We start from the raw sequence: 57,068 nt of genomic DNA, 5'->3' as shown, positions 1-57,068 counted from the left end.
CGTGGAACTGGGCAAGGGCGCGATGAAGCCGAGTGCGGTGATCCAGCTGGGCGGCGCCGAGCGCGGCACCGTGCCCGTCTCCGGCCCGGCCAACTCCGAGGCGATCCCCGCCAACACTCCGATCAGGATCAGTGACCTGTCGGGCACCTATACGCCGAAGAAGAGCGGCAAGGTCACGTTCACCGCCGGGGTCCTCACGATCAAGGCGCTCGGTACGACGACCACGTGCACGCCGTCCAACGACCCGAAGCCGTCGCTCGAACTGGACGTCAAGGGCTCGGGCGGCTCGGGGTCCGCCACCGGGTCCGGGTCCGGCACCGGGTCCGACAACGGCACGGGCGCTGGTTCCGGCTCTGGCTCCGGCTCTGGTGGCGGGGAGCTCCCGCAGACCGGCCCCGCGGACTCCACGATCGCGCTCGGCACGCTCGGCGGCACCGTGCTGCTCACGGGCGCGGCCGGCACCCTCTGGCTGACCCGCAGGAACCAGGCCGCGCGCTCCCGGTAACCCCACCGGGCGGTCCTGTACGTACGCCGCCGTGGACGCACAAGTGCGGGACGGCGCACGGGAGTTGGCGGTGAGCGGGAGGGGAGGGCCGCGGTGAACGGCAGGCGGGTCGAGCGGGTGCCCGGTGTGCGGGGCGGGTGGCGGCCCGGCGGCCGGGCGGCGCGCGCCGTGATGGCCCTCGGCACGGTCCTGGCCGCGCTCGCCCTCGCGCTGCTGCCGGGGGCGCCGGCGTCGGCGTCCGACAAGCCGAGCGTGCGGCTGTCCGTGCCCGGGGCGGGCCCCGGCGATCACGTCACCGTCAAGGGCGCGGGGTGGCGGCCCGGCGCCCTGCTCATGCTGCTCATCTGCGGTCGGTCCGAGCCCGGCCGGGGCGCCACCGACGCGTGCGCCAACTCCGAGGGGCGCGCCGTCACCACGGACGAGGACGGCGCCTTCCGCAGGAAGCTGCCCGTGGCCGAGCCGCCCGAGCCGTGCCCCTGTGTCGTGCGTGTCGCCACGGTGACGGGTGAGAAGGCGCGGACGGACACCGCGTTCAGGGTCACGGGCCACCCCGTGAAGCCGTTGTCCCCGCCGGGCGGCGACGGCAGGCTCACCGTCCTCACCGGCGCCCGCCTAGACGGCTCGGACGGGCTGCTGACCTGGTTCGGGGCACCGCCGCGGCGCACGCTGGCCTTCACGGTCGGCAACGTCGGCGCGGAGCCCGTCAAGGACCCCGTCTTCCAGCTCGGCTCCTCGCACGGTGTGTTCGCGCCGGGGTGGGAGGAGCAGCAGTGGCGCGGCACCGTCGCGCCCGGTGGGAGGGCGCGGATCGAGCTGCCGGTGGAGCTGGCGGCGGGCGCGCACGGCGACTACCTCGTCTCGGTGAAGCTCGACGGGCGGCTCCTCGCCGAGGAGCCGTGGGACGTGGGGCGCCCGTGGGGGGTGACCGTCTTCTGGCTGATGCTCGTGGTCGTGGTGCCCGCCGCCGTCTTCCGCGCCGCCCTGACCGCGCTGACCCACCTCCGCCCCCGCAACCCCCCGGGCCGCCACCGCACCCCCCGACACCCCTGACCACCCCGTCGGACCGACCCCGTCAGGGACAACCCCCTCAGGGGCGCGAGGAACTGCGCGCCCAGCCCCGACCGACCCGCAGCGACCCGACGACAGTCACCCGCCCGGCACCCCTGACCGCCCCGCCAGGACCGCCCCCGTCAGGGACAACCCCCTCAGGGGCGCGGGGAACTGCGCGACCAACCCCAGCCGGCCCGCAGCGACCCAACAACCGCACCCTCGGTGCCTCGACCGCCCCCGTCAGGATCGACCCCCCAGGGGCGCGGAAAACTGCGCGACCAGCCCCGACCGGCCCGCGGTGGCCCGACGACCGCAACCCCGCAGACGCGTCTGCCGACGGCAGTCTCCCCGCGGGTGCGGGTCGACCTCGGTTGCTCGCGCAGTTCCCCGCGCCCCTGGCGGGGTCGGGCGTGGACCGGGGTCAATAGCGGGGCGGGGGGCGTCAGGCGTGGGCGCGGAGCCAGCGGAGTACGGAACGGGCCGTGCCCGGGGTTTTGAGGAGGGCGCCCCCGTGCGCGGAACCCCGCAGCGTGCGGACGGTCACGTCGGCAAGCCCCGCCCGCCGCTGCGCGGAGGCAAGCTCGACCGAGTGCGCCGGAGCCACGAAGTCACCGGCTGAGTGGAGCAGGAACAACGGCGCGTCCTCCGCGCCCGACGCATGCGTCCGGGCCGCCAGATCGTCCCACCGCGCCCAGCAGCGGATCCCACCGAGATCCGGCGAGCACCCGGCGAGCCGCACGGCGGCCCGGCGCAGCGCCCTGCGGTCCGCGTCGGCCCCCCGCGCCCCGCCGTCCGCCCACGCGCGGTACGGCGAGGCGACGGGGGACAGGGCCACGACCGCCCGCGCCCGCGAGGCCCCCGCCCCGTAGGAGGCGGCCTGCACGGCCAGGTGCCCGCCCGCGGACGAGCCGAGCACGAGCGGCCGCTCCCCGTGCTCCCGGTGCCGCACCCAGCGCAACGCGGCCAGCACGTCGTCGCGCTGCGCGGGCCACGCGGCGTCCGACGTCAGCCGGTAGTCGGTGTCGTAGACGGTGAAGCCCCGGGCGGCGAACCACCGCGCCCGCCCGCTCCAGTCGGTGTCCCTGGCCCAGGAGCCGCCGTGCACGATCACCAGAGCGGGCCGCCGCGCGGACGGGGCCCCGTACACGGTGATGTTCTGGCGGGCGTGGCCCCCGTACGAGAAGACCTGCCCGACCGGCGGCCGGGGCGCGGCCTCGGCGGCGGCACCGGGCGACAGCAGGGCTCCGCACAGGGCCAGGGGCAGCAGCAAGGTTCGGCGCATGGGGCAGATGTTCCATCGGCGCGGGCCGCCAGACGCGCAGAAACGCGAGGGGCCACCGCACCGGGTGGTGCGGCGGCCCTTCGTTCGGTTCGGGCGGGGCCCGGACCGGGGTGCGTCAGTTGACGGAGCCCATCAGCTGCTTGACCTTCTTGCGGGAGGTCCAGATGCCGAAGCCCGCGATGACCGCGATGATCGCCTCGATGGCGACGGCGCCCGAGTTGTTCAGGTCGATGCCGAGCTGCGGCGACGTCAGCAGGCCCGTCACGGAGTCACCGGCGGTGACCGCGAGGAACCAGACGCCCATCATCTGGGCGCTGTACTTCTCCGGGGCCATCTTCGTGGTGAGGGAGAGGCCGACCGGGGACAGGCACAGCTCGCCGACGGTCTGGATGAAGTAGATCGCGACCAGCCACATCGGGCTGACCCGGCCGCCGTTGGCGGCGGTGTCGATCAGCGGGATGAGGAAGACGGCGAAGGAGATGCCGATCAGCGTCAGGCTGGAGGCGAACTTGACGGCCGTGCTCGGCTCCTTGCCCCGCTTGTTCAGCCACAGCCAGGCGGAGGCGACCACGGGGGCCAGCGCCATGATGAAGATCGGGTTCAGCGACTGGTACCAGGAGGTCGGGAAGTCGAACCCGAGGAGGTGGTTCGTCGTCGACGTCTCGCCGAAGATCGACAGGGTCGAGCCGTTCTGGTCGTAGATCATCCAGAAGACGGCGGCGACCACGAAGAACCAGATGTAGCCGGACAGCTTGGAGTGCTCCAGCTGCGACAGGTCCTTGTCGCGCTTCATGCGGGCGAGGACGGCGACGGGGATGACCAGACCGGCGATGATCAGCGGCATCAGCGCCCAGTCGGCGAAGTTCCCGGTGACGCCCATCAGCGTGTAGAGCGCGGCGGCGACGATCAGCCAGATCAGGCCGGTGCGCAGGGCGGAGGCGCGCTGCTCCGGCGTGGCGGGCTGCGAGATCACGCTGCTCTGGGCGCTCAGGTGGCGCGAGCCGAGCATGAACTGGGCGAGGCCGAGGCCCATGCCGGCCGCGGCGAGCGCGAAGCCGAGGTGCCAGTTGACGTTCTCGCCGACCGTGCCGATGGTCAGCGGGGCGAGGAAGGCGCCGAGGTTGATGCCGATGTAGAAGAGCGTGAAGCCACCGTCGCGGCGCGGGTCCTTCGGGCCGTCGTAGAGGTGGCCGACCATCACGGAGATGTTCGCCTTCAGCAGGCCGGAGCCGAGCGCGACGAGCGCGAGGCCGGCGAAGAAGGACCCCGAGTTGGGCAGCGCGAGGGTGATGTGGCCGAGGATGACGACGCAGGCGCCGATGACGACCGTCTTGCGCGGACCCCAGAAGCGGTCCGCCATCCAGCCGCCGGGCAGGGCGAGCAGGTAGACCATCGACATGTAGACGGAGTAGATCGCCGTCGCCGTCGTGGCGCTCATGTCCATGCCGCCGGGGGCGATCAGGTACAGCGGGAGCAGTGCCTTCATGCCGTAGAAGCTGTACCGCTCCCACATCTCGGTCATGAAGAGTGTGGCCAGTCCGCGGGGGTGGCCGAAGAAGGTCTTCTGGGAGCCAGGGGTACTGGCGGAGTCCTTCGTCAGGCTGGACGCCATGGGTCGATCCTCGTGGGTTCGGGACGCGCGACGACGCGTGAGCGCGCCCGGTGGGGGGCGGTCGGCACCGGTTCCGCGCCGCCCCCGCCCCACGCCCGGGGGAGGTTCACCCCCGGTCACGGGGGTGAGGGAACGCGGACTCCGGGATCCACACCCTGGGCGCATCCTCGCGCGCAGGGCCCGACCACAGGTCATTCCTTTCAAGGCTGGCCGAAGCCGGCCCGCACATAAAAGAGACCTAAGGCGCGCACAGTGGGCCAAAGGTCCTTCAATAGTGCATCAGGCGTTGGGTCACCATACGACACGGCAGGGATGCATATGGAAGGACTTGAGAGATGGATCACAGGTTTCACTGCAACCAACAGCACACAATCAAAGGTGTTCCTCAGGATCGCATCCCATAGCCGCAGGCGTTCCCCCGCACTGTGCGATCACCGCACAGCCCCCGTCCGGTCCGGACTACCATCACCCCATGACCCGTGTACTGCTCGCCGAGGATGACGCGTCCATCTCGGAGCCGCTGGCCCGCGCCCTGCGCAGGGAGGGTTACGAGGTGGAGGTGCGTGAGGACGGCCCGACCGCTCTCGACGCCGGACTCCAGGGCGGCGTGGACCTGGTCGTACTCGATCTGGGGCTGCCCGGCATGGACGGCCTGGAGGTCGCGCGCCGGCTGCGCGCCGACGGGCTCACGGTGCCGATCCTCATCCTGACCGCGCGCGCCGACGAGGTGGACACCGTCGTCGGCCTGGACGCGGGTGCCGACGACTACGTGACCAAGCCCTTCCGCCTCGCCGAGCTGCTGGCCCGGGTCCGGGCCCTGCTGCGGCGCGGCGCCACGGAGCACAAGGAGGCGCCGTCCACGCACGGCGTGCGGATCGACGTCGAGTCGCACCGCGCCTGGATGGGCGACGACGAACTCCAGCTCACCGCCAAGGAGTTCGACCTGCTCCGGGTCCTGGTGCGGGACGCGGGCCGGGTCGTCACGCGCGATCAGCTGATGCGCGAGGTCTGGGACACGACGTGGTGGTCGTCCACCAAGACGCTGGACATGCACATCTCCTGGCTGCGCAAGAAGCTGGGTGACGACGCGGCGAATCCCCGGTACATCGCCACCGTGCGGGGCGTCGGTTTCCGCTTCGAGAAGAGCTGAGTCTCGCCGGGGGCGGTTTTTCGGGCGGCCCCTGGAGTGCCCCTCAAGGGGCGCGGGGAACTGCGCGCGCAACCGGGGCGCCGGGCCGCACCCGCCGAGACACCGCCGTGGGGCAGCCGCCTCTGCGGGCTTTCCGTCGAGGGGACGCCGCGGGCCGGCTGTGGCTGGTCGCGCAGTTCCCCGCGCCCCTGGGGGGTCGCACCTAGGGCGTTGTGCGCGGGTGCCGCCCCTGGGGGGTGCCCCTAGGCGTCAGGCGCGGGGAGTTTTTGGGCGTCGGGCGTCGCCCATGACATGGGGGGGATCCGCGACACTGAGTAGATGCGTCGCCGACTGATCAACTCCACCCTCGCCGTCGTCCTCGTCGTGATCGCCGTCTTCGGCGTGAGCCTCGTCATCGTGGAGACGAGGACCATCAGCAGCAGCGCCCAGGAACGCGTGGACTCCGAGGCCATGCGCCTCGCCAGCATCGTCGACAGCCGGCTCATCAGCCAGGAGCGGATCACCTCGGCCATCCTGCGCGACCAGGTCGCCACCGCGCGCTACGCCCGCATCGAGATCCCCGGCCGCTCCTCCATCGAGATCGGCAAGCGGCCCGACGGTGACGTGATCAGCGCGACCCGCCCCGGCGAGCAGGGCGAGAGGGTCACCGTCCAGGAGCCGCGCGCCGCCGTCACCCGGGAGGTCGGCCGCACCCTGCTGATCATCGCCGCCGTGGCGCTGCTCGCCATCGTCGCCGCCGTACTGCTCGCCGTGCGCCAGGCCAACCGCCTCGCCTCGCCGCTCACCGACCTCGCGGAGACCGCGGAGCGCCTCGGCTCCGGTGACTCCCGGCCCCGCCACAAGCGGTACGGCGTGCCGGAGCTGGACCGGGTCGCCGACGTCCTGGACGCCTCCGCCGACCGCATCGGCCGCATGCTCACCGCCGAGCGGCGCCTGGCCGCCGACGCCTCGCACCAGCTGCGCACCCCGCTGACCGCGCTGTCCATGCGGCTGGAGGAGATCACCGTCACCGACGACCTGACCACGGTGAAGGAGGAGGCGACGATCGCGCTGGCCCAGGTGGAGCGGCTCACCGACGTCGTGGAGCGGCTGCTCACCAACTCCCGCGACCCGCGCACCGGCTCCGCCGTCGCCTTCGACCTGGACGAGGTCATCAAGCAGCAGCTGGAGGAGTGGCGGCCCGCCTACCGCAGCGCGGGCCGCGCCGTCGTCAGCTCCGGCAAGCGGCACCTGGAGGCGGTGGGCACGCCGGGCGCGGTGGCGCAGGTCCTCGCGGCGCTGATCGAGAACTCCCTGATGCACGGCGGCGGCACCGTCGCCCTGCGCACCCGCGTCACCGGCAACCAGGCGGTCGTGGAGGTCACCGACGAGGGTCCCGGCGTACCGCCCGACCTCGGCGCGCGGATCTTCGAGCGGACCATCAGTGGCCGCAACTCCACGGGCATCGGCCTCGCCGTGGCCCGCGACCTGGCCGAGGCGGACGGGGGCCGCCTGGAGATGCTCCAGACGAAGCCGCCGGTCTTCGGGCTCTTCCTGTCGCGTACGCCGATCTCCGCGGCGGAGACCATGGCCGAGACCGTCAGGTGAGCGCCCGCTCAGCGCGCGCGGCGCGCCACGGACCGCTCGTCCGGGTCCTGCCCTAGGGACGGCTCCTGCCTCAGGGACGGCTCCTGCCTCAGGGACGACTCCTGGCTCAGGGACGACTCCTTGGCCAGGAACGATTCCGCGTGGGCGACCGCCTCGCGCGCGGGCAGCGCCTTGAACACCCACGTGCGGTACGACCAGAACCGGAAGAGCGTGGCGATGCCCATGCCGAGGAACTTGAAGAAGTTGGCCTGGAGCCTGCCGTCCCAGCCGAACCAGTACGTCGCCGCGTAGAGCACGCCGTTCTCGATCACCAGGCCGACCGCGCTGAACAGCAGGAACAACGTGAGTTCCTTGGTGCGCCCGCTCTTGTCACGGTCCTTGTACGTGAAGTAGCGGAACCCCACGTAGTTGAAGACGATGGCGACCAGCGTGGCGATCACGCTCGCGCGCACCACGTGCAGATCGGTCACATGCCGTACGAGGTTGAAGACACCGAAGTTGACCAAGGTGCCGACCGCTCCCACGGCCCCGAACTTGGCGACCTCCCGGGCCAGCTGGTCCAGTCGCACGCGCAGTGCGCCCCGTTCCGTCATGGTGGTCGCCCCAGCCCCCGTCGATTCGTACCGGACGCCGCGGCCCGGTCGTGTACGCGCCGACGGATAGGTGATTCGGTCATGTCGACCCAGCCATGCTAACCAGCGTGCTCCACGGCCGCGCGCGGGCCCGCGACGACGGCGGCGCCGCTGTGCCGGGAGGGGGCCCGCGCGGCCCGGGGGGAACGCCGTTCCCGGGTGGCCGGGAAGGGCCGATACCCTGGGGGTGTGACGTTCCCGGTAGTCGGCATGGTCGGCGGCGGTCAGCTCGCCCGCATGACCCACGAGGCGGGCATCCCCCTCGGCCTGAAATTCAAGCTCCTCAGTGACACCCCGCAGGATTCCGCGGCGCAGGTCGTCGGCGATGTCGTGATCGGCGACTATCGCGACCTGGACACGCTGCGTGACTTCGCGCGGGGCTGCGATGTGATCACCTTCGATCACGAACACGTACCCACCGAGCACCTCAGGGCCCTGGAGGCGGACGGCATCCCCGTGCGTCCGGGGCCCGACGCGTTGGTGCACGCCCAGGACAAGGGCGTGATGCGCGTGAAGCTCACGGAGATCGGCGTGCCGTGCCCGCGCCACCGGATCGTGAGGGACCCGGCCGACGTGGCCGCCTTCGCGGCCGAGGGCGACGGCTTCCCGGTCATCCTGAAGACGGTGCGGGGCGGCTACGACGGGAAGGGGGTGTGGTTCGTGCGTTCCGTCGAGGACGCCGAGGACCCCTTCCGGGCCGGCGTCCCGGTGCTCGCCGAGGAGAAGGTCGACTTCGTGCGCGAACTGGCGGCGAACGTCGTCCGCTCGCCGCACGGCCAGGCCGTCGCCTACCCCGTAGTGGAGTCCCGGCAGGTCGACGGTGTGTGCGACACCGTCATCGCCCCGGCGCCCGGCCTGAGCGAGTCCCTGGCCGGCGAGGCGCAGGAGCTGGCGCTGCGCGTCGCCGACGAGCTGGGCGTGGTCGGCCACCTCGCCGTGGAGCTGTTCGAGACGCGCGACGGCCGCATTCTCGTCAACGAACTGGCGATGCGCCCCCACAACTCCGGCCACTGGACCCAGGACGGCGCGATCACCTCGCAGTTCGCCAACCACGTACGGGCCGTCCTCGACCTGCCCCTCGGCGACCCGCGCCCGCGCGCCAAGTGGACCGTGATGGCCAACGTGCTGGGCGGCGACTACCCCGACATGTACGCGGCGTACCTGCACTGCATGGCCCGGGACCCGCAACTCAAGATCCACATGTACGGCAAGGACGTGAAGCCCGGCCGCAAGGTCGGCCACGTCAACACCTACGGCGACGACCTCGACGACGTGCTGGAGCGCGCCCGTCACGCAGCCGGCTACCTCAGAGGAACGATCACCGAATGACCTCCCCCGTTGTTGGCATCGTCATGGGCTCCGACTCCGACTGGACCGTCATGGAGGGTGCCGCCAAGGTCCTGGACGAGTTCGAGATCCCCTTCGAGGTCGACGTCGTGTCCGCGCACCGCATGCCGCGCGAGATGATCGCGTACGGCGAGCAGGCGGCGGACCGCGGCCTCAAGACGATCATCGCGGGCGCGGGCGGCGCCGCCCACCTGCCCGGCATGCTGGCCTCGGTGACGCCGCTGCCGGTGATCGGCGTCCCCGTCCCGCTGAAGTACCTGGACGGCATGGACAGCCTGCTCTCCATCGTGCAGATGCCCGCGGGCGTCCCGGTGGCGACGGTCTCGGTGGGCGGCGCGCGCAACGCGGGCCTGCTCGCGGCCCGCATCCTCGCCGCGCACGACGGCGAACTCCTCACCCGTATGCGGGAGTTCCAGCAGGAACTGAACGACCAGGCGACGGAGAAGGGCAAGCGGCTGCGCGCCAAGGTCGAGGGAGCGGGTGCCGGATTCGGCTTCGGTCCGGGAAAGTGAGCACATGACTTCCGCCGGTGACCCCGCGATCTCCCTCGGCGCCCCGCTCGACGCGGCGCGCGCTCTCCTCGCCGACTTCCCCGTCGTCGACGGGCACAACGACCTGCCCTGGGCCCTGCGCGAGAAGGCGGGCTACGACCTCGACCGCCTCGACATCGCCTCGGACCAGACGGGCAGCCTGCACACCGACCTGGCCCGGCTGCGCGCCGGCGGCGTCGGCGCGCAGTTCTGGTCGGTGTACGTCCGCACCGATCTGACGGGCGACGCGGCGGTCAGCGCCACGCTCGAACAGATCGACTGCGTCGAGCAGTTGCTGGCCCGCCACCCGGCGGACCTGGCCCGCGCGCTGACGGCGGCGGACATGGAGCAGGCCCGGAGCGAGGGCCGCATCGCCTCCCTGATGGGAGCCGAGGGCGGCCACTCCATCAACAACTCCCTCGCCACGCTGCGGGCGTTGCACACGCTCGGCGTGCGCTACATGACGCTCACGCACAACGACAACATCGCGTGGGCGGACTCCGCCACGGACGAGCCCGGGGTCGGAGGCCTGTCCGCCTTCGGCCACGAGGTCGTGCGCGAGATGAACCGCGTCGGCATGCTGGTCGACCTCTCGCACGTGGCGGCGACGACGATGCGGGCGGCGCTGGACACCTCGGTGGCGCCGGTGATCTTCTCGCACTCGTCCTCGCGGGCGGTGTGCGACCACCCGCGCAACATCCCCGACGACGTCCTGGAGCGGCTGCCCGCCAACGGCGGCGTGGCGATGGCGACCTTCGTGCCGAAGTTCGTGCTCCAGGCGGCGGTCGACTGGACGGCGGCGGCCGACGAGAACATGCGCGCGCACGGCTTCCACCACCTCGACACCACGCCCGAGGCGATGAGGGTCCACGCGGCCTTCGAGGAGTCGACGCCGCGCCCGATCGCGACGGCGGCCACGGTCGCCGACCACCTGGACCACATGCGCGAGGTGGCGGGCATCGACCACATCGGCATCGGCGGCGACTACGACGGCACGGCGTTCACGCCCGCCGGCCTGGACGACGTCGCGGGCTACCCGAACCTGATCGCGGAACTGCTCACCCGAGGCTGGTCGAGGCCGGACCTCGCCAAGCTGACGTGGCAGAACGCGGTACGGGTCCTGGGCGCGGCGGAAGACGTGGCCAGGGACGAACAGTCCCGCAGGGGCCCGTCCGTGGCCACCTTGCAGCAACTGGACGGCTGACCCACCCGCACGCAGATGGGGGTGCCACCCGAGCGGGCGGCACCCCCATCGACGTATGCCCCGCGCCCTCGTGGATCTGGGTGCCTTACAGCTAGTGGGCGAGCGCCCTGACTCGTACCCAACAAGTTATGCGGGTACGTGACTAAAGGGCGGGCCAGCCTTGTGTCGTGGGAATGACCATCCGTAGCTTGCTGACCACACCAGACCGGAGGGGGTCTCAGTGGACGTATTACGGATGATCGCGGGCGGTCCGTGCAGGAGCGATGACGACGACAAGTGCGGCAACGGCGACTGCCCGACCGTGTACGAGACACCGGAGCCCGGGATGTTGGCGATCCGGGGCTACGACGTGACCCACCCGACGCCCGATGGCGAATCGGTCGTGCTGATCCCGGAAGAGATCCTGAAGGAGGCGGCCCGTGCCCGTGGATGGCTCTAGCCCCGTGCTGCTCGACGGCGACGCGTGGCGGGCGTACTTCCGCGACTTCAGGCGTTCCGCCTTCCGGCTCGAAGTGCACCAGACGTACACCATGCCGGCCGAGGCTGAAACGGTCCGCGACTTCCTCGCAGGAGCGGCGCAACCGGAGGGGTTCAACGCAGCGTGGCATCAGACGATCCGGGACCATGCGGCGGCCGGTCGGACAATGACCCGCGCCAAGATCGTGCACCGTCCGCTCACCCCGTACAGCCGGTACCTGTTCGAGTGGTGCATCCCCGGCAACGTCGTGGCCGGGGAGGACTACCAAATAGTTGATCTGACCGACCGCCCGAACCCTGGACTGCCGGAACAGGACTTCTGGTTGTTCGATGAATCGACGGTCGTCCACCTCAACTACCGCCCCGATGGCACGCAGATCAATCGGGAACTGATCCAAGAACCGGACATCGGTAAGTACCTCGCCTGGCGTGATCTCGCCCTAGAAAGTGCCGTGCCGTTCAGTGCCTATCGAACCTGAAACGCAAGCACGGGAACGGAAGGATTTGGCGGAGGCCCTTCGGGGTCTCCGCCGTGCTTCCGGCCTGAGTGGCGAGCGCTTGGCGCTGCGCTGCAACATGAGTCAGAGCAAAATCAGCCGGATCGAAACCGGACGAGCGCTGCCCACAGTGATCGACGTGGAGCGCATCCTGAAAGCTCTTGCGGTCCCTGATGAAGTCGCCGACGAGCTTCTACGGCTGGCACGTCGAGCAAATGTGGATTACGCATCTTGGCGCGCATACGCTCGCGTTGGGCTCTATCACAAGCAAGCCGAGTTGAAGGCGCTTGAGTCGTCCTCGCGCGTGATGCGGCACTTCCTCCCGGCTGTCCCGACCGGCCTCCTGCACGTCCGTGAGTACGCCGTTGAGACGCTGACGCCCATGGTGGCCAGCGATCCGGCCAGGGACGTTGCCAGGGCCGTGCAGGCCCGCATAGACCGGCAAGCGATCCTCGATGACTCGTCCCGCTCCTTCTGGTTCCTGCTGACGGAACAGGCCGTGAAGTGGCAGCGGGCGAGCCTCGGAGCCATGGCGGCGCAGTGTGCGCATATGGCGGAGGTCAACCGGAAGCCCAATGTGGAGATTGGGATAGTTCCACAAGGCGTACAGGTTCCGGGTACCCCGATGAATATCTTCGTCGTCTACGACGACCGCCTGGTGACGGTCGAACTGTTCTCCGGGGAAGTGGTTCTGCGTGATCCGCGCGATGTCACTCAACACTTGAATCTGTTTGATTTGTTCTGGTCGCACGCACTGACGGGCGAAGCCGCTTCAGCGTTTCTGGTCGAAGCGTCGGAAGCGTTTATGCGTCAACGTAACTAGCCCTTCCTTAGGTCTCGTTGGCGCCCGAGTATGGATTCATGGCGAGCGAAGCGAAGGCCCGCACGCGGCCCCGGTGTCGCGGTGGTGTCCAAGCTCTTCCACACGGCCTGAGACGGCCGCTCTCCTCCACGACTTCCGCCCGGCACGGGCGGGGGGACAGTCCCGCCCGTGGACTGTCGTCTACTCAGGAAGGCACACGATGATCGACCTGTACGAACTCCCCATCTCCGAGACCGCCGTGTTCAACAAGGCGTGCGGCGGTCCCTGCACCGAAGGGTGCGTCACCCTCACCAAGATCGGTGAGGACGCTTGGGCACTGGGCGACAGCAAGAAGCCCAACATGACGCCGCTGCGCTTCACCACTGAGGAACTGGACGCGGCCGGTATCGACCCGGCCCGCTTCACCGTCTCCGCCTGACGGTCACCCTCTCCCACCGGTCTCCGTCCCCCTCCGACAGGCGGAGACCGTTCGGACTCCACTCCCTTGCACACCCCGAAGGGCAACCAACGGTGCACCACCATGGGTATCTGTGGACCGGTCCCAGAGAACGGTTCGACCAGGAGGGAAACCGGAGGCCCCCGCATCCCAATCCGCCTCCCCTGCCAGCGGGCGAGGACGACAAGGACGGCCACAAGCTCAATCAGCGCTACCGAGAAGCCGCGGCCGAGTTCCGTTCGGGCGACCTGCCTCCGATGGAAACGGCCCTCTGGCTCATGAAGCCCCCCGCTCTGATCCAAGCAACGTGGGACGAGCCAAAGGAAGCTGCCGCATGGCTTGGGGATCGGCTTGCCGAGTACGCACTCCGGTTCATGTCCGACGCTGATCGTGACAGCACTCGCCTGGCGATACTGGTCAACTCCGCTGCTGAGCGTCTCGGTTGGGGCGGAGACGTGTCGCACGGCTTCTACCTGGAACGCCCCTCGTTCCTGTCCCTGGCTCTGGTGTGCTGTTCCCCGAACCGCGCTGCTCCGGGATTGGACTGCCCGAAGCAGTAGAACCCGCAGCAACAAAGCCCCGGCCCGGGTTAGAGGAGTGCTCGGAAGGGGTTGGCGTCGAGCGGTTCCGGGTGTTTCGGTTCCGGCCTGCGCTCTGGAGCCTGGGCGGGCGGCCAGCGCCTCGATGCTGACGCCCGGCGCGGATGACCTCACCGAAGGTCCGGCGGAAGTCGCCTGACAGAGCCCACGCGAACGGCCCCCGGCAGAGAGCCGGGGGCCGTTGCATGTGTGCAGGTGAGAGGCGGTTTCCCGCGCAGCTTCAGCCTGGGATTTACCCAGCATGACGCCCATGATCGGCCCGAAACGGTCCTGAACGGACCGGAAGCCGATCATGGCCCGACAGCCACCAAAATAGGCGGCTGACCTGCGAGAACCCAGTTACGGCAGGTTCCTCGCCATGACGATGCGCTGGACCTGGTTCGTGCCCTCGTAGATCTGGGTGATCTTCGCGTCCCGCATCATGCGCTCCACGGGGTAGTCCCGCGTGTAGCCGTAGCCGCCGAGGAGCTGGACAGCGTCCGTGGTGACCTCCATCGCGACGTCCGAGGCGAAGCACTTGGCGGCCGCGCCCTGGAAGGTGAGGTCCTTGTCGCCGCGCTCCGACTTGGCCGCCGCCGCGTACGTCAGCTGACGTGCCGCCTCGATCTTCATCGCCATGTCGGCGAGCATGAACTGGATGCCCTGGAAGTCGGCGATCGGCTTGCCGAACTGCTTGCGCTCCTGGACGTAGCCCTTGGCGTAGTCGAGGGCGCCCTGCGCGATGCCGAGGGCCTGCGCCGCGATGGTGATGCGGGTGTGGTCCAGGGTCTTCATGGCGGTCGCGAAGCCCGTGCCCTCCTCGCCGATCATGCGGTCGGCGGGGATGCGGACGTTGTCGAGGTAGACCTCGCGGGTGGGGGAGCCCTTGATGCCGAGCTTGCGCTCCGGGGCGCCGAAGGAGACGCCCTCGTCGGACTTCTCCACGACGAAGGCGCTGATGCCCTTGGAGCGCTTGGTCGGGTCGGTGACGGCCATGACCGTGTAGTACTCGGAGACGCCCGCGTTGGTGATCCAGCGCTTCACGCCGTTGAGGACGTAGGAGTCGCCGTCGCGGACCGCCCTCGTCTTCATGCCGGCGGCGTCCGAACCCGCGTCCGGCTCGCTCAGGCAGTACGAGAACATGCCCTCGCCCTTGGCGAGCGGCGCCATGTACTTCTTCTTCAGCTCCTCGGAGCCGGAGAGGATGACCGGCAGCGAGCCGAGCTTGTTCACGGCCGGGATGAGGGAGGAGCTGGCGCAGACGCGGGCCACTTCCTCGATCACGATGACGGTCGCCAGGGCGTCCGCGCCCGCGCCGCCGTAGCTCTCCGGCACGTGCACGGCGTGCAGGTCGTTCGCCACCAGCGCGTCGTGGGCCTCCTGCGGGAAGCGGGCCTCCTCGTCGACCGCGGCGGCGAACGGCGCGATCTTCGCCTCGGCCAGCGAGCGGATCGCGTCCCGGAGCATGTCGTGCTCCTCGGACGGGCGGTACAGGTCGAAATCAGCCGATCCGGCCAAGGTCTCTCACGCTCCATGGATGCTAATTACCGTTAAGTAACCCAATTTTAGTGGTGTCACCCCTGCGACGGATACGTGAGCTTGGCGACAGCGGGAATCGTGCCCGGTGAGCGGCCCGGATACGCCCGACTATGCTCGGTCAGCGCACGCAGCCGTCAGCCCCGCAGACCCTCTGGAGCACCGCATGGCCCTCAAGATCACCGTGATCGGCACCGGCTATCTCGGCGCCACGCACGCCGCGGCCATGGCCGAACTCGGCTTCGAGGTCCTCGGTCTTGACGTCGTGCCGGAGAAGGTCGACATGCTCCAGCGGGGCGAAGTGCCCATGTACGAGCCCGGCCTCGCGGAACTGCTCCGCAAGCACGTCGCCGGCATCGAGGGATCCAGCGGCCGGCTGCGCTTCACCATGGACCCGGCGGAGGTCGCCGAGTTCGGTGACGTCCACTTCATCTGCGTGAACACCCCGCAGAAGCACGGGGAGTACGCGTGCGACATGTCGTACGTCGACGCGGCGGTGGAGTCACTGGCCAAGCACCTGAACAGGGCCGCCCTGGTCGTCGGCAAGTCCACCGTGCCCGTCGGCAGCGCGGACCGGCTCGCGGCCCGCATCCTGGAGCTGGCCCCGGCGGGCGACGCGGTCGAGCTGGCGTGGAACCCCGAGTTCCTGCGCGAGGGCTTCGCGGTGCAGGACACGCTGCGCCCCGACCGGATCGTGGTCGGCGTGCGCAGCGAGCGCGCCGAGAAGCTGCTGCGCGAGGTGTACGCGACGCCGGTCGCCGAGGGCTCGCCCTTCGTCGTCACCGACTTCCCGACGGCGGAGCTGGTGAAGACCTCCGCGAACTCCTTCCTCGCCACGAAGATCTCCTTCATCAACGCCATGGCGGAGGTGTGCGAGGCGGCGGGCGGCGACGTCGTGAAGCTCGCCGAGGCGCTCGGCCACGACGACCGGATCGGCAAGAAGTTCCTGCGCGCCGGGATCGGCTTCGGCGGCGGCTGCCTGCCCAAGGACATCCGCGCCTTCATGGCCCGGGCCGGCGAGCTGGGCGCCGACCAGGCCCTGACCTTCCTGCGCGAGATCGACTCCATCAACATGCGCCGGCGCGGCCAGATGGTCGAGATGGCCCGCGAGGCGCTCGGCGGCGGCTCCTTCCTCGGCAAGCGGGTCGCGGTGCTCGGCGCCACCTTCAAGCCGGACTCCGACGACGTCCGCGACTCCCCGGCGCTCAACGTCGCCGGGCAGATCCACCTCCAGGGCGGCCAGGTCACCGTCTACGACCCCAAGGGCATGGCCAACGCCCGTCGGCTCTTCCCCACCCTCGGCTACGCGGACACGGCGGTGGACGCCGTGCGCGGCGCCGACGTCGTGCTGCACCTCACGGAGTGGCGCGAGTTCCGCGAGCTGGACCCGGCGGCGCTCGCCTCCGTGGCGGCCGCCCCCGTCATCCTGGACGGCCGCAACGCGCTGGACCCCGAGACCTGGCGGGCGGCCGGCTGGACCTACCGCGCGATGGGCAGGCCGGCGGCCTAGCGAGGCACCGCAGGGCCCCGTCGGCCCAGCTGGCAGGCGTCACCGGCCCAGCGAGGTGATCACCGCAGGGCCAGCGGTGTCTCCGCCTCGACGCGGGACAGCTTCTCCGGGTTGCGCACGAAGTAGAGGCCGGTGATCCGCTCGCCGTCCTCCGCGACGCGGACCGCCATGACGCCGTCCAGCTCCCCGTCCAGGCGTACGAGGAGCGCGGGGCTGCCGTTGACCACGGTGGGCTCGGTGGTGATCGTGGCGCCGGTCTTGGCGGAACCGCCGAGGTAGAGGCGGGCCACCTTCAGGGCGCCGATGATCGGCCGCAGCGCGGCCTGCTTGATGCCGCCGCCGTCGCTCACCAGGACGACCTCCGGGGCGAGCACGTCGAGCAGGTTCTGCAGGTCCCTGGTCTCCAGGGCCCGCTGGAAGGCGTCCAGGGCCGCCCGCGCCCGGCGCGGGGAGGCCCGCTGGCGCGGGCGGCGGGCCTCGACGTGCAGGCGGGCCCGGTGGGCGATCTGGCGCACGGCGGCGGGACTCTTGTCGACGGCGGCCGCGATCTCGTCGTAGCCGATGTCGAAGGCCTCGCGCAGCACGAAGACGGCGCGCTCGGTCGGGGAGAGCGTTTCGAGGACGAGCATCATCGCCATCGACACGCTCTCCGCCAGCTCGACGTCCTCGGCCACGTCCGGCGCGGTGAGCAGCGGCTCGGGCAGCCACTGGCCGACGTAGGCCTCCTTGCGGCGCTTGAGGGTGCGCAGCCGGTTGAGCGCCTGCCGGGTGGTGATCCGGACGAGGTAGGCGCGTCGGTCGTCCACCTGCTCCAGGTCGACCCCGGCCCACCGCAGCCAGGTCTCCTGGAGGACGTCCTCGGCGTCGGCCGCCGAGCCGAGCATCTCGTAGGCGACGGTGAACAGGAGGTTGCGGTGGGCGACGAACGTCTCGGTCGCGGGATCGACGGGGTGCTCGCTCATGGCTCGACGTCCTCATCGTGGGCGGGTCGTTGGCAGGTCGTAGGCAGGTCACCGGCAGCCGAATGATCTTGCCTTACCCGCCGGTGTCCGGTCAGGCGCTTTGCTCGACGGGCGCGGACGTCCCGCCCTGCCCGGCACCGGCCTGGAGCACCCGGCGGCGCCTGGTGTCACCGGGGATGCGGTGCAGCCGGTAGGCGCCCGGCTTGCTCCCCTCGTCGGCCAGGTGCTTGAGGACGCTCGAGCAGATGGCCTCCTTGACCTTCGCGCCCAGGCCGCCGTCGATGTGGAAGCCCACCGCCACGTCGGACCTGTTGGCGAACTGGAAGATGCCCTCGTCCCGGCCGAGGCTGACGCACTGCGCCCCGAACGGCTGCTTGAGGTCGGCGGGCCGTTCGCCGGCGAGCCGGCTGAGCACGGTGTCGGCGGCCCGCGCGCCCATCGGCATCGCGGCCTGGCAGCTCATCCGCAGCGCGAGCCCCGAGGGCACCGCCGCGTCCCCGGCCGCGACGATGCGCTCGTCGTCCACGCTGGTCAGCGTCTCGTCCGTGAGCAGGCGGCCCAGGGCGTCGGTGCGCAGCCCGCTCCGGGCGGCCAGGTCCGGCACGCCGAAGCCGACGGTCCACACGGTGACCCGGCTCGGCAGCTCGCGGCCGTCGGCGAGCCGTACGGCGTCGGGGGTCACCTCCGTCGCCTTCGCGCCGGCGCCGTCCAGCACGACGACCCCGAGCCGGGCCAGGCGCGCGGCCACCGACCGGCGGCCCTTGGGGTGCAGGTAGGGGCCGAGCAGGCCGCCGCAGACCAGGGTCACGGCCCGCCCCGCCTCGGCCAGTTCGGCGGCGGTCTCGATGCCGGTCGGACCGGCTCCGACGACCGTCACCGGGGCGGTCTCGGGTGTGGCGTCGAGGACCGGCCGCAGCCGCCGCGCCTCCTCCAGGGAGGCGAGGGGGTGGGCGAACTCGGCCGCTCCGGGCACGCCGGGGTCGGCGCTCGCGCTGCCGACCGCGTAGACGAGGTAGTCGTAGGCGAGCGTGCCGCCCGAGGCCAGGGCCAGGGTCCGGCCCGGCGCGTCGATCCGCTCCACGGAGTCGACGACCAGCCGCACGCGCCCGGCCAGGACCTCGCGGTACTCGACGACCGCCTCGCCGGTCCCGCCCACCAGCTGGTGCAGACGGATCCGGTGCACGAAGGACGGGCGGGGGTTGACCAGCGTGACGTTCACATCGCCGCGCAGGGTCAGGCGGTTGGCCGCCATCACGCCGGCGTAACCGCCGCCGATCACGACCACATCGGTGTTCTCAGCCATGGTGTCTCTCCTCCGCTTCAGGGGTTCGACCTCAAGACACCGGACCCCGCACGGCTGTGACCGAATGTGACGGGCGTCACTTCCATGGCTGTGCTGTGTGGCGACGGAGCCCGCGTGTTTACGCCGATCCGCGTGGGCACCCGTTCTGCCTCTGTGCCTGTTGAGCCTGCCGAGAAGGAGGAGGAGTCATGAGCGACCAGCACGACGGCGCCCCCATCGCCCGCCTGCACAACATCGTCTTCGACAGCCCGCGCCCCCGCGAACTCGCCGAGTTCTACGCCGCGATCCTGGGCGGCACCATCGAGGGCGACGACGACTGGGTCGACGTGGTGGCCGACGGCCGCGTCAAGATGTCGTTCCAGCGGGTGCCCGACCTGCGCCCGCCCGAGTGGCCGCGCGCCGACCTCAACGCCCAGCAGATCCACCTGGACCTCGACATCGGCAGCACCGACGAGGAGCTGGCGGCCGCCCAGGAGAAGGTGCTCGCCCTCGGCGCGCGCCCCCTCGACCTGGACGACGACGGGGGCAAGCGCGACTTCCGCGTGTACGCCGACCCGGCGGGGCACCCGTTCTGCCTCTGCAAGTTCCCCTGACGGGGAAGCCCCTGCGGGCCCTAGCGGGGATGCCCCGTGGGGGTCCTGACGGGGATGCCCCGTGGGGGTCCTGACGGGGAAGCCCCCGTGGGGCCCTGACAGGGAGGTCCCGGAGCGCCGCTAGCCGTCCAGCCGCTCCATCTTCGCCGTGGAAGCCGTCCTGCGCTCCCGCGTCGCCCGGGCCGTGAAGTCCGTGCTGCGCAGGACGCGTTGGAGGTTCCCCCAGGTGAGCCCGGCCACCTCGGCCTCGGTCCAGTCGCGTTCGAACAGCTCGGTGATCAGCCGCGGATAGCCCGATGTGTCGTCCAGCCCCTCCGGGTGCTCCTCCGGGGTGTCGTACGTCCCCGACAGGCCGACGCACTCCGGTCCCGCGACCCGGCGCACATGGTCGAGGTGGTCCGCCACCTCGCGCACGGAGGCGCCGGTCCGCCCGGCGGCCAGCGGCACCATGCACAGCCCCTTGGCGGCGCCCACCTCGGCGAGCAGCTCGTCCGACAGGTTGTCCCGATGGTCGCGCAGGGCGAGCGCCCCGGAGCGGGCGAAGATCGCCGGCGCCTTGGAGATGGCCAGCACCCGCCGCACCGTCGCCTCCGACGCGCCGGACAGGTCCGCGAGGATGCCGAGCCGGTTCATCTCCCGCACGACCTCCTCGCCGAAGGCCGACAGGCCGCCCGGCCCGGCCCACGCCGTGCCGCGCAGGGTGAGCGCGCACAGGCCCAGGCTGTGCAGCGAGCGCAGCGTGCCCAGCGAGTCGCCGATCGCCACCCCGCGGGCGGGGCCGATCAGCGTGGCGATGCGGCCGCAGTTGCGGGCGTCGGTGACCTCCGAGGCGTCCCGGGCGAGCCGCAGTCCCTCGGGGTGCGCCCCGACGACGTGCTTCACGAGGTCGATCTGTTCGAGGGTGGCCCGCACGACGCGGTCGGCGTCCAGCCGCTCCGGCACGTACACGGACCAGAGCTGGGCCCCGACCCGCCCGGCGCGCAGCCGCGGCAGGTCGCTCTCCAGGCCGCTGTCGCCCGTCTCGAAGTCGTACCAGGGAAGGTCGCGCAGCGCCCCCGGCAGGCCGCAGTACCCGTCGGCGACGGGATGCTCGCCGAGCACGGCGCGGGCTCGCGCGTAGGGGTCCTTCGCCCACGCGGGCCCCGTGTCGTCCGCCCGTACGGGCCCCGGGCCGACGGAGTCGGCATCGCTCGGCGCCCCGGCGGGCGGGTCGGGCCGGGGGCCCGGCCGGGAGTCGTCCGGGCCGGGGGCCTCGTCGAGCTTCCCGGCCTCGGCGGTGGAGTTGATCTCGTCCTGCAGGTCTGCCATGGCAGGGCTCCGGACGTCGGGGGTAGCAGGTGTGCACCACCGTGACACGCCGGAGCCCGAGGGTCGCGACGGAGGGGCCGTTCGGAGTACGGCGAAGGGCCCCTTCCGGGCTCAGTTGCCCGCGACCGTCACCTTGTCGTCGTTGTTCAGCTGGTTGACCAGCTGCTTGACCTTGGCCTTGTCCCACAGGAGGTTGCCGCCCGCCGAACCGGCGATCGGCATGTTCATGGACTTGCCGTCCCCGCCGGTGACGCCCTTCATGGCCCAGAACATGGACGCCACGTCCATCAGACCCATGTCCTTGTCGACGATCAGCGTGTCCAGGCCCGCGCTCATCGTGGGGTAGAGCTTGAAGGGGTTCATGACGGTGCCGGGCGTCGCCGCCTGGTTCGCGAGGGCCGCGAGGAACTTCTGCTGGTTCTTCGTGCGGTCCAGGTCGCTGCCCGGCAGCGCGTAACGGGTGCGGACGAAGGCGAGGGCCTGCTCGCCGTCGAGGGTCTGCTTGCCCGCCTCGAAGTCGGCGCCGGACTTCTTGTCCTTGAAGCCCTTGGGGATGTCCAGCTCCACGCCGCCGACCGCGTCCACGATCTCCGCGAAGCCGCCGAAGCCGATCTCGGCGTAGTGGTCGATGCGCAGGCCGGTGTTGTACTCGACGGTCCGCACGAGCAGCTCGGGGCCGTCCTCCGCGTAGGCGGCGTTCAGCTTCGTCTGGCGGCCCTGGTTCGGGTAGAGCTTGCCGGACTCGGCGCCCTTGAAGGAGGGGATCGTCACGTTCGAGTCGCGGGGCAGCGAGATCATCGTGTTCCCGCCGTCGTCCGCGACGTGCAGGATCATCATCGAGTCCGTGCGCTTGCCGTCGGCCGAACCGGTGTGGAGCCGCTTCTTGTCCTCGTCGGACATGCCCTCGCGGCTGTCGGAGCCCACGATCAGGTAGTTCGTGCCCGCGCCGCCCTCGGGCCGCTCGATGACCTTGGAGAGGTCGACCTCGCGCTTGAGCTTGCCGTCGGCCCAGAAGTACGTCGCCACGGACGTCACGAGCAGCACGGACACGAGGGTGATCGAGCCGATCTTGATGCGGCGCCGCCAGTCCGGCGCGGGGCGCGGGCCACGCGACCGCCCCTCGATGCCACCGCCCCGGCCTGCGCCACCGCCCCGGCCGGAACCCGAGGCCGGCTGGCCGTACACCTGGCCGGTGTTGTAGCCGCTGTCGTGGCTCTGGCCGTACGCGTCCCGGCGCGGGGCGCGGGGCTCGAAGACCTCGTCGCGGGCGTCGCCGTACGGCTGCCCGTCGCCGTGGCGCTCGCCGTGTCCGTCGTCGTACGCGGGCTGCTGCGGGACGCCACCGGGCGGCGGCCCGGCGGGGCGGGCGGGGCCGCCGCGCTGGATGTGGCGCATCACGCGGGCGCCGTCGGGCTGGGAGTCCCCGCTGCCGCGGCCGTAGCCACGGCCGCCCGCCTGATTGTCTGGCCAATCGCTCATGTGGCCCAGTGTGCAGTGCCGGACCGCGCCACATACAGGGAGGTCGACAATTCGGGCCCGGCCTGTTGCAGAGCTGATGCAAAGCGACCGGGGACGGCACGTCCATCCGCCCGGCATAGGGTGGAGGGCATGACTGATCAGGCCTCCCGCCCGGCGGCGTCCGGCGCCGCGGAACGCGACCGGGCCCCCGAGGCGGTTCCGGGCAAGCCGACCTCGGCGTCCCGCACCACACTCAGCCACATCATGACCCACAACGACACCAACCTCCTCGGCACGGTGCACGGCGGTGTGATCATGAAACTGGTGGACGACGCGGCCGGCGCCGTCGCCGGGCGCCACTCGGGCGGGCCCGCGGTCACCGCGTCGATGGACGAGATGGTCTTCCTGGAACCGGTCCGCGTAGGGGACCTCGTCCATGTGAAGGCCCAGGTCAACTGGACCGGACGCAGCTCCATGGAGGTCGGCGTGCGGGTTCTGGCCGAGCGGTGGAACGAGTCGACGCCCGCCCAGCAGGTCGGCTCCGCCTATCTCGTCTTCGCCGCCGTCGACGCGGACGGCAGGCCCCGGACGGTTCCGCCGGTGCTGCCGGAGACGGATCGCGACCGCCGCCGCTACCAGGAGGCCCAGATCCGCCGCACCCACCGCCTCGCCCGCCGCCGGGCGATCAAGGAGCTGCGGGAGGCGCGTGCCGCGGAAGGCTTCGACGACTGAGGCCGGCGCCGGAGTGGCTACGGGCAGATGACCTCGTCGCCGGTGACCGCTCCGAACTCCCCCTGGAGTTCGTCCTCCGCGCGCACCGGGCGTACCGCCTTGAAGTCCTTGCCCGCGATCACCTTGAGCACCGCGCCCTGCCGCTCGACCTGGCGCATCTCGCAGCCCGGCAGAGCCGTCGCGAGGGTCTTCGCCGAGCGGTCCCAGCGCGGGTCGTAGGCGACGACGGTCCGCGGGAACGGTGCCGTCGCCGCGTTCGGCGCGTCCGTGGGCAGGCCCGTCGTGCGGAACCCGGTGGCCCGCAGCTCCGCGTCGACACGCTTGCCGAGCCCCGGCGCCCCCGAGCCGTTCTCCACCTGCACCTGGATCTGCTGCGGTGAGACGTCCACCAGCGCGGCCTTGGAGCGGCCGCGGTGCGCGGCCAGCGGGCGGTCCTCGCGCAGCGCCTCGAACAGCTTCGCGGACTTCACGGGATGCCACTTCAGCGTCGAGCCGATGCCCGGCAGCACCTGCGCCTGGATGCTCAGCGGCACGGTCGTGAACTCGGAGGACGACGGCGAGAAGCCCCGCATCGCCTGCCCGAGGGCCAGCATGTCGCTCGTCCCGAAGCCCTGGTCGGCCCGCACCGAGCCGAGGAGCGTGCGCGTCACGTCGCGGAACTTGACGGGGTTCAGCAGCACGCCGCTGCTGGTCGCCTTGGCGATGAGCGCCGCCAGGAACCGCTGCTGGCGCTGCATCCGGCCGAGGTCGGAGGCCCCGTCGACGTACCGCGAACGCACGTACTGAAGGGCCTCGCCGCCGTTCATGGCGTGCGAGCCGATCCCCATGTTGAGGCCGGTCTTGGGGTCGACCAGGTTCTTGGCGGTGCAGATCTCCACGCCGCCGACCACGTCCACGGTCTTGATGAAGCTGGTGAAATCGACCTCCAGATAGTGGTCGATCTTGACCTTGGTCATGTGCTCCACCGTGCGCACCGTGAGGTTCGGCCCGCCCTCCGCGTACGCGGCGTTGATCTTGTTGGGGTGCGGGCGGTGCTTCTTGCCGGTGATCCGGTCGGTGTGCGCGGGCAACTCGGCGTAGGAGTCCCGGGGCAGGCTGACGACGCTGGCGCGGTCCTTGTCCTCCGAGATGTGCACGATCATGATCGTGTCGGTGCAGTGGCAGGGCGCGCCGCCCAGGCGGTACTTCCGCTTGTCCGCGGGGGAGATCTTGTCGCGGCCGTCGGTGCCGACGAGCAGGACGTTCATGCCGTGGCCCGAGGCGGGCCTGTTCTTCATGTCCTTGAAGGCGTCGACCCGCTTGATCCCCGTGTCGAGACCGGTGACCACGGTGTGCCCGATCCCGGCCGCCGCGAGCACCGCCACCGAGCACGCGGTCGTGACCCGCATGGCCCAGCGCGGCCGCCGTTTGCCCCGCGCGGCCGGCCTGCGTGCGGGCGGCCTGTGGCCCTGCGGCTGCGGGCGGCGCGGCGGGGGAGCGGGGTGGCGGGGCGGTGTGGGCACGTGGGGGACACCTCCGCGGAGACGGGCGATGGCTGCGGGCGGACGGCGGGAGCGGCGGGAGCGGCACGATCGGGGACGGGGGCGGGGCCGGCCCGGGACGGGAGCGGGGGAACCCGAGAAACGTAAGCCCATACGAAATGCGGCCCGGGGCAGCGACCCCTGCGGCGCGCGACCGTGTCCCCCATTCGCGGTAACGTGACGCGTGATGAACGCGAAGTCTGGGGCGCAGCCGCCCGCCGTATCCGTGATCATGCCCGTCCTCAACGAGGAGCGGCATCTGCGCGAGGCCGTCCACGCGATCCTGCGGCAGGAGTACGCGGGTGCGATGGAGGTCGTGCTCGCCCTCGGCCCCTCCGCCGACCGCACCGACGAGATCGCCGCGGAGCTGGTCAGGGCGGATCCGCGGGTGCACACGGTGCCGAATCCGACGGGGCGTACGCCGGCGGCGCTCAACGCCGCGATCAAGGCCTCACGTCACCCGATCGTGGTGCGCGTCGACGGCCACGCCGCGCTCTCGCCGGGTTACATCACGACCGCCGTGCGCCTCCTGGAGGAGACCGGCGCGATGAACGTCGGCGGCATCATGCACGCCGAGGGCCAGAACGACTGGGAGCGCGCGGTCGCCGCCGCCATGACGTCGAAGATCGGCGTGGGCAACGCCGCCTTCCACACCGGCGGCGAGCCCCAGCGGGCCGAGACGGTCTACCTCGGCGTCTTCCGCCGCGAGGCGCTGGAGCAGCAGGGCGGCTACAACGAGGAGTTCATCCGCGCCCAGGACTGGGAGCTGAACTTCCGCATCCGCGAGGCCGGCGGCCTGATCTGGTTCTCGCCCGACCTGCTGGTCTCCTACCGCCCGCGCCCGAGCGTGAAGGCGCTGGCCAAGCAGTACAAGGACTACGGCCGCTGGCGGCACGTCGTCGCCCGCTACCACGAGGGCTCCATCAACCTGCGCTACCTCGCGCCGCCGACCGCGCTCTGCGCGATAGCCGCCGGCCTGGTGGTCGGCGCGGCGCTGACGCCGTGGGGCCTGGTGATCCCCGGCGGCTACCTCGCGGCGATCGTCGCGGGCTCCGTCCCGGCGGGCAAGGGCCTGCCCCTGAAGGCACGGCTCCAGATCCCGGTGGCGCTCGCGACGATGCACATGTCGTGGGGCTGGGGCTTCTTGACCAGCCCGCGCTCGCTCGCCAGGAAGGTCATCGCCTCGCGCCGTCCGGCCGTCCTGGGGGAGACCCAGGAGGCCTGACGGTTCGTTGGGGCGGCTACCAGGAGAAGTCCGGGTCCACCTTCATGCACGCCTTCTTGTCGGACCCGCTGAGCGCGTCCGCCGAATCCGGCGTCCTGTCGTCCTTCTTCGAGGGCTTGGGCGGCTTGTCGCCCTCGCGCCAGTCGGCGCCGACGATCAAAGTGACCCCGGAGACGTCCGTGGACTTCTTCACCGAACTCAGCGGCAGTTTCAGCGCCTTGGCGATCCGCTGGGCGTCGCCCTCCAGCTCGGCCGACGGGTAGCGGATGACGGTCTTGCCCTCGGTCAGGACCGTCGTCGTGTCCGGCGCGGCCTTCTTGAAGCCCTTGCCGGTCAAGAGCTGCGCCACGGTGTTCGCCCGGCCGGAGGTCGGCGGCTCCGTGGCGGTCCGGGTGCCGTTCTGGACCTGGATCGCGATCTGGTCGTCGGCGGCCGCCGGGTCGTCCGAGAGCTTCTCCTCGGCCTTCTTCTTCTTGCCCTTGCCGTCCAGCGGGATGTCGTCGCGCACCAGCCGGAAGAGCTGCTCGGCGTCGCCGGGCTTGGGGACGACGCGGGCGCCGACGTACTCGAAGGGCATGGTCGTCATCGTCGTGCGGGAGGGGGAGACCTTCTTCAGCTCGTTGCCGAGGTCGTACAGCTTCTTGATGGTGCCGAGGCCGTCGTCCACCTTCAGCGCCTTCGTGGCCTCCTCGGCGAGCTTGCGCAGCTGGTTGGGGCTGGTCAGGCCGGTGTTCTCGCGGAGCTTGCGGACCAGCGCGTTCATGTACATGTGCTGGGCCTTGGCGCGGCTGATGTCGGTGCCGCCCTCGAAGCCGTAGCGGGTGCGCAGCCACTGCAGGGCCTGCTCGCCCTTGACCTCCGTGGTGCCCTTCTTCAGCTTCAGACCCGAGCCGTGGCCCTGGCTGTCGCGCGAGTGGATGTTCCGGTCCACGCAGACCGGTACGCCGCCGATGGCGTCGGCCATGGAGACCACACCCGAGAAGTCGACCATCATGAAGTGGTCGATGTGGATGTTGGTGAGCTTCTCCCAGGTGGCGACCGTGCAGCCGGGGCCGCCGCGGCCCAGGGACTCGTTGGTCATGAACCGCGGCCCGGTCTGCGGGTAGACCTCGCCGTCGTCGGGGTCCGTGCACTTGGGGATCTGGAGCAGGGTGTCGCGCGGCATGCTGACCACGGACATGTTGCTGCGGTCGGCCGAGAGGTGCAGCAGCATCTGTACGTCCGCGAGCGGCGGCGAGCCGAAGGTGTTCTTGGCGCCGCCGAGCTTCTGGTTCGCCTTGGAGTCCCGTGCGTCCGATCCGATGAGCAGGATGTTCAGCGGCGTCTGCCCGGCGGCGTTGGGCGTGGGCTCGGGGGCCCGGTGCTCGCCGAGGTTCAGGTCGTCGGTCTCCAGGTTGCCGTTGAGGTGCTGGTAGTACAGGTATCCGGCGCCGGCCGTGCCGAGTATCAGGACGGACAGGATCGTCGCCGACCAGCGCAGGACGCGGCGCTTGCGGCGCGGCGGGCGACCCCCACCGCCCGCGCCGCGCCGCCGCCGGTGACCGGGCGGCCGGCCATCGCCCCGGGCGGCCGCGCCGGCACCCGCCGAGGGCATCTCCGAACGCGCGCCGGAATCCGACCGCCCGGCGGAACCGGAGCGCCGGGCGGAACCGGAGCGCCCGGCACCGTCCGAGCGTGCGGCGGAACCGGAGCGCCCGCCGCCGTCCGAGCGTGCGGCGGCGTCGGACGAGGGCTCGTCGGAGCGCTCCCCGTCCTGCTGACCTGCGTCCCAGCCGTGATCACTTGCGTGCGGGGCTCGTGGTCGAGCCCCCTCCTTACGCACGCTGTTCTGCCTCATCCCCAGCCCCTCCCCGCCCTGTCCCTGCACCGCGGCCGCTCCGCTTCGCCTTGGCCCATGTGCCCTCGGCGCGTTGTTAGACGCAGAACGACCGCTTCAGGTCACTTCGCGCACACAGTCTTGTCGGCTTCGACCTTCTGGACCCCGTCCGGCGCCTTCGACGGCGGGGCGATGGGCACCCCCGCACCCTCGAAGTCGCCGCCGAGCGTCAGCTTCAGGGCAGGGAGCCCCTGTGCGTTCTTCTCGCTCTTGCCCGGCTTCATGGCGGAGGCGGGCAGCCCCATGATGGCGGCGAGCCGACGGGCCTGGTCCGCCTGGGCCGACCCGTACTCCAGCGTCGTCTTGTCGATGACCGACGGCGCGTTCCCCTGCTGGCTGGACTTGAGCACGCCCGCATTGTTCTGCAGCCAGGTGAGAGTCGTCTGAGCGGCGCCGGTCTTGCCGCTGCCGTTGAAGATGTCGACGCGCACGTCGGCGGCGTCGGCCTTGGGGCCCTTGAGCCGGGCGGCCACCGCGGCCTTCTCCTTCTTCTGCTTCTTCTTGACCTCGGTCAGCGACTGGTCGGCCCGCAACATCGCGAACAGCGGCTCCGCCTTGGGCGGGTCGGGGACGACCGTGACGGGGGTCTTCTCGGCGGGGTTGTCCTTGACCGGCAGCGTGGCGAAGGTCAGGTTCTTCATGTCGAGCCTGCCCAACTCCATGCCGAGGTCACGGAGCTTCATGATGTCCGCGATCTTGGAGTCGACGGCGAGGGCCTCGGTGCCGGCCTCCGCGAGGGAGAACATCTTCTTCGGGCTGGTGAGGGTGTCGCTCGACTTCAGCTTGCGCATCAGGGCGCTGAGGAACTGCTGTTGCAGCGCGATGCGGCTCAAGTCGCCGCCGTTGCCCACCGCGTGCCGCGTGCGCACGAACGCCAGCGCCTGCTCGCCCTCGACCGTGTGCTTGCCCTTGGACAGCTTCAGATGCGACTTGGGGTCGTCGATGTCCTTGGCGAGGCAGACCTCCACCCCGCCGACCGCGCTGGAGAGCGTCTTGACCGCGTTGAAGTCGGCCACCATGAAGTGGTCGAGCTTTATCCCGGTGATCTTCGTGACCGTGCGCATCGTGCAGCTCGGCGTGCGCTCGCCCTGGCCGAGGCTCTCGTTGAAGCGGACGTTCTGCGAGCCCTGGATCGTCTTCTGGCTGCCGTCCTCCATGGTGGTGGGGCAGTCCGGGATGTCCGTGATCATGTCGCGCGGGATGCTCAACGCCGTCGCGTTCGTACGGTCCTTCGAGACGTGCAGCAGGATCGTGGTGTCCGCGTGGCCGAGGCTGCCCTCGTCGCCGTAGCCCTTGTTGCCGCTGCCGCTGCGCTTGTCGGTGCCGATCACCAGGATGTTGATGGGCCGGTCCTTGCTGAAGCCGCCGGTGCCCGCGCCGTCGTCGTTGATCGACGTGATGTTGTCGTTCAGGTGCTGGTAGTAGAGGTACCCGCCGACACACCCCGAGACCAGCAGGAACGCCAGCGTGCCGCCGGTCCAGACCATGACCTTCTTGCCCGCGGACTTCTTCGGCTTCTGCTTGCGTCGACCGCCGGCCGCCTCCGGCTCCTTGCCCCGGCGCCTGCGCTGCCCGGGCACCTCGCGGCGCGCGTCGCGCTCACCCGGGCGCGGGCGCTCACGGTCGCGGCCCGTCGGGGTGCGGCCGCGGCCGCCCTGCCGGGAGGGGGCCTTACGGGGCCCCGGGACCGTCGAAGGTCCTTGCTCTGTGGAAGGACTCAGTCGCAGCTCGTAATCACCCGTGTCCGGATTGAGCACCCACTGGTCTGCGGGGTCGATGTTCTCTGCCCGCCCACGGCCTTGCGCGTCCACGGTTTTCTGCGTCCTCCGTCGGGGCCACGCGGCGCCTTACCCCCCTCAAGAAGGCGCTCGGTCAGTCGGTCCGGCGGTGCGCGGCCCCAAGGGCCCGATGCACCGGATCGCTCACACTATCCGCCCAGTTCAGCGCCGGACGACGCCGGTGACAAATTCCACTCCCCTACAACTGGGCAATCCGCCCCATTTCTTGGTCACGGGCGGCCTTCCTTTGGGGATCGCTTTACTCGCAGGCGGCCTCCGCGGCGGTGTTGCCCCGGAATGTCGGCGCCGGTGAGGGCGTATGCGTGGGCTCGTCCGGCTTCCCGTCACCGCGCACCTGTTCCTGGCTCGGCGCCGGCTTCACCGGCTTCTCCGGGATCACGGCGACCGGGGTGTCCGCGCGCAGCCGCGTGAACAGCTGCTCTGCCGCCGGCTCCACCAGCTCGTCGCGGTTCGCGTCGTACGTGTACGACTTCCGGGGGACGGTGAGGAACTGCACCCGTTCCGTGGGGATGTCGCGCATGCCGCGCACCAGTTCGTACAGCCCGCGCAGGCTCGCGATCCCGGGGTCGGTCGTCAGCGAGGAGGTCGCCGCGTCGAGGACCGGGTAGAGCTTCGTCGGGTTGAGCAGGACGTCGTTGCTCTGCACCTTGTTGACTAGCGCGCCGAGGAACTCCTGCTGGCGGTCCATCCGCTCGGTGTCGCTGCCGTTGCCGAGGCTCTTGCGGGCGCGGACGTATCCGAGGGCCTGTTCGCCGTCCAGGGTCCGCGGTCCGGGGGCGAGCCGCACCTGCGCGTCCTCGTCGTCGATGGGCGCCTTGACGCAGACCTGTACGCCGTCGACCGCGTCGACCATGTCCTTGAACCCGGCGAAGTCCACGACCATGTGATGGTCCACGCGGATGCGGGTCAGCTTCTCGACGGTACGGATCGTGCAGGCCGTCCCGCCCAGTTCGAACGCCCAGTTGAACTGCGCAAATTGGGCGCGGGTGCGCGAGCCGTCCGGCCTGAGGCAGCCGGGGACGTCCACCATCAGGTCGCGCGGGATCGACACGGCGGTGGCGCTCTGCCGGTCGGCGGCCAGGTGCAGCAGGATGGTGGTGTCCGAGCGCTGGGTGCCCGCGTCCCTGCCGTACTTGCGGTTCTCCTCGCCCGCGCGCGTGTCGGAGCCGATGAGCAGGATGTTCTGCGCGTCGTGCACCAGCGGCGTCGGCCGCTCCTTCTCGTAGCGCTCCAGCTCGGCGGCGGCGTCGGTGTCCCGCGTGATGTTGCCGTCCAGCTTCCGGTACGCCACCCAGCCCGCGCCCCCGGCGGCGAGCACCAGCACGGACACCCCGAGCGCGAGAGCGCCCAGCCAGCGGTTCCTGCGACGCGCCGCACCCGCCCCGGAGGGGCTCGCACCCGCCCCGGGGCCGTACGTGCCCTGCGGCCCGGGCGCACCGGACCGGGGGGCCGGCGGCTCGTCCGGTCCCTCGGGCGGGCCCGCGGTGTCGGTCACGTCTGCGTCCACCCCTCCTGGCTGCCTCGGCGCATGGTGCGTCCCTACGACCATGGCCCGAGGCGGGGCGGGGGGCCTCTGGGCCCGGTCCCGCTGTACGCCGAACGGGCGACGCGCCGCCAAGGGGCACGGGGAACCGGGCGGCCCCGAAGGGCAGGCGCGGCCGCCCGTCCGGAGCGCGCCCGGGCCCCGCGAGGCTCACCGCACGGTGACCGTCACCCGCTCGTCCGCGATCCGCTTCTCCAGGCCGCCCTCGGCGAGCCGGTCGAGGTGCCGGCACAGCACCACGGAGCCGCCCCCGGCCAGCGCCGCGTACAGGCCGTGGCTCAGGCCCTCCCAGGTCGCGTACGACTGGCCCGACAGGATCCGCGTGCCCGGCCCGACGCCCAGGCGCGCCGCGTCGGCGCGGGCCCGCTCCACCAGCTGCGCGCCGGTCAGCTCCAGGCCGCCGACGGCGAGCGCGGGCCCGTCCGGGTCCACGGGCGCGTAGGGGGCGAACCGGTCGCCCTGGCCCGGCACCTCCACCGCGTAGTCGGTGAAGCCCTCGGGCGGCTGCGGGAAGCGCCCGCCGAGCGGCCGCAGGGCGAGCGCGATCCGCTCCCCGGAACAGGCGCGGGCGGCCTCCAGCGCGTCGGGGCCGCTGACGACGAGATCAGCCGCGGCCGGGTCGCCGCCGACATCCGCGACGACGCCCACCGACGCGCAGGCGAGCAGCCACACGGCCGTCTGCCAGTGCGCGGGCAGCAGCAGCACGGCCCGGTCGCCGGGCTCGGCGGCGAGGTCGCCCTGGAGCAGATTGGCGGTCTTGGCCACCCAATTGGCGAAGGTGGCGACGGACAATTCCACGCGCTCGCCCGTGGCGTCGTCGTAGAGGGTGACCAGGGGGCGGCCGGGATCCGCGGCGAGCGCGGATCGCAGCAGGTCGGCGGGGGTGCGGTCGTTGGCGTTCACGGGCGCAAGGGTACGCGGGCGACGGCGCGCCGCCGGGGGTGGCGGGGGAGCGCGGGCCGCCGGTACGGCCGCTCCCGGCCGACGGTCCGTCAATTCCCCGATGGACAGATATGTTCCGGTATGCCGACGATCGGACGTATGCGTGGATTCCTTGCTTCCTCGATCGGTGTCACCTGCGCGGCCGCACTGGCCCTGCCCCTCACCCTGCCCTCGTCCGGCGCCTGGGCCGCGACCCCCGGCGTGCCGCCCGCCGGACCACCCGCCGAGGCGATCCCCGGCAGCACCCAGTCGCTGCCGCTCGCCCCGCTCGGCACTGACCGCTCGCTCGGCCCCGCCGACCGCGAACAGGGCCTCGCCCGGCGCGATGTCCGCCCCTTCTCCCTGGTGGGCGTCGTCTGGGACGACCCGGCCGACGAACTGAACGGCACCGTGCAGGTCCGCACCCGGGCGAGCGGCACCCGCACCTGGTCCGGCTGGCAGGGCGTCGAGACGCACAACCACGAACACGCGGCCGACCCGGGAACCCTGGAGGGCGGCACCGGCAAGGCCCGCGGTTCGACGGCGCCCCTGTGGGTCGGCCACTCCGACGGCGTGGAGATCCGCGTACGGGCACAGTCCGACCGGCGTACGGGCCGTGGCCCCGCCGAGTCCCTGCTCCCCGAGGGGCTGCGCCTGGAGCTGATCGACCCGGGTGACGAGCCCCCGCCGCGCGGCAGCCAGGCCCAGGCGGCGCAGGCCACCGTCATGACCGTCGACTCGGCGGCCGCCTCCGCCGTCAACGCCGACCTCGCCCCGCTCGGCGCCGACGTCATCCCCGAGCTGACCAAGCGGCAGACGGAGGACGACCTGACCGCCGCCCGCGGCGCCCCCGAGGACGCGGCCAAGGCGCGGCCCTACATCGGCCCGCGCCCGCGCATCATCACGCGCAAGGGCTGGGGCGCGGACGAGCGGATCCGCGAGAAGAACTTCGCGTACACCAAGACGGTGAAGGCCGCCTTCGTGCACCACAGCGCGTCCGGCAACAACTACAGCTGCTCACAGGCGGGGTCCGTGCTGCGCAGCATCTACCGCTACCACGTCAAGAGCAGCGGCTGGCGCGACTTCGGCTACAACTTCGCCGTCGACAAGTGCGGAAACATCTACGAAGGACGTGCCGGAGGTGTGGCCAAGCCGGTCCTCGGGGCCCACACTCGCGGTTTCAACGCGAACAGCACGGGCATCGCCGTCCTCGGCACGTACAGCAGGTCCAATCCGCCGAAGGCGGCCGTGAACGCCATCGCCCGGCTGACCGCGTGGAAGCTCGGCCTGTACGGCGCCGACCCGAGCGGCACCACCGTCCTGACGTCCGGCGGCGGCAATCTCTACAAGAAGGGAACAGAGGTACGACTCCGGGTGATCTCGGGTCACCGGGACGGATTCGCCACCGACTGCCCCGGCAGCCGCCTGTACGGCAAGCTCGGAACCGCTCGGTCCGCTTCGGCCCGCATGCAGGGCCGCTGACGCCGGGCCGCACCGCGTGAACGGCACCATCTGCACATCCGTCTGCATACACTGGCCGGCCGAAACCCACGTTCGGCCGGCCCCAGCAGGAAGCAGAGACGACAGGTGACAGAAGCGATCCTCCTGGTCGGCGGCAAGGGGACCCGGCTGCGGCCGCTCACGGTCCACACCCCCAAACCGATGGTCCCGGCGGCCGGCGTCCCGTTCCTCACCCACCAGCTGGCACGGGCCCGCGCGGCGGGCGTGGAGCACATCGTCCTCGCCACCTCCTACCTCGCCGAGGTCTTCGAGCCGTACTTCGGCGACGGCTCCGCGCTCGGCCTGCACATCGAGTACGTCACCGAGACCGAGCCCCTGGGCACGGGCGGCGCCATCCGCAACGTGGCGTCGCGGCTGCGCTCGGGGCCCGGTGAACCCGTCCTGATCTTCAACGGCGACATCCTCACCGGCCTGGACATCCGCGCCCTGGTCGCCACGCACGAGACGTCCGGCGCCGACGTCTCCCTGCACCTGACCCGGGTCGCGGACCCGAGGGCGTACGGCTTGGTCCCCACGGACGCCACCGGCCGGGTCACGGCCTTCCTGGAGAAGCCGCAGACCCCCGAGGAGATCGTCACCGACCAGATCAACGCGGGCGCCTACGTCTTCCGCCGCTCGGTCATCGACACGATCCCCGAGGGCCGGCCCGTCTCCGTCGAACGCGAGACATTCCCCGACCTCCTCTCCCGCGGCGCCCACCTCCAGGGCATGGTCGACTCCACGTACTGGCTGGACCTCGGCACGCCCCAGGCGTTCGTACGCGGCTCCGCCGACCTCGTCCTCGGCCGCGCCCCCTCCCCGGCCGTCCCCGGGCGGCGCGGCGAGAGCCTCGTCCTGCCCACCGCCGCCGTCGCCCCGGACGCCAAGCTCACCGGCGGCACCGTCATCGGCGAGAACGCCCGCGTCGGCGAGGGCGCGCGGATCCGCGGCAGCGCGGTCCTGGCCGGCGCCGTCGTCGAACCGGGCGCGGTGATCACGGACTGTCTCGTCGGCGTGAACGCCCGCGTCGGCGCCCGCGCGGTGCTCACCGGCGCGGTGATCGGCGACGGAGCGAGCGTCGGTGCCGACAACGAACTGCGCGAGGGCGTCCGCGTCTGGTGCGGGGCGACCCTCCCCGCGGGGGCGGTCCGCTTCTCCTCGGACCAGTGAGCCACGCCGCTCCCGACCCGGCCGGCGACCCCGCTCGCCGGCTCGGCACAGGGTGACGGCCACCGGCGCGGCCCCGCGTCGCCTACCCTCGTAAAGATGTCGTCCCGTTTCGCCCCGCGCCCCTCCCGCACCTCTGTGCGCGGCGGCGAGACGGCCGTACCGGCGGGCGTCCCCCGGCAGGCCGCGGCGCCGCGCACGCGCGCGTGGCGGCCGCCCTTCCCGCTGGACCTGGGCGTGACCCTCGGCCCGCTGCGACGCGGCCCCGCCGACCCCACCTTCCGCATGACCCCCGACGGCTCGGTCTGGCGCACCGCCCGCACGCCCGAGGGCCCCGGCACCCTCCGCGTGGCGCAGCGCGCCGGCACCGTGGAGGCGCAGGCGTGGGGGCCGGGCGCCGACTGGGTCCTCGACCGCCTGCCCACCCTCCTGGGCGAGTCGGACGACCCCTCGGCGTTCGTGCCCCGCCACCGCCTGGTCGCCGCGACGGCCCGCCGCCGGCCGGGGCTGCGCCTGGTCCGTACGGGCCTGGTCCTGGAGTCCCTGATCCCCTCGATCCTGGAACAGAAGGTCACGGCGGACGAGGCCTACCGCGCCTGGCGCCTCCTCGTCAGCGGCCACGGCGAGCCCGCCCCGGGCCCCGCCCCCCGGATGCACGTGATGCCGGACCCCCGCACCTGGTCCCTGATCCCCTCCTGGGAGTGGCACAAGGCGGGCGTGGACAACAAGCGGGCCTCGACGATCCTGCGCGCCGTGAAGGTGGCGGGCCGCCTGGAGGAAGCGGCGGCGATGGAACCGCCCGAGGCCCGGACCCGCCTGGAGGCCGTCCCCGGCATCGGCCCCTGGACCTCGGCGGAGACCGTCCAGCGCAGCAACGGCGCCCCCGACGCGGTGACGGTCGGCGACCTGCACCTGCCGGGCATCATCGGCCACGCCCTGGCGAACGACCGCGACGCGGACGACGAGGCGATGCTGGCCCTCCTGTCCCCCTACCCGGGCCAACGCCACCGAGCCACCCGCCTGATCCTCCTGAGCGGCCACACCCCACCCCGCAGAGCCCCCCGAATGCGCAAAACAAACATCGCCCTGCTCTAACCCCCCCCCCGCACAATCCCACGCCGGCAGGACATCCCAGGGGCGCGGGGAACTGCGCAAACAACCCCCACGCACCCGCACGAACCCACGGCGAGAGGCCCCTCCAGGGGCGCGGGGAACTGCGCAAACAACCCCCACGCACCCGCACAATCACACGGCGGGAAGGCCCCTCCAGGGGCGCGGGGAACTGCGCGAACAACCCCCACGCACCCGCACAATCACACGGCGGGAAGGCCCCTCCAGGGGCGCGGGGAACTGCGCGAACAACCCCCACGCACCGGCACGGTCACACGGCGAGAGGGCACCTCAGGGGCGCGGGGAACTGCGCAAGACCCCCCACGCGCCCGCACAGCCGCAACGGCGAAAGGGCAACTTCAGGGGCGCGGGGAACTGCGCAAAACCCCAAAAACGGCCAACGCCTACCGCACGACAACAAACCCCCCCACATCCCGCTCCCCTCGCGCCGGAGCCGCCCCCGCCGGATGCCCCACGGCCACCGCCCCCATGGGATCCCACGACCCCGGCAGCCCAAGAACGTCCCGCACGACCCCCCGGCAGAACATCGTCGACGAAACCCACGCGGAGCCCAACCGCTCCCCGGCCAACGCGACCAGGAAATTCTGCACCCCCGCCCCCGCCGCGACCACGAACATCTCCCGCTCGGCCGTATCCCGCCGCGCGTCCCCGTACGTGTGGGAGCCGTCCATCACCAGACAGGGCACCACCAGATAGGGCGCGTTGCGCAGGACGTCCCCGCGCCGCACCCGCCTGGCGATGGCCTCCGGCGACTTCCCGTCCCGCCGCAGATCCGCGATCCACGCGTCCCGCATCGCGTCCAGCAGTTCCAGGCGCGCGGCGGCGGACTCCACGAGCACGAACCGCCACGGAGTGGTGTGGTGCGGCGCCGGCGCGGTGACCGCCGCGGCGACGGCGCGCCGCACGGCCCCGGGGTCGACCTCCTCGTCGGTGAACTCCCGCACGGTGCGCCGCAGCGCCACCGCCTCCCGCACCGCCTCGGACGTACCGAGCCGGAACATGTCGTCCCGCGAGTCCCGCACGAGCGCCCGAGCCCCGGAGTCACCCCCGGCCCCATCAGCATCGACCCCAGAGCCAGACCCAGAGCCAGACCCAGCGTCAGCGCCCAGGCCGCCCCCCACGACATGCCCGAGCCCCCGCACCACCGCGACCGGCAGCCCCGCCGCCTTCCCCTTGACGAGATCCCCCGCGGCGGCCAGCTCGTCGGCGGTGGCGACGACGGTCGCGCTCAGCGGATTGCCGTACGCGTCGACCCCGCCCCGCAGGTCGTCCAGGACCCGCACCCCCGAGGCACCGATGGCGACATCGGTGAGCCCGGCCCGCCAGGGCCGCCCGAAGGTGTCGGTGACGAGCACACCGACGTCCACGCCCAGCGCCTCCCGCAGCCCCTGACGCACGGCGCGCGCCGAGGCGTCGGGGTCCACCGGCAGCAACAGGACCGTCCCCGCGGGAGTGTTCGAGGCGTCGACCCCGGCCGCGGCCATCACGAGCCCCTGCCGGTTCTCGACGATCCGCAGTGTCCCGCGCCGCGCGACGACCCGCACGGTCTCCGCGTCGATGGCCGCCTCGCGGTCGTCGGCCGCGACGAGCCGCCCCTCCGCCTTGCTGACGATCTTGGATGTGACGAGGACGACGTCCCCGTCGGCGAGCCCCGGTTCGGCGGCCGCGATCAGCTTGGCGAGGTCGTCGCCCTCGCGCACCTCGGGCAGCCCGGGCACCGCCCACACCCGGAAGGACGGCCCCGCCCCGCCCCGCGTGGTCACGCCCGTACCTCCGAGGCGAGCGCGAGCGCCTGGCGGGCCATCTCCGCCGCCGCGTCGACGTCGGTCATCATCAGCGGCACGGCCCGGCACCGGATCCCGGCGCTCTCCACCCGCTCCACGACACCCGCGTCGACGCTGTCGACCAGCCATCCGTCGAGCAGTCCGCTGCCGTAGTGCTCGGCGACGGCGGCGGCGGTGGTCTCCACGCCGACGGCGGCGAGCACCTTGTCGGCCATGCCGCGCACGGGCGCGTCCCCGACGATGGGGGAGAGGCCGATCACGGGCACGCCCGCCTCGGCGATGGCCTCGCGGATGCCGGGCACCGCGAGGATGGTGCCGACGCTGACCACGGGGTTCGACGGCGGGAAGAGGATGATGTCGGCCTCGGCGATCGCTTCGAGGACGCCGGGCGCCGGCTTGGCCTGTTCGGCGCCGACGGGCACGATGGCGTGCGCGTCCACGGAGGCGCGCAGCCGTACCCAGTACTCCTGGAAGTGCACGGCCTTCCGCTCGCCGTCGACCGTGACGGCGACATGCGTCTCGACGCGGTCGTCGGACATGGGGATGAGCCGCACGCCGGGCTGCCACCGCTCGCACAGCGCCTGCGTGACGGCGCTGAGCGGATAGCCGGCGCCCAGCATCTGCGTCCGCACGATGTGCGTGGCGAAGTCCCGGTCGCCGAGCCCGAACCACTCCGGCCCGACCCCGTAGGCCGCCAGCTCTTCCTTGACCTTGAACGTCTCGTCCGTACGCCCCCAGCCCTGCTCCTCGTTGATGCCGCCGCCGAGCGTGTACATCACGGTGTCCAGGTCGGGGCAGACCTTCAGCCCGAACAGGTGAATGTCGTCACCGGTGTTGCCGATGACCGTGATGTCCGCGTCGGGCGCGGCCTTCTTCAGCCCGCGGAGGAAACGGGCGCCGCCGATGCCGCCGGCCAGAACCACAATGCGCATGGTGCCCAGCATGTCAGGCGGGTACGACAGTGCGTCAGGCGGTCACGACATCGTCCGCGACACCTTCGGCGGTGACCGCGGCGCACTGGGCCGCGTGCATGGGCATCTCGGTCAGGCCGGGGTAGTAGACGTGCAGGCTGACGGCCGGTTCGAGGCGGTCGTTGACGACCTCGTGGACATACCCCGGCGCGAAGACGCGCTGCGCGCCCGCCCCGAGCGACCGCGCGCCGTTTCGGGTGCGCTCGGACAACTCGCCCCGCAGGACCGTCAGTACGCCCGAGGAGCGCCCGTGGTCGTGGCGGCCGCTGCCCTGGCCGGGCACCCAGGAGAGCAGCCACACCTCGTAGCCGGGCCCGGTGCGCAGGCGGTGGTACCAGCGGCTGGTGGCGTCGTAGCGGACGAGGTGCTCCCACTGGGAGCGGTCGGCGGCGATGGTGCGGGCGAGGCCGACGAACTCGGCCACGGTCGCGGGGTGCTCGCGGGCGGGCTGGAGCAGGTGCGGGACTTCGAGGATGTCGCCGGCGATCTGGAGGTCGCTGTCGCTGTTCATCGTGCGGTGGTTCCTCAACGTAAGAGTGTCGGGGTGTCGCGAAGGATGGGTGGAGCGCGGGGGAGAAGCGGGCGAGCGCGAGGCAGGGCCCGGCAGGGTGAGGCGGGGAAAGCGGCTCGACGGCTGGAGGGACTCAACAGCTGGAGCAGGAACAGCGACAGCGCGCGTGGGCAGCACCGATGGACCCGCTGGTGCGGGTCATCGAAAGAGCCAGGTTCGCGAGCATGCCCACCAGGACACCCGCTCACACCTCCACTGTCAACTCGATGTCCGATATGTGGGATAGCTTTCACCTCATCCGGTTGTTCGGATAGGCGAAAGGTTTGTGCACGGGGTGCACGGGACACATGGCGCAGCAACCGGCACTCAAACATCGACGTCCTCCTGGGTGCGGCCTCCGATGGGGCTCCTCGGGAGGGCGGTGCCGGCGGGCCCGTCGATGGGTGTCATGGTTTATACCGATTTGAACACTTTCCGCATAGCCTTGGTTCCGCAGAGTGAATAAGAGGCCCAATAGCAGATCTCGGCTTGACTGGCCTGGATCAGCGCACTTGTAATTTCACTCGTGTCGTTCAGCCGGAACCGGTAACGGCAGCACCACGGGGACGCACAGACAGACGAGGGGCGCACATGACCGAGCTGGTTCAGGAACTGCTGGTCGAGGACGCGGACGAGGAACTCGGCTGGCAGGAGCGCGCGCTGTGCGCCCAGACCGACCCCGAGTCCTTCTTCCCCGAGAAAGGCGGCTCCACGCGCGAGGCCAAGAAGGTCTGCCTCGCCTGTGAGGTCCGCTCAGAATGTCTTGAATACGCACTCGCGAACGACGAACGCTTCGGGATCTGGGGCGGCCTGTCGGAGCGTGAGCGCCGCAGACTGAAGAAGGCGGCGATGTGAGCGGAGCGCGCGCGAGCGCGTCCGCGCGGGTGTCGCCCCGTCCATCGGGCACCCACCTCCCCCGACCACGTCTCCCCCGAACAGTGTGCGACGAACGGCCCGTCGCCCGTGGGTCATCCACAGGCGGCGGGCCGTTGTGGTGCCAGCCGTTAGTGTGGGGCCCCGTCCAAGACGCCCCGGCGCCCCCGCAGGGCGCAGGCGTCCCCCACAGTCCAGCGAACCGGGGCCCGTACCTCGATGTCCGTGCACAGCCATCCGGCAGCCCACCACGACGCTGCCGCCCCTGAGTTCCCGCGGCACGTCGTGACCGCGGTCCTCGTCTCCCATGACGGCGCCCGCTGGCTGCCCGACGCCCTGGCCGGGCTGCTCGGCCAGGAGCGGCCCGTGCAGCGGGCCGTGGCCGCGGACACCGGCAGCGCGGACGACTCCGCCCGCCTGCTCACCGAGGCCCTCGGCCCCGACCGCGTACTGCACCTGGCCCGCCGGGCCGGCTTCGGCACCGCCGTCGAGGAGGCCGTCCGCACCGCCGCGGCGCCGACCCCCGAAGAGCTGCCGTACCTGCGGCGGCCGAGCGGCTGGGACCCGGTGAGCCGGACCTGGCGCGACGACGCGTACGACCTGCCGGACCTGCCGCACGGCGAACCGGTGCAGTGGCTCTGGCTCCTGCACGACGACTGCGCCCCCGAACCCCACGCCCTCGCCGAACTGCTGCGGGCCGTCGAGAACGAACACGCGCTCGGCAAGGACGTCGCCGTCGTCGGCCCCAAGCTCCGCGGCTGGTACGACCGCAGGCAGCTCCTGGAGGTCGGCGTCTCCATCGCCAACAGCGGCCGCCGCTGGACCGGCCTGGACCGCCGCGAACAGGACCAGGGCCAGCACGACCACGTACGCCCCGTGCTCTCCGTGTCCACCGCCGGCATGCTCATCCGCCGCGACGTGTACGAACAGCTCGGCGGCTTCGACCGCTACCTGCCGCTGATGCGCGACGACGTCGACCTGTGCTGGCGCGCGCACGCCGCGGGACACCGCGTCCTGGTCGCCCCCGACGCCGTCGTGCGGCACGCCGAGGCGTCCTCGCGCGAGCGCCGCACCGTCGACTGCGTCGGCCGTACGGCGACCTCGCCGCACCGCGTGGACAAGGCGGGCGCCGCCTACACCCTGCTGGCCAACGCCCGCTCCGCCGTGCTGCCGTGGGTCCTCTTCCGGCTCGTGTTCGGCACGCTCCTGCGCACGGTCACCTACCTCGTCGGCAAGGCGCCCGGCCAGGCCCTCGACGAGGTCGCCGGACTGCTGGTGACGCTGCTGCGGCCGGGGCGCATCCTCGCCGCCCGCAAACAGCGCGGCAGGTCCGTGCTCGACGCGGGGGAGACGCGGGCCCTGTTCCCGCCCCCCGGCGCCACCGTGCGGGCCACCGTCGAACAGGCCGCCGGCGGTCTGCTCGGCCGCTCCGACACCGACGCCCCCACAGGAGCGGGACGGCACGGCGCCGTCGAGTCCGGGCCCGGCGGCGACGACGCCGACTTCCTGGAGATCGAGCAGTTCGCCCGCCTCAAGCGCGTCGCCCGCAGACCGGGACCGATGCTCTTCGTCGTGCTCCTGTTCGTCTCCCTCGTCGCCTGCCGGGCCCTGCTCGGCGGCGGGGCGCTCGCGGGCGGCGCGCTGCTGCCCGCCCCCGCCGACTCCGCGGGCCTGTGGGCGCGCTACCTCGACGCCTGGCACCCCGTCGGCACGGGCGGCACCCAGGCCGCGCCGCCCTACCTCGCGCTCCTCGCGGGCCTGTCCAGCCTGCTGTTCGGCTCCACCGGCCTCGCGGTCACCGTGCTGCTCGTCGGCTCCGTGCCGCTGGCCGGCTTCGCCGCGTACTTCGCCTCGCGCCCCCTGGTCACCTCGCGCCTGCTGCGCGCCTGGGCGTCCGTCGCGTACGCCTTCCTGCCCGCCGCGACCGGCGCGCTCGCGGGCGGCCGCATCGGCACCGCCGTCCTCGCCGTCCTGCTGCCCCTCATCGCCCGCGCGGGCGCCGCGGCCGCCGGTCTCACGGCCTCCGGGGGCGCCCGCGGGACCTGGCGCGCCACCTGGGCGTACGCGCTGCTGCTGACCCTCGCCACGGCCTTCACGCCGATCGTCTGGCCGATCGCCCTGGTGCTCGGCCTCGCCCTGCTCGCGCTGCGCCGCCGCGACCTCGTCGGATACGGGCCGCGCTTCCTCGCCGCGCTCGGCACCCCGCTGCTCCTGCTCGCCCCGTGGTCGCTGACGCTGCTGCCGTTCGGCTTCTTCAAGGAGGCGGGCCTGGAGTTCGGCGCCGGCTCCGCGAGCGCGCTCGACCTGCTCGGCACCAGCCCCGGCGGCCCCGGCACCGTGCACGGGCTGCTGCTCGCCGGCGTCGTCCTCGCCGCCCTCGGCGCCCTGCTGCGCGCCGAGCGGCAGCCGGCCATCCGCACCGCCTGGACGGCCGCCCTCGTCTCGCTGGTCTTCGCCGTCCTGTCCAACGACTCGGCGTGGGCGGGCCCCGCCACCCTCGGCTACGGCCTCGCGCTCCTCGCCGCCGCCGCCCTCGGCGCCGACGGGGCACGCGCGCGTGTCGCCGAACAGAGCTTCGGCTGGCGCCAGCCGACCGCCGCGCTCATCGCGTTCGCCGCGGCGGCCGGTCCGCTGCTCGGCGCCGCCGGATGGATGATCCGCGGCGCCGACGGGCCCCTGGAGCGGCGCGACCCGGTGCAGGTCCCCGCGTTCGTGGCGGAGGAGAGCGGCACGCAGGACCAGGCCCGCACCCTCGTGCTCGACAGCGGGTCGCCGGCCGAGGTCTCCTACACGCTCGTACGCGGCTCGGGCGCCCGCCTCGGCGACGCGGAACTGGCCGCGGCGGCCGGCACCGACGACCGGCTCGACGGCATCGTCGCCCGCCTCGTCGCCGGCTCCGGAGCCGACCAGGCCGACCACCTCGGCGGCTACGCCGTCCGCTACGTCCTCGTACGCCAGGGCGCGCCCCGCCAGATGAGCCGCACCCTCGACGCCACCCCCGGCCTGACCCGGCTCAGCCAGGAGGACGGCAGCGCCCTGTGGCGCGTGGACCGGCAGGTCTCCCGGGCCGCCATCATCCCCAAGGGCGGCGACCCGGAGCCCGTCGCCGCGGGCCCCGTCGAACTGCACACGAAGATCCCCTCGGGCCGGGCGGGCCGCGTGCTGCGCCTGGCCGACTCCGCCGCCCCGGGCTGGACGGCGACCCTCGACGGCCGCCCACTGCCGCGCACCACGCTGGACGGCTGGGCGCAGGGCTTCGAACTGCCCGCCGCGGGCGGCCGCCTCGACGTCACCTACGACGCCCCGCTGGGCCACACCGCCTGGCTGTGGGCGCAGGGCGCGCTCGCCGTCGTCCTGGTGGTGCTCGCGCTGCCGGGCCGCCGCCGGCACGTCGACGACGACCTGCCCGAGGAGCCCGTCGTCCCGGCCCAGGCGGTCGAGGGCGAGGGCCGCAGGGCGCGCAGGCTGCGGGCCCAGAGCGAGCAGGCCGGCCCGGAGGCGGGCCAGGACGTGCCGCCGCCCCCGTCGTCCCCGGACCCGCACGCCGTCGTCCCGCGGCAGCAGTCGTACGACGCCTGGGAGGCGCCCGCCCCCGCCGACGCCGAGTACGGCACGTACGGCGCCGACCAGCCGTACCAGGACGGCGCCTACCCCGCCGAGACCTACGAGCCGGCCCCTCAGGAGCCGTACCGGGCGCAGCCCCACCAGGGCGGCCAGTACGACCCGTACGCCTCCTACCCCTCGTACGACCAGCCGCAGCCCCCGATGCCGCCGCACGGCACCGACAGCGAGCGCCCCGACGGGAGCCGACAGTGAACCGCGCCACCCAGTCCCTGATCGCCGTGGTCGTCGTGCTCGGCGCCGTCACCGGGTACGCCGCGTCCAGCGGCACCGACGGCGCGGGCGAGGACCGGGTGACGGCCGCCACGCGGCTGCCCGTCGAGCGCACCAGCCTGCTCTGCCCGGCGCCCAGCGCCTCCGACCTGGCCGAGACCTCGTACACCGCCTTCAGCCCGCGCACGAGCGGCACCGGGAAAACCGGCAAGGCGGAGCTGGTCCCCGTCACCAAGCAGCTCACGGACGCCCCGCAGGAGGGCGCCAAGGGCAAGCACGCCAAGCCGTTCCTGACCCAGGAGACGGCGGGCGAGGCGGTCGGCGGCGAGGAGTCGGGGGGCGAGGCGCCCGTCCTCATCGGCACCGCCGAAGGCGCGCTCGCCCCCGGCTGGACCGTGCAGCAGACCACGACCTACTCCGCGGGCAGCGGCCGCGGCGCCCAGGGCACCAACTGCACCGCGCCCGACACGGACTTCTGGTTCCCGGGCACGAGCACCGCCAAGGGGCGCAGCGACTACATCCACCTGACGAACCCCGACGACTCCGCGGCCGTCGTCGACGTGGAGCTGTTCGGCCCGGACGGCGAGGTCACCTCCCCGGTGGGCGAGGCGATCCAGGTCCAGCCGCACTCCAGCGTCCCGGTGCTGCTGTCCACGCTCGCCGACAAGGCCTACACCAACCTCACGATGCACGTGAGCGCCCGCAGCGGCCGGGTCGCCGCCGCCGTGCAGTCCTCCGACGACAAGCTCGGCGGCGACTGGCTGCCGGCCGCCGCCGACCCCTCGCCGGTCGCCGTCCTGCCGGGCATCCCGAAGGACGCCACCTCGGTGCGGCTGATCGCCTTCGCGCCCGGCTCCGCGGACGCGGACCTGAAGGTGCAGCTTGCCTCGCCGACCGGCACGATCACCCCGGCCGGACACGAGGACCTCCATGTGAAGGCCGGGATGACGGCCGCCGTGGATCTGGGCGACCTCACCAAGGGCGAGGCCGGTTCGCTGCTGCTGTCCCCGGCCGACGAGCCGGTGCCCGTGGTGGCGGCGCTGCGCGTCACCCGGGGCAAGGGCGGCGCCCAGGAGACGGCGTTCATCCCGGCGACGGACCCGGTCGGCGCGCGCGCGACGGTCGCCGACAACCGCGCCAAGGGCTCCACGCTCTCCCTGGTGGCCCCGGACAAGACGGCGAAGGTGAAGGTCACGGCCTCGTCCGGCACCGAGGGCGGCTCACCGGTCGCCAAGACGTACACCGTCAAGGGCGGCACGACCCTGGAGATCGCGCACCCGCCGGTGCCCAGCGGCCTCAAGGGCGCGTACGCCCTCACCGTGGAGCCGGTGTCCGGCGGCGAGGTCCACGGCTCGCGGATGCTGGCGCTGCCCGAGGACGGCATCCCGATGTTCACCGTGCAGACGCTGCCGGACGACCGGGGGACGGTCGCGGTGCCGCGCGCGAAGCGGGACCTGAGGGTGCTGGAGAAGTAGCCGGGCCGGGCCCCGCCCGGCTGGGGGCCGCCGGTCAGTCGTCGTCGCCGTAGCGCGGGTCGACCGACTCGGGGGACAGGCCGAGCAGGTCGGCGACCTGCTCCACGACCACCTCGTGCACCAGGGCGGCGCGCTCGTCGCGCCCCTTGGTGCGGATCTCCACCGGCCGGCGGTAGATGATGACGCGGGCGGGGCGCCCCTCGGACGCCGAGAGGGAGCCGCCCAGCGGCACCACCTCGTCGCGCCACTCCCCGTCGGCCCCGCCGAGCGGCGGCACCTCCAGCACCAGGAAGTCGACGTCGGCCAGCTGTGGCCAGCGCCGTTCGAGACGCTCCACGGAGTCCTGCACGAGGTCCGTGAAGACCTCGGCACGGCTCGCCGACAGCGGCACCTGGGGAGGCGCCACGGGCCCGCGCATGCCTCTGCCGTGGCGGTCGCGGCGGCGGGGCCTCGGGTCTGCGGAACGGGGCTGCACGGGGTCGTCCATCACTGACGAAGCGTAGTCACGAGATCGCCCTTTCCGCACGGAACGCGGCATGTCGCTTCCTGACCGTTCCGGCCGAACTTGGACTCAATTCCGTATCTCTCCGAGACCGTCGATCTCGCGCCAAATGACGTGATTCGCGCCATGTGGTGACCGGATTCAACACCACGCGCCCCACCGGCAACTGGCGTCCGCGCAGGTCAACGCCGTGCTCGCGGGACGGGCCGGTTCGCGGGACGCGGCACGACACGGTGGAGTGACCTGAGGGAGAGTCGTCGCGGCCCGCTCAAGAGTGCGGTACCGTCCAACGTCGTGAGCCCTGTACGTCGCTGTTCGCGCACCGCTTGCGGCCGTCCCGCCGTCGCGACGCTGACGTACGTCTACGCCGACTCGACCGCGGTCCTCGGCCCCCTCGCCACCTACGCCGAACCCCACTGCTACGACCTGTGCGCCGAGCACTCCGAGCGACTCACCGCGCCCCGTGGCTGGGAGGTCGTCCGGCTCGCCGACGCCTCCGGCCCGGCCCGGCCCTCCGGCGACGACCTCGAAGCGCTGGCCAACGCCGTGCGCGAGGCGGCCCGCCCCCAGGAGCGCGCGGCCGAGGCGGGCGGCGGAGCCCGCAGGGCGGACCCCATGGAGGTCGCCCGGCGAGGCCACCTCCGCGTGCTGCGCTCGCCCGACTCCTGAACGCGTCCCCGCGCCCGCAGGTCCCCACGCCGGACCCCACCGTGGTTTGACGCCGCTCACACTTCGTCGCCCCCCGTTCGTCGCCGTCCGGTGCGGGTAGGTTTGGGGCGACCGGCGTGGGGTGACCGACGTACCGACGTAACTCGCGGAACTTGCAGAGAGGGTTGGCCGTGACTGCTGATCTGTCCCAGATCGTGAAGGCGTACGACGTCCGCGGGGTGGTCCCGGACCAGTGGGACGAGACCCTGGCCGAGTTGTTCGGAGCGGCCTTCGCGCAGGTCACATCGGCGGACGCGATCGTGGTGGGCCATGACATGCGCCCCTCCTCGCCCGGCCTCTCGCGGGCCTTCGCGCGCGGCGCTGCGGCGCGCGGCGTCGACGTCACCGAGATCGGCCTGTGCTCGACGGACCAGCTGTACTACGCCTCGGGCGCGCTGAACCTGCCGGGCGCGATGTTCACGGCCTCCCACAACCCCGCTCAGTACAACGGCATCAAGATGTGCCGCGCGGGCGCGGCCCCGGTCGGCCAGGACACCGGCCTCGCGGAGATCCGCGCCCTGGTGGAGGGCTGGTCCGAGACCGGCGCCCCCGAGCCCGCGGCGACCCCCGGCACCCTCACCCGGCGCGACACCCTCACCGACTACGCGGCGCACCTGCGCGGCCTGGTCGACCTGACCGCCAGTCGCCCGCTGAAGGTCGTGGTCGACGCGGGCAACGGCATGGGCGGCCACACCGTCCCCACCGTCTTCGAGGGCCTGCCCCTGGAGCTGGTGCCGATGTACTTCGAGCTGGACGGCACCTTCCCCAACCACGAGGCGAACCCCCTGGACCCGGCCAACATCGTGGACCTCCAGGAGCGGGTGCGCGCCGAGGGCGCCGACCTCGGCATCGCCTTCGACGGCGACGCGGACCGCTGCTTCGTGGTGGACGAGAACGGCGCCCCCGTCTCCCCGTCGGCCATCACCGCCCTGGTCGCCTCCCGCGAGCTGGCCAAGCACGGCGGCGGCACGGTCATCCACAACCTGATCACCTCCTGGTCCGTCCCGGAGGTCGTCAAGGAGAACGGCGGCACGCCCGTGCGCACGCGCGTGGGCCACTCCTTCATCAAGGCGGAGATGGCCAGGACCGGCGCGATCTTCGGCGGCGAGCACTCCGCGCACTACTACTTCAAGGACTTCTGGAACGCGGACACGGGCATGCTCGCCGCCCTCCACGTCCTCGCGGCCCTCAGCGAGCAGGACGGCCCGCTGTCCGCGCTCGTCGCCCAGTACGACCGCTACGCCGGCTCCGGCGAGATCAACTCCACGGTGGACGACCAGACCGCCCGCCTGGCCGCGATCAAGAGCGCGTACGCCGCCCAGGACGGCGTCACCCTGGACGAGCTGGACGGCCTCACGGTGACCGCCGCCGACTGGTGGTTCAACGTCCGCGCCTCCAACACCGAGCCCCTGCTGCGGCTGAACGTCGAGGCCCGCGACGAGCCCACCATGGCCAAGGTGCGCGACGAGGCCCTCGCGATCATCCGCGGTTGACGGCCCCCGGGCCGCCTCGCGCGGAGGTAGGCTGACCAGGCCGCATCCTGTGAGGCGGCCCCGCGAATCCCCGTACCCGGGGAGCGCGGCGCGGCGCCTCGCAGGGCCAGCGGCACACCGCCTCGCGCCCGCCGCGAGAACCTCACCGCATCAGCTCGAAGGGACCCACCCATGGCGCTCGAAGCCGGCCTCCTGGAGATCCTCGCCTGCCCGGCCTGTCACGCCCCGCTCAAGGAGACGGACACCGAGCTGATCTGCACGGCGGACGCCAAGGAGTGCGGCCTGGCCTACCCCGTCCGCGACGGCATCCCCGTCCTGCTGGTCGACGAGGCCCGCCGCCCCGCGTAACGGCACCCCGCGCAGGGCATACGCTCCGGCACGACCCAGCAGCGTGCGCGGAGAGCCGCGCACGGCGATCGGAGGCCGCAACCCATGCTCGACGAGTCGTTGCTCGACACCCCCGAGGCCCTGGCCCGGGCCGACCGCCGCGGCCTGCTGCGCGGCGCGGCCGAGGCCGGCGCCCGGGTCCGCACCGCGGTCCGGCACGCCACCGAATCGGGTCTGACCGAGCTGAAGCCGGACGGCCGCCCCCGCGCCATCCTCATCGCGGGACCGGGCACCGCGGCCGTCTGCGTCGCCGACCTGCTCGACGGCCTCGCGGGCGCCGGCTGCCCCGTCGTACGCCTGGCCCCCACCGGCGTCGCCCCCGCCGCGGGCGCCCTGCGCTGGGCGCTGCCCGGCTGGGCGGGCCCCGTCGACCTGCTGCTCATCGCCACCCCGGACGGCTCCGAACCGGGCCTGACGCTCCTCGCCGAGCAGGCCTACCGCCGCGGCTGCACGGTCGTGGCCGTCGCCCCCGCGCGCACCCCGCTGGCCGAGGGCGTCGCGGGCAGCCACGGCCTGACCGTCCCCCTGGCCACCTCGCCCTACGGCGCCTACGAGGGCGCGCACGGCGACACCGACCGCGACTCCCTCTCGTACGAGGCACGCCGCGTGGAGGACGAGGCCGCGCCCGGCGCCCCCGGCACCCTGTGGGCCCTCCTCGTCCCGCTCCTCGTGCTCATGGACCGCACCGGCCTGATCGAGGCCCCGGTCGACGCGCTGCACAAGGTCGCCGACCGCCTCGACCGCGTCGCCGAACGCTGCGGCCCGGCCATCGCCACCTACAGCAACCCCGCCAAGACGCTCGCCGCCGAACTGGCCGACGCGCTCCCGCTCATCTGGACCGAGGGCCGCTCCGCGGCCGCCGCGGGCCGCCGCTTCGCCGCCACCCTCGCCGAACTGTCCGGGCGCGCCGCGCTCGCCGCCGAACTGCCCGAGGCCCTGCCCGCCCACGGCTGCCTGCTCGCGGGCAACCCCGCGGGCGGCGACGACACCGACGACACCGACGACTTCTTCCGCGACCGCGTCGACGACCCGGCCGCCCTTCGCGCGCGCGTGGTGCTGCTCCGCGACCGGCCGGTGGACGCCGGCGGCCTCTCCGCGGCCCCCGCCGCCCGCGAGCTGGCGCACGGCCACGACGTCGCGCTCAGCGAGCTGGAGCCGGAGGCCGGCGACGAACTGGAAGCCCTCGCGGAACTGATCGCCGTCACGGATTTCGCCGCCGTTTACCTGGCGCTCGCCGCCGGGGACCGATCATGACCGGACACCGGGCCATGACCGCGGCGACACCGGCCGTACCGACTCCGGCAACGAGGCCGGCCGCGGTGATGCCGCCCGCCCGCCAGCAGCCGCGTACGCGGCACCAGTAAGGGAGACCCCCTCCGTGGACCGCCTCACCAACACCATCCGCCCCTACGCCTGGGGTTCGACCACCGCCATCGCGGAGCTCCTGGGGGTGGCGCCGAGCGGGGAACCGCAGGCCGAGATGTGGATGGGCGCCCACCCGGGCGCGCCCTCGCGCACCGGGCGCGGCGCGCTGCACGACGTCATCGACGCGGACCCGGAGCGCGAGCTGGGCGCGGCCGCCGTCGCCAGGTTCGGCCCGCGCCTGCCCTTCCTCCTCAAGGTCCTCGCGGCCGGCGCCCCGCTCTCCCTCCAGGTCCACCCGGATCTCGCCCAGGCGAAGGAGGGCTACGAGGACGAGGAGCGCCGGGGCGTCCCGATCGACGCCCCGCACCGCAACTACAAGGACGCCAACCACAAGCCCGAACTGATCTGCGCCCTCACGCCGTTCGACGGCCTGTGCGGCTTCCGCGCCCCCGCGCGGACCGCCGACCTGCTGGAGGCCCTCGGCGTCGACTCCCTCAAGCCGTACGTCGATCTGCTGCGCGCCCACCCCGAGGAGGGCGCCCTGCGCGAGGTCCTGACGGCCGTGCTGAGCGCCGACCCCGAGGAGATGGCGGCGACGGTCGCGGAGTTCACGGCCGCCGCCCAACGCCTCGGCGGGGTCTACGAGCCCTACGCGGCCATCGCCCACCACTACCCCGGCGACCCCGGCGTCATCGCCGCGACGCTGCTCAACCACGTACGACTCCTGCCCGGCGAGGCCCTGTTCCTCGGCGCCGGCGTCCCGCACGCCTATCTCGAAGGCCTCGGCGTCGAGATCATGGCCAACTCCGACAACGTCCTGCGCTGCGGCCTGACCCCCAAGCACGTGGACGTGCCGGAGCTGCTGCGCGTCGTCCGCTTCGAGGCGACCGAGCCCGGCGTCCTGCGCCCCGAGGCGACGGCGGCCGGGGAAGAGGTCTACGACACCCCGACCGACGAGTTCCGGCTCTCCCGCTTCGTCCTGTCCGAGGGCGCGGCCCCGCACGACCTGACCGCCCCCACCCCGCAGATCCTGCTCTGCGCCGCGGGCGAGGTCCACGCGGGCGAACTGCCCCTGACGCCCGGACAGTCCGCCTTCGTCCCCGCGGGAGAAAAGGCGGAAGTGTCCGGGTCGGGCACGGTTTTCCGGGCCACTGTGGTGGCCTGACGCGGCAGCGCCCTGCCGTGCTGCAACAATGACCCACCGCAAAGGGCGGGCAAAGCACTGCCCGTCGGCGACGGCCGAGCACACACGAAGGCGAAGGGACCCCCGGCACTTATGAGCGCGTCAGGCGGAACAAAGGCGATCGTCGCGGCACTCGGCGCGAATCTGGCGATCGCGGTGGCGAAATTCGTCGCGTTCATCTTCAGCGGCTCGTCCTCGATGCTCGCCGAGAGCGTCCACTCGCTCGCCGACTCGGGCAACCAGGGGCTCCTGCTCCTCGGCGGCAAGAAGGCCCAGCGCGAGGCGACCCCGCAACACCCCTTCGGCTACGGCCGCGAGCGCTACATCTACGCCTTCCTCGTCTCGATCGTCCTCTTCTCGGTCGGCGGCATGTTCGCGATCTACGAGGGCTACGAGAAGATCAAGCACCCGCACGAGATCGAGCACTGGTACTGGCCCGTCGGCGTCCTGGTGTTCGCGATCCTCGCGGAGGGCTTCTCCTTCCGGACCGCCATCAAGGAGTCCAACCACACGCGCGGCAACCTCTCCTGGCGGGAGTTCGTCCGCCGCGCCAAGGCCCCCGAGCTGCCGGTCGTCCTCCTGGAGGACCTCGGCGCGCTCGTCGGCCTGATCCTCGCCCTCGGCGGTGTCGGCCTGGCCATCGCCACCGGCGAAGGCGTCTGGGACGGCATCGGCACGCTCTGCATCGGCGTCCTGCTCATCACCATCGCGATCATCCTGGCCGCGGAGACCAAGTCGCTGCTGCTCGGCGAGGCCGCGGGCGTCGAGGAGGTCAGGAAGATCGAGCAGGCCCTGGTCGACGGCGACACCGTCACCAAGCTCATCCACATGCGCACGCTGCACCTCGGCCCCGAGGAGCTGCTCGTCGCCGCCAAGATCGCCGTCCGGCACGACGAGACCGCGGGGAAGGTCGCCGCGGCCATCAACGCCGCCGAGGACCGCATCCGCACGGCGGTCCCGATCGCCCGCGTGATCTACCTCGAACCGGACATCTACAGCGAGGCCGCGGCGGCCGAGGGCAACGATCCGGCCAAGACCCCCGGCGGCCACTGACCGCCCGCCGTCCGCACGCCGGACCTCGATCCCTGAGCCGATGGGCCCCGCACCGCGCCGGTGCGGGGCCCATCGGCGTGCGGGGGGCCCATCGGCGTGCGAGAAGGCCCTCCGCGCGAGGCGGAGTCCGGCGGCTTCGGGCCGCGGGCGCGGAGGCGGGCTGTGGTTCGCCGGGTCCCCCGGTGTAGCTTGGGTGACTGAGCCAGACGTCGCTGCTGATGGCGGTCGGGCGGTCCGCGCACGGACCGGCCGAGGGAGAGAGGGCCTCCGACGGACTGCGCTGCGCGCGCCGGTGCGTCCTCGTACCCGACGCCGCAGGTCAGCCATGCCCACCCTCGACCCACCACACGAGGAGCAGCTCAACTCATGACGACTGCCACCAACGGCCAGGACTTCAAGGTCGCCGACCTCTCCCTCGCCGAGTTCGGCCGCAAGGAGATCACGCTCGCCGAGCACGAGATGCCCGGCCTGATGTCGATCCGCAAGGAGTACGCCGCCGCGCAGCCGCTCGCCGGCGCCCGCGTCACCGGCTCCCTGCACATGACCGTGCAGACCGCCGTGCTCATCGAGACCCTGGTCGCCCTCGGCGCCGAGGTCCGCTGGGCCTCCTGCAACATCTTCTCCACCCAGGACCACGCCGCCGCGGCCATCGCCGTCGGCCCGAACGGCACCCCGGACAACCCCCAGGGCGTCCCGGTCTTCGCCTGGAAGGGCGAGACCCTCGAAGAGTACTGGTGGTGCACGGAGCAGGCGCTGACCTGGCCGAACACCCCCACCGGCGGCCCGAACATGATCCTGGACGACGGCGGCGACGCCACGCTCCTGGTCCACAAGGGCGTCGAGTACGAGAAGGACGGCAAGGTCCCCTCGCCCGACACCGCCGAGTCCGACGAGCACCGCGTGATCCTGGAGCTCCTCAACCGCACCATCACCGAGGGCTCGCAGAAGTGGACCCAGCTCGCCTCGGAGATCCGCGGCGTGACCGAGGAGACCACGACCGGCGTCCACCGCCTGTACGAGATGCACCGTGACGGCACCCTGCTGTTCCCGGCGATCAACGTGAACGACGCCGTGACCAAGTCGAAGTTCGACAACAAGTACGGCTGCCGCCACTCGCTCATCGACGGCATCAACCGCGCCACCGACGTCCTCATCGGCGGCAAGACCGCCGTCGTCTGCGGCTACGGCGACGTGGGCAAGGGCTGCGCGGAGTCCCTGCGCGGCCAGGGCGCCCGCGTGATCATCACGGAGATCGACCCGATCTGCGCCCTGCAGGCCGCCATGGACGGCTACCAGGTCACGACGCTCGACGAGGTCGTCGACAAGGCCGACATCTTCGTCACGACCACGGGCAACAAGGACATCATCATGGCCTCCGACATGGCCAAGATGAAGCACCAGGCGATCGTGGGCAACATCGGCCACTTCGACAACGAGATCGACATGGCCGGCCTGGCCGCCATCCCCGGCATCGTCAAGGACGAGGTCAAGCCGCAGGTCCACACCTGGACGTTCCCCGACGGCAAGGTCCTGATCGTGCTGTCCGAGGGCCGCCTGCTCAACCTGGGCAACGCGACCGGCCACCCGTCCTTCGTGATGTCCAACTCGTTCGCGGACCAGACCCTGGCCCAGATCGAGCTGTTCACCAAGCAGGAGGAGTACCCGACCGACGTCTACGTGCTCCCCAAGCACCTGGACGAGAAGGTCGCCCGCCTGCACCTGGACGCGCTCGGCGTGAAGCTCACGACGCTCCGCCCCGAGCAGGCCGCGTACATCGGTGTCGAGGTCGAGGGCCCGTACAAGTCGGACCACTACCGCTACTGACGGCTGCGCCCGCAGTTCGGCCCCACTTCAGCAGGCCCTCGCCCCCGTGGCGGGGGCCTGCCCCCGTTGCCCCGACCGAGGACCAGGACCCAAGCCCATGCCCCGCGGCCGCTATTCGCTCCACGATCCGCACGATCGCACCCCCCTCGGCGAAGAACACTTCCACTGCGCGCCCGGCCCCTCCGGCTGGCGCTACGTCTCCCAGCGGACCACCCCCGCAGGCACCCCCGCGGGCTCCGTCGACCTCGCGCTCGACGACCGGGGCCGCCCCATCCGCCTCGAACTGCACGCGGGCGACTGGCAGGTCCGCGCCGCCGCCCTCAACGGCGTCACCTGGGTCCGCACCGACCCCACCGGCGCCCACGCCACCGAGGACAACGCGCCCGCCCACGCCTTCACCGGCACATCCCCCGCCTTCCTCGTCGCGACGGCCCGGCTCCTGCAACTGGCCCCCGCTTCCCCCGCGACCCGCGTCCGCCTGGTCGCCTTCACGGACCCGGTCCTCGCCCCCCGCACCCTCGACCAGTCCTGGGCCCTGCTGAAGAGAGAAGCACACGCCACTGACAGCGGCCCGCTGACCGTGGACGAGTACCAGGTCACGGCCCTGGACACCGGCGAACAGCACGCGGTCCACCTCACCGGCGACGTCGTCCTCGCGGCCCCCGGCATCGAACTCGAACACCTCGAAACACCGCCGTCGACCTTCAACTGACGCCGGAGGCCTGACCCTTCCGGCCTGATACCTGATACCTGATACCTGATGCCTGATGTCTGGCGCCCGGCTAGACCGGCGGCACGAAGCCCGTCGACGGAGGCGCGGCCCCATCGCCCCCCGTCCCACCCGGCGGCGGCGCCACGGTGCTCGGAGCGGGCCAGTCCCGACCAGCGGGGGGCCCAGCAGCCGTATCCGGAACAGGCGAACCGGGATCAGGCGAACCGGACGCAGGTGAACCAGGAGCAGGCGAACCGCCGAACTCCCCGCCGAAGACCCGTCGCGCATCCCGCGCCTGCCGCTCATGCACGACAGCCGCCAGATACGCGGCCGGCGGCACGCCCTCGGGCGCGGGAGCCCCCGTCCGCTCCGCCAGATCACCGGCCAGCCGCTCCGCCATCGACCAGCCCACCCGTGGATCCAGCTGCCCCATCCGCGTCAGGTACTGACGGATCGCGAGCCACAGTCCCTCCGGCACCCCGGACAGATCGAGCCCGGCGAACCGCCCCAGCAGCCAGGGCGGCGGCGGAGGCACGAACACCGGCCGCCCCACGGGCACCCGCTCACGGACGACCAGCGTGCCCGCGAACACATCCCCGAGCCGCCGCCCCCGCGCCGACACCAGCGACGCGACGCAGGCCACGACCCCGAACGTCATGAGGATCTCCACGACGCCGACGGCGCCCCGCACCAGCGCGTGCCGGAACCGGATCGGCCCGCCGTCGTCCCGCACCACCCGCAGCCCGCACGCCAGCTTCCCCAGCGAACGCCCGTGACTGAGCGTCTCCACCGCGATCGGCCCGCCGACCGGAATGAGAAGGAATCCGGCGACGGCGACCGCCGCGGCCGCCGCGTCGTCCAGCGAGGACGTCGAGGCGACGACCCCGACCGTCACCGCCAGATACACCGCCCACACCACCACCAGGTCGAGCAGCAGGGCCAGCGCCCGGCTCGGCAGCTTCGCGGGGCGCAGCTCCAGCGCCACCGCCTCACCCGTCACCAGCTCACTCACGCCCGCCGCCCTTCCCCGCCCTGCCGTAGGAGTGGCCAGTCTGCCAAGCTGAGCAGCCACGCGCCGCAGTACGAGGAGCAGCCACCCGATGGACCTCGACGTCTTCGTGACCGCCCACCGAGCCGAGTGGGACCGCCTGGAGGCCCTGCTGCGCCGCCGACGCCGCCTCACCGGGGCCGAGGTGGACGAACTGGTCACCCTCTACCAGCGCACCGCCACTCATCTCTCCCTGATCCGGTCCAGCGCTCCGGACCCGCAGCTGACCGGACGCCTGACCCAGCTGGTGGCCCGCGCGCGCGGCGCCGTGACCGGCACCCGCCAGGCTTCGTGGCGTGACGTGACCCGCTTCCTTACGGAGGGCTTCCCCGCGGCGGTCTACCGCTCCCGCCACTGGTGGGTCCCCGCCGCGCTGCTCTCGACAGTCCTCGCGACCGTCATCGGCTGGTGGGTGGCCACCCACCCCGAGGTCCAGTCCTCGATCGCCGCCCCCGGCGACCTGCGGGAGCTGACCCGACCGGGCGGTGAGTACGAGACGTACTACTCCAGCCACCCCGCCGCGTCCTTCGCGGCCCAGGTCTGGACGAACAACGCGCAAGCCGCGGCGATGTGCCTCGTCCTGGGCGCCTTCCTCTGCTTCCCGGTCATCTGGATCCTCTTCCAGAACATGCTCAACCTCGGGGTCGGCATGGGCCTGATGTCCTCGGCCGGTCGCCTCGACACCTTCCTCGGCCTGGTCCTCCCGCACGGCCTTCTCGAACTGACCGCCGTCTTCGTGGCCGCCGGCACCGGCCTGCGCCTCGGCTGGACGCTGATCGACCCGGGCCCCCGCCCGCGCCGCACAGCGATGGCGGAGGAGGGCCGGGCGGCCCTCGGCATGGCGATAGGCCTGGCGCTGGTGCTGTTCGTCTCGGGCGCCATCGAAGGCTTCGTGACCCCGTCCGGCCTGCCGACCTGGGCCCGCGTCACCATCGGGGTCGCCGCCGAGCTGGCGTTCCTCGCGTACGTCTACGTCCTGGGCGGCAGGGCGGCCCGCGCGGGCGAAACGGGCGACCTGGCCGGAGCGGACCGCAGCGCCTCCGTCCCCACCGCTGCGTGATGTGCGCGAGGCCCTGACGAGCTGCTAGTCTCCTCTTCGCCCCGGAAAAACCGTTGACACGGCAGGCCCGGGGAGGTAGATTCGAACAGTTGCCTAGAGCTGGACAAGTCCAGCGGCGGCAGTTAAAGTCTGCTTGCTTCTCGAATTCACATAAACGAGAGAAGCCGCTCCCGATGAATCGGAACTGAAGCCGGTAAGACCGGCGGAAAACCTCTGATAAAGTCGGATCAGCCGAAAGGCGAAGGCCCTCCAACGGCCACCGGAAATGAAATCCGAACCGGAAACGGAACGGGAAACGGATCTGGTAAGGTTGGAACACGAAATACCGAAGGGAAGCGCCCGGAGGAAAGCCCGAGAGGGTGAGTACAAAGGAAGCGTCCGTTCCTTGAGAACTCAACAGCGTGCCAAAAGTCAACGCCAGATATGTTGATACCCCGGCTCACTTCGGTGAG

Annotated in this window: 49 protein-coding genes (1 of these 49 running past the window's edge); 31 read left to right on the top strand and 18 right to left on the bottom strand. The window is 72.2% G+C overall.

Annotated elements, in window-relative coordinates:
• Both ABZ385_RS27215 and ABZ385_RS27210 read left to right on the top strand, forming a co-directional pair.
• Positions 1 to 505: the 3' portion of an LPXTG cell wall anchor domain-containing protein gene (locus ABZ385_RS27215; RefSeq protein WP_358913612.1), read on the top strand. It extends 230 nt beyond the left edge of the window; 505 of the gene's 735 nt are visible here — the last part of the coding sequence; its start codon lies beyond the left edge, outside the window; it ends in the stop codon at positions 503 to 505.
• Positions 506 to 676: 171 nt separating this feature from the next.
• Positions 677 to 1,555, top strand: coding sequence for a hypothetical protein (locus ABZ385_RS27210; protein ID WP_358588441.1), 879 nt, complete (start codon positions 677 to 679; stop codon positions 1,553 to 1,555).
• Between the two features lie 442 nt (positions 1,556 to 1,997).
• On the opposite strand, the gene ABZ385_RS27205 is transcribed toward ABZ385_RS27210, so the two are convergent.
• Together ABZ385_RS27205 and ABZ385_RS27200 are read right to left on the bottom strand one after the other, a co-directional pair.
• Positions 1,998 to 2,837 carry an alpha/beta hydrolase gene (locus tag ABZ385_RS27205; protein ID WP_358913611.1) on the bottom strand — a complete coding sequence of 280 codons (840 nt, stop codon included), beginning with the start codon at positions 2,835 to 2,837 and terminating at the stop codon, positions 1,998 to 2,000.
• Between the two features lie 115 nt (positions 2,838 to 2,952).
• Entirely contained in the window at positions 2,953 to 4,449 is a 1,497-nt protein-coding gene (locus tag ABZ385_RS27200; RefSeq protein WP_358587420.1) for an oligopeptide:H+ symporter, read from the bottom strand.
• A 472-nt stretch (positions 4,450 to 4,921) separates the two neighbouring features.
• Here ABZ385_RS27200 and ABZ385_RS27195 point away from each other — a divergent pair, with 472 nt between their 5' ends.
• Positions 4,922 to 5,599 carry a response regulator transcription factor gene (locus tag ABZ385_RS27195; RefSeq protein WP_055534262.1) on the top strand — a complete coding sequence of 226 codons (678 nt, stop codon included), beginning with the start codon at positions 4,922 to 4,924 and terminating at the stop codon, positions 5,597 to 5,599.
• A 318-nt stretch (positions 5,600 to 5,917) separates the two neighbouring features.
• Positions 5,918 to 7,186: an ATP-binding protein gene (locus ABZ385_RS27190; protein ID WP_358587417.1), complete on the top strand. Its 1,269-nt coding sequence runs from the start codon at positions 5,918 to 5,920 to the stop codon at positions 7,184 to 7,186.
• A gap of 8 nt (positions 7,187 to 7,194) precedes the next feature.
• On the opposite strand, the gene ABZ385_RS27185 is transcribed toward ABZ385_RS27190, so the two are convergent.
• Entirely contained in the window at positions 7,195 to 7,779 is a 585-nt protein-coding gene (locus ABZ385_RS27185; RefSeq protein WP_358587414.1) for a GtrA family protein, read from the bottom strand.
• Positions 7,780 to 8,028: 249 nt separating this feature from the next.
• On the opposite strand from ABZ385_RS27185, the gene ABZ385_RS27180 reads away from it, so the two are divergent.
• The 8 genes from ABZ385_RS27180 to ABZ385_RS27145 all read left to right on the top strand — a co-directional run bounded on the left by ABZ385_RS27180 (position 8,029) and on the right by ABZ385_RS27145 (position 13,692).
• Positions 8,029 to 9,147: a 5-(carboxyamino)imidazole ribonucleotide synthase gene (locus tag ABZ385_RS27180; protein WP_358696917.1), complete on the top strand. Its 1,119-nt coding sequence runs from the start codon at positions 8,029 to 8,031 to the stop codon at positions 9,145 to 9,147.
• Positions 9,144 to 9,677 (top strand): 5-(carboxyamino)imidazole ribonucleotide mutase, encoded by a 534-nt coding sequence (gene purE / locus ABZ385_RS27175; protein WP_358587412.1) that lies wholly within the window; start codon positions 9,144 to 9,146, stop codon positions 9,675 to 9,677. The genes ABZ385_RS27180 and purE overlap by 4 nt, the downstream gene beginning before the upstream one ends.
• 4 nt (positions 9,678 to 9,681) lie before the next feature.
• Positions 9,682 to 10,899, top strand: a complete 1,218-nt coding sequence (locus tag ABZ385_RS27170) for a dipeptidase (protein ID WP_358696908.1) — start codon at positions 9,682 to 9,684, stop codon at positions 10,897 to 10,899.
• A 220-nt stretch (positions 10,900 to 11,119) separates the two neighbouring features.
• The gene (locus tag ABZ385_RS27165) at positions 11,120 to 11,338 is read left to right on the top strand and encodes a hypothetical protein (protein ID WP_358913610.1); all 219 of its coding nucleotides are present in this window, start codon (positions 11,120 to 11,122) and stop codon (positions 11,336 to 11,338) included.
• A 4-nt stretch (positions 11,339 to 11,342) separates the two neighbouring features.
• The gene (locus ABZ385_RS27160) at positions 11,343 to 11,855 is read left to right on the top strand and encodes a DUF6879 family protein (protein WP_358913639.1); all 513 of its coding nucleotides are present in this window, start codon (positions 11,343 to 11,345) and stop codon (positions 11,853 to 11,855) included.
• A complete protein-coding gene (locus ABZ385_RS27155) occupies positions 11,839 to 12,696 on the top strand; it encodes a helix-turn-helix transcriptional regulator (RefSeq protein WP_358913609.1) in 858 nt (285 codons plus the stop codon). Before ABZ385_RS27160 ends, ABZ385_RS27155 begins: the two co-directional genes overlap by 17 nt.
• Before the next feature lie 199 nt (positions 12,697 to 12,895).
• Positions 12,896 to 13,114 carry a DUF397 domain-containing protein gene (locus ABZ385_RS27150; RefSeq protein ID WP_358913608.1) on the top strand — a complete coding sequence of 73 codons (219 nt, stop codon included), beginning with the start codon at positions 12,896 to 12,898 and terminating at the stop codon, positions 13,112 to 13,114.
• Between the two features lie 92 nt (positions 13,115 to 13,206).
• Positions 13,207 to 13,692: a hypothetical protein gene (locus ABZ385_RS27145; protein WP_358913607.1), complete on the top strand. Its 486-nt coding sequence runs from the start codon at positions 13,207 to 13,209 to the stop codon at positions 13,690 to 13,692.
• A 378-nt stretch (positions 13,693 to 14,070) separates the two neighbouring features.
• Here the strand turns inward: ABZ385_RS27145 and ABZ385_RS27140 are convergent, their stop codons facing one another.
• Positions 14,071 to 15,228, bottom strand: a complete 1,158-nt coding sequence (locus ABZ385_RS27140; protein WP_358587403.1) for an acyl-CoA dehydrogenase — start codon at positions 15,226 to 15,228, stop codon at positions 14,071 to 14,073.
• A 184-nt stretch (positions 15,229 to 15,412) separates the two neighbouring features.
• Here ABZ385_RS27140 and ABZ385_RS27135 point away from each other — a divergent pair, with 184 nt between their 5' ends.
• A complete protein-coding gene (locus ABZ385_RS27135) occupies positions 15,413 to 16,756 on the top strand; it encodes a UDP-glucose/GDP-mannose dehydrogenase family protein (protein WP_358587401.1) in 1,344 nt (447 codons plus the stop codon).
• 59 nt (positions 16,757 to 16,815) lie between these two features.
• Here the strand turns inward: ABZ385_RS27135 and ABZ385_RS27130 are convergent, their stop codons facing one another.
• Entirely contained in the window at positions 16,816 to 17,718 is a 903-nt protein-coding gene (locus tag ABZ385_RS27130; RefSeq protein ID WP_358913606.1) for an RNA polymerase sigma-70 factor, read from the bottom strand.
• Between the two features lie 91 nt (positions 17,719 to 17,809).
• Positions 17,810 to 19,021, bottom strand: coding sequence for an FAD-dependent oxidoreductase (locus ABZ385_RS27125; protein ID WP_358913605.1), 1,212 nt, complete (start codon positions 19,019 to 19,021; stop codon positions 17,810 to 17,812).
• A gap of 188 nt (positions 19,022 to 19,209) precedes the next feature.
• Here ABZ385_RS27125 and ABZ385_RS27120 point away from each other — a divergent pair, with 188 nt between their 5' ends.
• On the top strand, positions 19,210 to 19,614 hold the full coding sequence (locus ABZ385_RS27120) for a VOC family protein (protein ID WP_358587396.1): 405 nt from the start codon (positions 19,210 to 19,212) through the stop codon (positions 19,612 to 19,614).
• 120 nt (positions 19,615 to 19,734) lie between these two features.
• Here the strand turns inward: ABZ385_RS27120 and ABZ385_RS27115 are convergent, their stop codons facing one another.
• Together ABZ385_RS27115 and ABZ385_RS27110 are read right to left on the bottom strand one after the other, a co-directional pair.
• Entirely contained in the window at positions 19,735 to 20,922 is a 1,188-nt protein-coding gene (locus ABZ385_RS27115; protein WP_358913604.1) for a dipeptidase, read from the bottom strand.
• Positions 20,923 to 21,033: 111 nt separating this feature from the next.
• Positions 21,034 to 22,401 (bottom strand): LCP family protein, encoded by a 1,368-nt coding sequence (locus ABZ385_RS27110; protein WP_358698271.1) that lies wholly within the window; start codon positions 22,399 to 22,401, stop codon positions 21,034 to 21,036.
• Positions 22,402 to 22,530: 129 nt separating this feature from the next.
• Here ABZ385_RS27110 and ABZ385_RS27105 point away from each other — a divergent pair, with 129 nt between their 5' ends.
• A complete protein-coding gene (locus tag ABZ385_RS27105; RefSeq protein WP_358913603.1) occupies positions 22,531 to 23,112 on the top strand; it encodes an acyl-CoA thioesterase in 582 nt (193 codons plus the stop codon).
• Between the two features lie 17 nt (positions 23,113 to 23,129).
• Here the strand turns inward: ABZ385_RS27105 and ABZ385_RS27100 are convergent, their stop codons facing one another.
• On the bottom strand, positions 23,130 to 24,614 hold the full coding sequence (locus ABZ385_RS27100; protein ID WP_358913602.1) for an LCP family protein: 1,485 nt from the start codon (positions 24,612 to 24,614) through the stop codon (positions 23,130 to 23,132).
• A 205-nt stretch (positions 24,615 to 24,819) separates the two neighbouring features.
• Here ABZ385_RS27100 and ABZ385_RS27095 point away from each other — a divergent pair, with 205 nt between their 5' ends.
• On the top strand, positions 24,820 to 25,857 hold the full coding sequence (locus tag ABZ385_RS27095) for a glycosyltransferase family 2 protein (RefSeq protein WP_358913601.1): 1,038 nt from the start codon (positions 24,820 to 24,822) through the stop codon (positions 25,855 to 25,857).
• A gap of 16 nt (positions 25,858 to 25,873) precedes the next feature.
• Here ABZ385_RS27095 and ABZ385_RS27090 read toward each other — a convergent pair whose 3' ends face one another.
• From ABZ385_RS27090 to ABZ385_RS27075, 4 genes are all read right to left on the bottom strand, one after another.
• A complete protein-coding gene (locus ABZ385_RS27090; RefSeq protein WP_358913600.1) occupies positions 25,874 to 27,694 on the bottom strand; it encodes an LCP family protein in 1,821 nt (606 codons plus the stop codon).
• 101 nt (positions 27,695 to 27,795) lie between these two features.
• Positions 27,796 to 29,544, bottom strand: coding sequence for an LCP family protein (locus ABZ385_RS27085; RefSeq protein WP_358913599.1), 1,749 nt, complete (start codon positions 29,542 to 29,544; stop codon positions 27,796 to 27,798).
• Positions 29,545 to 29,770: 226 nt separating this feature from the next.
• Entirely contained in the window at positions 29,771 to 31,027 is a 1,257-nt protein-coding gene (locus ABZ385_RS27080; protein WP_358913598.1) for an LCP family protein, read from the bottom strand.
• Between the two features lie 198 nt (positions 31,028 to 31,225).
• Positions 31,226 to 31,978 carry a TIGR03089 family protein gene (locus ABZ385_RS27075; RefSeq protein ID WP_358913597.1) on the bottom strand — a complete coding sequence of 251 codons (753 nt, stop codon included), beginning with the start codon at positions 31,976 to 31,978 and terminating at the stop codon, positions 31,226 to 31,228.
• 138 nt (positions 31,979 to 32,116) lie between these two features.
• Here ABZ385_RS27075 and ABZ385_RS27070 point away from each other — a divergent pair, with 138 nt between their 5' ends.
• The 3 genes from ABZ385_RS27070 (at position 32,117) to ABZ385_RS27060 (ending at position 35,758) form a co-directional block, all read left to right on the top strand.
• The gene (locus ABZ385_RS27070; protein WP_358913596.1) at positions 32,117 to 33,478 is read left to right on the top strand and encodes a peptidoglycan recognition protein; all 1,362 of its coding nucleotides are present in this window, start codon (positions 32,117 to 32,119) and stop codon (positions 33,476 to 33,478) included.
• A gap of 105 nt (positions 33,479 to 33,583) precedes the next feature.
• Complete coding sequence (locus ABZ385_RS27065; RefSeq protein WP_358589081.1) at positions 33,584 to 34,666, top strand: NDP-sugar synthase; 1,083 nt, start codon at positions 33,584 to 33,586, stop codon at positions 34,664 to 34,666.
• A gap of 96 nt (positions 34,667 to 34,762) precedes the next feature.
• Entirely contained in the window at positions 34,763 to 35,758 is a 996-nt protein-coding gene (locus tag ABZ385_RS27060) for a DNA-3-methyladenine glycosylase 2 family protein (RefSeq protein ID WP_358913595.1), read from the top strand.
• 419 nt (positions 35,759 to 36,177) lie between these two features.
• Here the strand turns inward: ABZ385_RS27060 and ABZ385_RS27055 are convergent, their stop codons facing one another.
• From ABZ385_RS27055 to ABZ385_RS27045, 3 genes are read right to left on the bottom strand one after another with little or no spacing between them, the layout of a single operon-like run.
• The gene (locus tag ABZ385_RS27055; RefSeq protein ID WP_358913594.1) at positions 36,178 to 37,557 is read right to left on the bottom strand and encodes a coenzyme F420-0:L-glutamate ligase; all 1,380 of its coding nucleotides are present in this window, start codon (positions 37,555 to 37,557) and stop codon (positions 36,178 to 36,180) included.
• Positions 37,554 to 38,510: a 2-phospho-L-lactate transferase gene (gene cofD, locus ABZ385_RS27050; protein ID WP_358589076.1), complete on the bottom strand. Its 957-nt coding sequence runs from the start codon at positions 38,508 to 38,510 to the stop codon at positions 37,554 to 37,556. Before cofD ends, ABZ385_RS27055 begins: the two co-directional genes overlap by 4 nt.
• A 34-nt stretch (positions 38,511 to 38,544) precedes the next feature.
• Complete coding sequence (locus ABZ385_RS27045; protein ID WP_358699477.1) at positions 38,545 to 39,060, bottom strand: cysteine dioxygenase family protein; 516 nt, start codon at positions 39,058 to 39,060, stop codon at positions 38,545 to 38,547.
• A gap of 630 nt (positions 39,061 to 39,690) precedes the next feature.
• Here ABZ385_RS27045 and ABZ385_RS27040 point away from each other — a divergent pair.
• From ABZ385_RS27040 to ABZ385_RS27030, 3 genes are all read left to right on the top strand, one after another.
• On the top strand, positions 39,691 to 39,954 hold the full coding sequence (locus ABZ385_RS27040; RefSeq protein ID WP_358589073.1) for a WhiB family transcriptional regulator: 264 nt from the start codon (positions 39,691 to 39,693) through the stop codon (positions 39,952 to 39,954).
• Positions 39,955 to 40,191: 237 nt separating this feature from the next.
• Complete coding sequence (locus ABZ385_RS27035; RefSeq protein WP_358913593.1) at positions 40,192 to 43,788, top strand: glycosyltransferase; 3,597 nt, start codon at positions 40,192 to 40,194, stop codon at positions 43,786 to 43,788.
• Positions 43,785 to 45,281 (top strand): DUF5719 family protein, encoded by a 1,497-nt coding sequence (locus ABZ385_RS27030; RefSeq protein WP_358913592.1) that lies wholly within the window; start codon positions 43,785 to 43,787, stop codon positions 45,279 to 45,281. The genes ABZ385_RS27035 and ABZ385_RS27030 overlap by 4 nt, the downstream gene beginning before the upstream one ends.
• A 34-nt stretch (positions 45,282 to 45,315) precedes the next feature.
• Here the strand turns inward: ABZ385_RS27030 and ABZ385_RS27025 are convergent, their stop codons facing one another.
• Complete coding sequence (locus ABZ385_RS27025; protein WP_358913638.1) at positions 45,316 to 45,768, bottom strand: metallopeptidase family protein; 453 nt, start codon at positions 45,766 to 45,768, stop codon at positions 45,316 to 45,318.
• A 258-nt stretch (positions 45,769 to 46,026) separates the two neighbouring features.
• Here ABZ385_RS27025 and ABZ385_RS27020 point away from each other — a divergent pair, with 258 nt between their 5' ends.
• From ABZ385_RS27020 to ABZ385_RS26985, 8 genes are all read left to right on the top strand, one after another.
• The gene (locus tag ABZ385_RS27020) at positions 46,027 to 46,452 is read left to right on the top strand and encodes a DUF3499 domain-containing protein (protein WP_358588573.1); all 426 of its coding nucleotides are present in this window, start codon (positions 46,027 to 46,029) and stop codon (positions 46,450 to 46,452) included.
• A 170-nt stretch (positions 46,453 to 46,622) separates the two neighbouring features.
• On the top strand, positions 46,623 to 47,984 hold the full coding sequence (locus ABZ385_RS27015; RefSeq protein WP_358913591.1) for a phosphomannomutase/phosphoglucomutase: 1,362 nt from the start codon (positions 46,623 to 46,625) through the stop codon (positions 47,982 to 47,984).
• 171 nt (positions 47,985 to 48,155) lie between these two features.
• Positions 48,156 to 48,332, top strand: a complete 177-nt coding sequence (locus tag ABZ385_RS27010) for a Trm112 family protein (protein WP_358588566.1) — start codon at positions 48,156 to 48,158, stop codon at positions 48,330 to 48,332.
• An 84-nt stretch (positions 48,333 to 48,416) separates the two neighbouring features.
• Positions 48,417 to 49,625, top strand: coding sequence for an SIS domain-containing protein (locus ABZ385_RS27005; protein WP_358913590.1), 1,209 nt, complete (start codon positions 48,417 to 48,419; stop codon positions 49,623 to 49,625).
• Positions 49,626 to 49,749: 124 nt separating this feature from the next.
• A complete protein-coding gene (manA, locus tag ABZ385_RS27000; protein WP_358588563.1) occupies positions 49,750 to 50,901 on the top strand; it encodes a mannose-6-phosphate isomerase, class I in 1,152 nt (383 codons plus the stop codon).
• Positions 50,902 to 51,012: 111 nt separating this feature from the next.
• The gene (locus tag ABZ385_RS26995; RefSeq protein ID WP_358588562.1) at positions 51,013 to 51,972 is read left to right on the top strand and encodes a cation diffusion facilitator family transporter; all 960 of its coding nucleotides are present in this window, start codon (positions 51,013 to 51,015) and stop codon (positions 51,970 to 51,972) included.
• A gap of 366 nt (positions 51,973 to 52,338) precedes the next feature.
• Positions 52,339 to 53,796: an adenosylhomocysteinase gene (gene ahcY / locus ABZ385_RS26990; protein WP_358588559.1), complete on the top strand. Its 1,458-nt coding sequence runs from the start codon at positions 52,339 to 52,341 to the stop codon at positions 53,794 to 53,796.
• A gap of 97 nt (positions 53,797 to 53,893) precedes the next feature.
• Entirely contained in the window at positions 53,894 to 54,508 is a 615-nt protein-coding gene (locus ABZ385_RS26985) for a hypothetical protein (RefSeq protein ID WP_358913589.1), read from the top strand.
• A 70-nt stretch (positions 54,509 to 54,578) separates the two neighbouring features.
• On the opposite strand, the gene ABZ385_RS26980 is transcribed toward ABZ385_RS26985, so the two are convergent.
• Positions 54,579 to 55,520 carry an RDD family protein gene (locus ABZ385_RS26980; RefSeq protein ID WP_358699419.1) on the bottom strand — a complete coding sequence of 314 codons (942 nt, stop codon included), beginning with the start codon at positions 55,518 to 55,520 and terminating at the stop codon, positions 54,579 to 54,581.
• Between the two features lie 88 nt (positions 55,521 to 55,608).
• On the opposite strand from ABZ385_RS26980, the gene ABZ385_RS26975 reads away from it, so the two are divergent.
• Positions 55,609 to 56,616, top strand: coding sequence for a stage II sporulation protein M (locus ABZ385_RS26975; protein WP_358913588.1), 1,008 nt, complete (start codon positions 55,609 to 55,611; stop codon positions 56,614 to 56,616).
• Positions 56,617 to 57,068: the final 452 nt, after the last annotated feature.

Origin of the sequence: Streptomyces sp. NPDC005898 (assembly GCF_040629635.1) — a bacterium.
GTDB lineage: Bacteria > Actinomycetota > Actinomycetes > Streptomycetales > Streptomycetaceae > Streptomyces.
Note: the sequence above shows the minus strand (reverse complement) of the source record. Positions and strands in the feature narration are given on the sequence as shown.

Excerpts from the sequence above, each read along its gene's own strand:
- ABZ385_RS27025 (WP_358913638.1), bottom strand. The coding sequence starts at position 45,768 with ATGGACGACCCCGTGCAGCCCCGTTCCGCAGACCCGAGGCCCCGCCGC.
- purE (WP_358587412.1), top strand. The coding sequence starts at position 9,144 with ATGACCTCCCCCGTTGTTGGCATCGTCATGGGCTCCGACTCCGACTGG.
- ABZ385_RS26995 (WP_358588562.1), top strand. The coding sequence starts at position 51,013 with ATGAGCGCGTCAGGCGGAACAAAGGCGATCGTCGCGGCACTCGGCGCG.
- ABZ385_RS27045 (WP_358699477.1), bottom strand. The coding sequence starts at position 39,060 with ATGAACAGCGACAGCGACCTCCAGATCGCCGGCGACATCCTCGAAGTC.
- ABZ385_RS27005 (WP_358913590.1), top strand. The coding sequence starts at position 48,417 with ATGCTCGACGAGTCGTTGCTCGACACCCCCGAGGCCCTGGCCCGGGCC.
- ABZ385_RS27095 (WP_358913601.1), top strand. The coding sequence starts at position 24,820 with ATGAACGCGAAGTCTGGGGCGCAGCCGCCCGCCGTATCCGTGATCATG.
- ABZ385_RS27185 (WP_358587414.1), bottom strand. The coding sequence starts at position 7,779 with ATGACGGAACGGGGCGCACTGCGCGTGCGACTGGACCAGCTGGCCCGG.
- ABZ385_RS27190 (WP_358587417.1), top strand. The coding sequence starts at position 5,918 with ATGCGTCGCCGACTGATCAACTCCACCCTCGCCGTCGTCCTCGTCGTG.
- ABZ385_RS27170 (WP_358696908.1), top strand. The coding sequence starts at position 9,682 with ATGACTTCCGCCGGTGACCCCGCGATCTCCCTCGGCGCCCCGCTCGAC.
- ABZ385_RS27125 (WP_358913605.1), bottom strand. The coding sequence starts at position 19,021 with ATGGCTGAGAACACCGATGTGGTCGTGATCGGCGGCGGTTACGCCGGC.
- ahcY (WP_358588559.1), top strand. The coding sequence starts at position 52,339 with ATGACGACTGCCACCAACGGCCAGGACTTCAAGGTCGCCGACCTCTCC.
- ABZ385_RS27135 (WP_358587401.1), top strand. The coding sequence starts at position 15,413 with ATGGCCCTCAAGATCACCGTGATCGGCACCGGCTATCTCGGCGCCACG.
- ABZ385_RS27210 (WP_358588441.1), top strand. The coding sequence starts at position 677 with ATGGCCCTCGGCACGGTCCTGGCCGCGCTCGCCCTCGCGCTGCTGCCG.
- cofD (WP_358589076.1), bottom strand. The coding sequence starts at position 38,510 with ATGCGCATTGTGGTTCTGGCCGGCGGCATCGGCGGCGCCCGTTTCCTC.
- ABZ385_RS27120 (WP_358587396.1), top strand. The coding sequence starts at position 19,210 with ATGAGCGACCAGCACGACGGCGCCCCCATCGCCCGCCTGCACAACATC.
- ABZ385_RS27110 (WP_358698271.1), bottom strand. The coding sequence starts at position 22,401 with ATGAGCGATTGGCCAGACAATCAGGCGGGCGGCCGTGGCTACGGCCGC.
- ABZ385_RS27040 (WP_358589073.1), top strand. The coding sequence starts at position 39,691 with ATGACCGAGCTGGTTCAGGAACTGCTGGTCGAGGACGCGGACGAGGAA.
- ABZ385_RS27060 (WP_358913595.1), top strand. The coding sequence starts at position 34,763 with ATGTCGTCCCGTTTCGCCCCGCGCCCCTCCCGCACCTCTGTGCGCGGC.
- ABZ385_RS27070 (WP_358913596.1), top strand. The coding sequence starts at position 32,117 with ATGCGTGGATTCCTTGCTTCCTCGATCGGTGTCACCTGCGCGGCCGCA.
- ABZ385_RS27115 (WP_358913604.1), bottom strand. The coding sequence starts at position 20,922 with ATGGCAGACCTGCAGGACGAGATCAACTCCACCGCCGAGGCCGGGAAG.
- ABZ385_RS27035 (WP_358913593.1), top strand. The coding sequence starts at position 40,192 with ATGTCCGTGCACAGCCATCCGGCAGCCCACCACGACGCTGCCGCCCCT.
- ABZ385_RS27130 (WP_358913606.1), bottom strand. The coding sequence starts at position 17,718 with ATGAGCGAGCACCCCGTCGATCCCGCGACCGAGACGTTCGTCGCCCAC.
- ABZ385_RS27205 (WP_358913611.1), bottom strand. The coding sequence starts at position 2,837 with ATGCGCCGAACCTTGCTGCTGCCCCTGGCCCTGTGCGGAGCCCTGCTG.
- ABZ385_RS27090 (WP_358913600.1), bottom strand. The coding sequence starts at position 27,694 with ATGAGGCAGAACAGCGTGCGTAAGGAGGGGGCTCGACCACGAGCCCCG.
- ABZ385_RS27180 (WP_358696917.1), top strand. The coding sequence starts at position 8,029 with ATGGTCGGCGGCGGTCAGCTCGCCCGCATGACCCACGAGGCGGGCATC.
- ABZ385_RS27010 (WP_358588566.1), top strand. The coding sequence starts at position 48,156 with ATGGCGCTCGAAGCCGGCCTCCTGGAGATCCTCGCCTGCCCGGCCTGT.
- ABZ385_RS26985 (WP_358913589.1), top strand. The coding sequence starts at position 53,894 with ATGCCCCGCGGCCGCTATTCGCTCCACGATCCGCACGATCGCACCCCC.
- ABZ385_RS27105 (WP_358913603.1), top strand. The coding sequence starts at position 22,531 with ATGACTGATCAGGCCTCCCGCCCGGCGGCGTCCGGCGCCGCGGAACGC.
- ABZ385_RS26975 (WP_358913588.1), top strand. The coding sequence starts at position 55,609 with ATGGACCTCGACGTCTTCGTGACCGCCCACCGAGCCGAGTGGGACCGC.
- ABZ385_RS27200 (WP_358587420.1), bottom strand. The coding sequence starts at position 4,449 with ATGGCGTCCAGCCTGACGAAGGACTCCGCCAGTACCCCTGGCTCCCAG.
- ABZ385_RS27195 (WP_055534262.1), top strand. The coding sequence starts at position 4,922 with ATGACCCGTGTACTGCTCGCCGAGGATGACGCGTCCATCTCGGAGCCG.
- ABZ385_RS27150 (WP_358913608.1), top strand. The coding sequence starts at position 12,896 with ATGATCGACCTGTACGAACTCCCCATCTCCGAGACCGCCGTGTTCAAC.